Genomic DNA, 56939 nt, shown 5'->3' with positions numbered 1-56939 from the left:
CTGGCCGCTGCGGTTGTAACTAATGGTGGTCTTGCGGCCCGCGGCATCCGTGGTGGACGTCCGGCGGTTCGCCGCGTCGTACGTGTGCGTCTCCAACCGCCCGGCCGTGTCGGTGGAGGACGTGAGGTTGCCGGTCTTGTCGTAGACGTTCGTCGCGGTCTTGCCCGCAGCGTTCTTCACCGACAGGAGCCGGTTGCCGACGTCGTAGGTGTAGGTCGTGGTGAAGGCGGCAGGACTCGCACCGCTGGCGTTGCCCCGGGGATCGGTGACCGTCAGGGGCATGCCCGAGGCGTTGAAGGTGGAGGTGGTCTTGGACCCGAGCGGCGTGATGGTCGCGGTGGGATTGCCCGCGGAGTCGTACTGGTACTGAGAGGTCTTGCCGAGGGGGGACGTCGCGGACTTCATCTGCCCGGACGGCGTGTAGACGAAGGTGGTCGTGTTGCCGAGCGCGTCCTTCGTCGAAGTGAGTCGGTGGCCCACGTCGTAGGCGAACGTGGTCGACTTGCCGTTCGGGTCCTTGGACGAGGTCAGATTCCCGGAGGCGTCGTACTTGTAGCTCGTGGTGCCCGCCGCGTCGGTCTGGGATGTCCGTCGGCCGCCAGCGTCGTACGTGGCGGACGAAGCGTTGCCGAGCGGGTCCGTGGCGCGGGTGAGATTGGACTTGCCGTCGTAGGCGTACTCGGTCCGGTTGCCGAAGGGGTCGTACTGGGAGAGCAGGTGGTTGTGGGAGTAGACATCCGTCCACACCCCACCGTCCGGCATCGTGGTGTCCGTCTCGCCACCGTTGTAGGCGTACGAGGTGACGGCCCCGGTCGGATCGGTCTGCGACGTCACCCGGCCCTGGGCGTTGTACACGTTGCGGACCTGCTGCTGCCCGTTGCCGTCCTTGACCGAATCCAAGCGGGAAGACGCGTCGTACCCGTAGGTGGTGGAGCTCTGCCCGTCCGTCACTGAGGTCAGACGGCCGCCGGTGTAGGCGTAGCCGATCGCGCGGCCATCCGACCTGACGATCTGGGTCAGTAAGTCACCCGTGTACGTAAGAGTGGCGATGGGGCCCGCTGAGCCGGCTACCGAGGTGACCCGGCCGGCGGTGTAACCGTAGGTCGCCCCTTGCCCTGACCGGTCCTTGTCGGAGAGGAGCCGACCGGACTCGTCGAAGGTCAGCGTTCCCTTCTCCAGCGTCGACAGGGAGTACCCGACGCCGGCGAGGTGCTTCAGCTCCGATCGGCTGGTGCTGGGCGGGTCGAAGGTGCCTGCGCTGTTGCTCTTGTACTTGTGGAGGGAACCCGTCGGCGAGACCAGGGTCACGTCGCCCGTCGCGGCATCCTTCTGGAGGCGGGTGTCCCACGCCACCGTCCAGCCCCGCCCCAGGGATCCACCGGCGGCCGCCTGACCGACAAAGCCGCCCGGGGCGGCTCCGGATGAGTAGCTGCGCGACGCACTCCATCCGCCGCCGGGTGAGGACTGGACCAGGTCCGTTGCACCCAGGGAGAACGCACCGGTCGCGGTGTTCACCGAGCCGCTGCTTATTGCCTGGGGCTGCTGGAGGCCGGTAGTGGAGCAGTCGATGAAGCAGCCGGAGGTCTCGGCGTCGGAGATGGATGCCGCGAAGTCAGCTACAACGGCCAGACCTCCCTGGCGGTCGGCGGCAGTGCCTTCGGTGTCGATGACCTCACCGATCGCTGTGACCCCGAAGATGTCACCGGGCAACGATCCGGGGCACAGCTCCTCAGTGATGGTGACCGTGGCACTCGCATACGGGACGGGGAGGTGGTGCACCGTCTGGGCTACCGCGGACGGCGCCGTGACAACCTGTCCACGATCGATCGCGGACACCTTTCCGCCGCAGTGAATATTCCAGGTCACCTTCACTTGGTGCGGAAGCTCTGCGTAAACCCCATCCCCGAGGTATTCGGAGTCGGAATTCTTCATTCCAGTGCTCAGAGTGACCGTGTCCCCCATGAACACCTGGCCGCCGTACTGCAGTGCCGGATAACCAAGCCACCGACTGATAGCCCGTATCGAACCATCAGGACCTATCACCCGGACGTCGTCCGGCACCCCCCACACACGCTCGTCGGCGGCCGGAGCGCCTTCGGTCCTGGAATCCCTCGCCAGGCGCAGGGCCTGCGCCGCTTGCCCACGAGCTGCATCCGCTGCCTCTGTGCCTGTGACAGCCGGCCCGGTCGCAAGGTTGCGGAGCCCTGCGCGCGCGGCATCCTGCCGCACCTGCTCACGGCGCTCCACCAACGACATCGCTTGCTGCGGGGGCGTCGGCTCGGGAGCACTCCCTCCCTCCACCAACGCCGCCACAGGGGTGTCCCGCGGGTCGAGCTGCTGGGGGGACAGCGCCCATGAGCCACCGGACAGCAGCAACGTCCACGAAAGCAGCAGGACGATCAATAATCTTCCGTTTCGAGCCAACCCCTGTGTTGCCATAAAGCCTCTCCAGAGATCCATTTCCTGGCGTGCATCCCAGGAGGGGCTCAGGCTAGATTGGCGGCCACCCTGTGAGGCATCTCGATATATGGCCTGTCTGATTCCGGGTACCAAGAAGGCCGCATTTCGAGCCCCTGATTGACCGGTCAGTTTCGTGACCCAAGGGGGGCACCGCCATCAGGGAGCCAGGTACCCCCGCGCGCCGGCAACCGGCAGGCTCGCCCAGGTCCGTGTCCCGCCTCCGGGTTCCCGGGACTCCCCGAAGCCCCAGGCGCCGCCGCAGTCCCGTACGACGGCGGCCATCACCCGTAGGGCGGCGCGGCGGCGGGCCTCGCAGTGGGCGGCGAGGCGGGGGTGGGTGTGGGGAGTGTGGCCGTCGTAGACCGTGAGGCGGAGGGCGCCTTCGCGGTGGCGGAGGGCGAGGTAGAGGCTCCGGCCGGGGTCCAAGTACCAGGCTGCGGCGATGAGTTCCCCCACGACCTGAACGGCGGCGGGCGCGACCCGGTCGAGCTGGTGGGCGTGGAGCACGGACCGTACGGTGCTGCGCGCGATCTGGGCGCTGTACGGCTCCCCGGGCACGGTCAGGCTGCACGACAGCCCGTCGGGCGACGGCGGCTCGTCCGCCGGCGGGCAAGCGTCGAAGCAGCCGGGGCTGGGGGGCATGAAGGGGCTGAGCATGACGGACTCCCTGTCGTGAGCTCGGGTTGCTCTCGCGTTGGTGGGGGCAGTGGCTCGTCGCCGAGGCCGAGGCCGAGGCATGCTGCGGCGATGCACTTCCAACTCCCTTGCGTGAGCGGTGCGTTACTGAATGTAGCGCGAGCGGGCCTTTTTTGGCCCGCTACCCGGCAGAAGTCAGCCGTACGTGGAACGGGGGCCCGGTAACGCGTAAGACTGCACCCCATGACCGCGAGGACAGCTCCCACCGAGCGCCAGAAGCGACTGGGTTACGAACTGCGCCGAATGCGCACGTCAGCAGGGATGTCGGCCGAGTTCGCAGCAAGCCTCCTGGCTGTGGATCGGGGCGCGATCTCCGCGATGGAGTCGGGCACACGTGCCATCTCGACCGAACGGCTCCGTACGCTGGCAGCCAACTGCCAGGTGGACGACGAGCGGTACATCGCCGGACTGACGGACATGGCCCTGCCCGCCGGCCCGCGGTGGTGGGACCGCTACAGGGGTCAGGTACCGCAAGGCTTCCTGGACATCGCTGAGTTGGAGTCCCGCAGCATCCGCATGCGGGTTGCGTACCCGCTCCACATGCCGGGGCTGCTCCAGACCTCGGACCACGCCCTCGCCGTGTTCCGCATGGTCATCCCCGCACTCCCCGAGCACGAGGTCGCACTGCGGCTGGCACTGCGCATCGAGCGCCAGAAGGTCCTGGACGGCGAGAACGCTCCCGCGTTCGTGGCCGTCGTGCACGAGGCCGCCCTACGGATGCGGTTCGGCAGTGCGGACGTCCTGCGGGCACAGCTGAACCACTTGATCCAGCGCTCCGAACAGGAGAACGTGACGTTGCTCGTCCTCCCGTTCGAGGCGGGCGGCTTTCCGGGAGCGGGACAAACGGTGCTCTACGCGGAGGGGCCGACGGCGCAACTCGACACCGTGCAGATCGACAACTCGCACGGGCCCGATTTCCTCCATGCCGAGACCCAACTCGCGAAATACCGAGGCCATTTCGATCTGATGGAGCGGCTAGCTCTACCTCCGGGTCGCTCCCGGGACTTCATTCGCGCCATCGCGAACGAACTGTGAGAGGGGACACCGTGACCGACGTGACCTGGGAGGATCCCTTCTGCGGCGAGGGGAACTCCTGCTACCGGATCGGCGTGGACGGCGATGGCAACAGCTACATAGCCCTGTCCGGCCGGGAGGACACCTACCTGACGGACACCCGCGAGGCGCTGCACCAGCTGATCCGGGACATCAAGGCCGGCAAGGCCGACCACCTACTGACGGACTGACCCCGCCCCCCGCCAGAGCGGGTGACGGGGTCCGTTCGCTACTTGCTGCTGCGCGGGAAGGTGATCTCCACGCGGCGGTTCTTCTTGCGGCCTTCCTCGGTACCGTTGTCGGCGATCGGGTAGTCCTCGCTGTAGCCGCGTACGTCGAAGGTGACGCTGGGATTGGTCACCGTCTTCGCCAGCTCGGCCTGGACCGCGTCGGCGCGCTTCTTCGACAGTTCCTTGCCGTGCTCGTAGCTGCCCTGGTCGTCGGTGAAACCGAAGACCCGGACGGTGGTGGCCTTCTGGGAGTTGATCTCCTGCGCAATGGCCTGGATACGGGCGGCGGCCTGGGCGTTGAAGATGGCACTGTCCTCGGGGAACATCACCTCGGATTGCAGCGCCATCATGACGGTCTGGTTCGTCTCCTGGCGCCGTTCCTCGCCGCCGAGGTCTTCGACTACCTCCACCATGTCCAGCACCTTGGAGGGTGCGAGCACGCCGCCCTGTGGGAGCTTCAACCCCGGAGAGTCGGGTCTGATGGGCGGGGGCGCCGAGGCGGAAGGCTCTGTCCCGGGGGGCACGGATGGCGTGACGTCGTCGGCATGCGCACTGGTCACGCCGATAAAGTGTGCGCCGGCGATGACGAGACCGGCGACGGCCGTGGCTGCGGTGGTGCGATGGCTTTTGATCATGGGGTCACCCGGAGAGTTTGATGGTGGCCGCGGCAAAACTCGGCAGACCGAACACGACCTCGGTGGTGGTGGCCGGTGGTGCGGGGAACTGCGCGAAGAAGGCGACGCTCTCCCCACCCTTGATGATCTGGAGACCGGTAGTACATGCACACCGTCCCTCTGTGTCACGCAGCACGAGGTAGCGCTTCTTGCCCACAGCGTCGACCAAACTTGCGCCGGCAACCGACCCGTGACTGGCGGTCTTCTCTTCACCACGCAAGGGTCCGAGGTTGGAGAAAATTGCTGAGCCTGCGTTCTTGATCAGACCGCTGACGGTGACGTACCCGTCCTGGTCGCGTACAGCCGAGTTGACCTCCAACGTGATGCCGGAAGGCCCTTGCGCCGTAGCGATTACTTCGAGAGGTCCCGAGCCCTTACTTACGGTGGGCGCAGGCTGCTGAGGGCTACTTCCCTGGGCCTGGGGAGTCTCGGACTTCGTCGGCCCCTTCACCTTCTCGCCGCCTCCGCCACATCCGGCCAACGCGAGGGCCAAGACCGCCGCAACCGCAACGGCCGCTCCCCCGCGGACCTTCACCTTCTGCCGCATGCCCATGTACGCCGTTTCCTTGTCTCTCGTTCGATGTCAGTCGGCCAGTCGCACAACGAAGAGTTTCCTCGCCAGGTTGTACAAAGACCCGGGATCTGACGGATTCACGATGATCACCGATCCGTCCCGGCACTGAATGTCGACGGGCCCGCCACCCCCGGGCGGTGGCGGGGTGGGCGCCGGTTGCAGGGAGCACCGTGGTTCGATCAGGGCCGTTGCCGTGGCTTGGCCATGCACGTTCTCGGTCCCCGGGATGACCGAGTCCCCGACCGTGCCGTTGGTGGTCACCGTGACGGTGAACTCCGGGACGTCGAAATCGCATTCCGCAGCGGCATCGTTCGTGCCGGCGAAGGCATTCGCCTGGGCGCAGGCCCCCGCGGTATCGAAGCGGCGGCCCCTGATGATCTCCTCCCAGTCCTCCGGTGTGAGGGTGAGGAGATTCCGGCCCCTGAACGCGTTATCCCTGACCTCCTGGGCTGCCGCGAGCGCCGCCGCATCGGCCGCACCCTGCGCATCACTGCGCGTGGCCCCCGCCATCCCGACGACGACGAAGGCCAACGCGGCAAAGAGGAAGAGTGCCATCATCGCGGCGTAGAAGGGGAGAACCTGGCCCCGATCACGCGAGCCCACCCCGGTCACTAAGTCGTGATTCTCGTCAAGACCGCCGTAATGGCACCCGAGATGTTGCCCGCGAGACCAGAGGCAACGATCGCCGCGATGATCAACGCAACGATTGTGATGATCCCCAGGTATTCGAAGACCGTCTGACCCTCGTCCGCCCCCCGCCGCAGGCGGTTCTTCCGTTCGACGATCGCCTTGAGCAGCTTGAGGTTCTGCATGGGAGTCCTCTCCAGAGCCGGCGCCGATATCGGTTCGCGGACGGTACTTCGACGCACCAGCAGTTGCAAAGGGTCCCGGGACCCAATTACGGACCCACTGCGCACTCCGTCTACCCATGGCCAGCCACCCCCGGACGGGCGGTTCCCAGCCAACGGGCTATCGCCTCGCTCCTCGTGGCGGTCTGGAGCTTCGCGAAGATCCGGTTGATGTGGTTCTTGACCGTCTTCTCGCTGATAAAGCAACTGGCTGCGATCTGCTGGTTACTCATGCCGGAAGCGATGAGACCCATGACCTCCTCCTCACGCGAACTCAGCCCGAACACAGCATGGTTGGGAAGACGCTCCGAAGACTGTCCCACAGTTCGTTGCGCATGCGAAGAGGCCCGGAGTTCCGTGAGCACCGCGCTCGCAGCCGTCGGACTGAAATGTGCGCGGCCCGCGCGAACGTCGCGGACGGCTGCGACGAGGTGATCCGGCGTGAATTCACCGTGCACCAAGTAGCCGCCCGCGCCCAGCAGCAGCGCCTCGCGGACGATCTCCGACTCCTGGCTGTACGTCAGCATCAGCACCGGTGCGAGCTGCACGAGGTGCGGCAGCGCCGAGATGCCGTCCACCCCCGGCATCCGGACGTCCAGCAGAATCACGTCGGGGGCGTGGAGCCGTGTCAGATGCAGCGCCTCGCGGCCGTCCGCCGCCTCGGCCGCCACTTCGATGTCCTCCGCGGTGGCCAGGAGGGCCGCCAGGCCGGCCCGTACGACCGGGTTGTCGTCGGCGATTAGTACGCGCAGCGGCACCGCCATCACGCACCCCTCCCCGCCGGGAGGGCGGACAGCGGAAGGGTCAGCCGGACCTGGGTCCCCGGCCGCCCATCGGGCCGGGCTCCGATGTGGAGGCGGGCGCCGATCGCCGCCGCTCGCTCCGCCATGCCCAGCAGGCCGAAGCGCCCCGCGCCAGCCAGCGCCGCTACGTCGACGCCGCCAGGCAGACCCCGGCCGTCGTCCTCGATCACCAGCACCAGGTCAGCGGCGTCCACGGCGGCCTCCACCGTGATCCGGGCCGCCCCCGCATGCCGTCGGGCGTTCCCCACCGCCTCCCCCGCCACCGCCAGCAGGTGGCGGGCCACCGGGGAAGGCATCACCGGCAGGGTGCCGCTCACGCGCAGCTCGGCCGCGGAAAGGCCGGTCCGGGCACGGAGTTCCGTGGCCAGGGACACCCCCGGCGTGTCCAGGTCCCGCCGCAGGTCTGCCAGTACGTCCCGGGACTCCGCCGCCGCGCGACGGGCCGCCCCGGCCACCAGGGCGGCCTGGCTGCGGAGCACAGCCGGGTCCGTCGTACGGGTCAGGGAGTCGGCGGCCAGCGCCAGGCCGTGCAGGGTTTTCGCGACGGAGTCGTGCAACTCGCGGGCCAGATGGTCCCGTTCGGCTTGCACCGCCTCCGCCACCGCCAGGCGGGCGCGGGTCTCCAGCAGGGCCTGGCCGGCCGTTCCGAAGCGGAGGAGCAGGTCGCGCAGGGAGGCTCCGACCGCCCCGGCCAGGACGCAGAGCATCGACAGCATCAGTGCCTCACCCACCACCGCCACCACGGCCGCCTGGATGCCCGCGTAGACCGCCGAGCCGCGCCAGCCGTAGACGATTCCGGCCAGCAGCGGGGTGCACACCGAGGCGAGGAGGAGCGGGGAGCCGGGGGTGGCGGTGACGAGGAGGAGTCCGCTGAAGACCCAGTCGACCGCCAGCGGCCAACGGTGGCGCAGGAGCAGCGGTCCGAAGCGCTCCCAGTCGCGGAACAGGACGTAGGACAGCATGAAGGTGAGCAGTACCGCGCCGCCCGCCAGGTGGGTCTGCGTCCCCGGTGCCGTGCGGCTCAGCACCACCGGCGTCCCGAGGGCGATCATCACGAGGCGGAACGCGAAGACCTGGCGGCACAGCGCCTGCAGGGCGTTGACCTGGAGGGCGATCGGCAGCTTCACCGCGGGGCGGGCGGAGGGCCGGTCCCGGGCGGCGGCGTACGCCGTGACGTCCAGCGAGGTGGCAGCCATGGCTCACCCGCCCCCGAACAGGCCGCTGAAGTCGACGTCCGCTCCGTACACGAACCCGCCGATCAGCAGGATCATCGTCCCGGGCAGCATGAACGTCGTGACGGCGAAGGTCGCCCTCGGGACGGCCCTGGCGGCCCGGCGGCGGGCGTTCTGGGCGTCGGTGCGGCGCATGTCCTCGGCGATGGCGATCAGGGTGTCGACGATCGGGGAGCCCAGTTCCTCGCCCTGCTGGAGGGCGGTGACGAACTGCGCGACCTGCTCGGAGTCGTTGCGCCGGCGCAGCTCGTCGAAGGCCTGGCGGCGGCTGACGCCCATGGTCATCTGCTGGAGGGTGATCCGGATCTCGTCGGACCACGGGCCCTCGTACTTGTCCGCCACCCGTTCCAGCGCCGGCCGGAAGCCGATCCCGGCGCTGACCACCACGGCCAGTACGTCCAGGAAGTCGGGCAGGGTCCGCTCGATGTGGTCGCGGCGGATCCGGATCGCCGACCAGAGGCCGGCCTCGATCCAGAACACCCCGAAGGCGACCATGACCAGCGCCAGGACCAGCTGCCCGTTGATCAGCATGGCGAAGGCGCCCACGCCGCCCAGGAGGGCGTAGACGGCACGGCGTGCGGCGTAGCGGTCGATGGTCAGGCCGGACGGGTTGCCGGCCCGGTCGATCTGGCGGCGTTTACGCGCCACCCGGTCCGGGCCCATCAGGCGCAGTATCAGGGGCGCGTAGCGAATGCCGGCGCGGTCGATGAAGGAGCCGACGGCGGTCGTACGGGTGGCGCCGACCTCCAGGGCCAGCATCAGGTCGCTCGGGAGTTTGGTGTCGGCGCGGTAGAGGCGGATGCCGTGGAAGACGCCGAAGACCGACAGGGCCACGGCCAGGGCGAGGAGCAGCGCGATCATTCCGGCCTCCTCAGACGGCGATCTTGGTCAGGCGGCGGATGAAGACGAAGCCGAGCGCGAAGAGCCCCAGGGCGACCAGTACGGCGCTCTGCCCGACGACGGACCCCGTCATGCGGTCCAGTGCGCCGGGCATCATCGCGTCCACCAGGAGCAGGGAGCCGACGCCCATGACCGGTACCAGGTACGCCGTGACCGTCACCTGGGACAGCTGCGTACGGACCTCGCGGCGGGTTTCCTTGCGCTGTTCCAGCGTCACCGTCAGGTTGCGCAGGCTGCCCACGATGGCGCCGCCCGCGCGGGCGGACAGGACGAGGGTGGAGACCAGGACGACCAGTTCCCGCGAGGGGAGCCGTTCCTCGATCTCGCCCAGGGCCTCTTCCATGGAGTGCCCCACCGCGAGCCGGTCGGCGACCCGCGCCAGTTCCTCGCCGGCCGGTGCCTCCAGTTCCTCGGCGGCCATGCCGATGGCCGTACGCAGGGCCAGGCCGGCCTGGGTGGCGTTGGCGAGGATCCGGGCCACGTCGGGGAGCTGGTTGATGAACCGCTCGGTGCGGCGCGCCCGCTGCCAGTTGAGGAAGGCGTTGGCCCCCCACAAGGCGATCAGGCCGGCCACCGGGCCGAAGAACGGGGCCAGGAAGGAGGCCGCGATCAGCCAGATCCCGGCGACCGCGGCCAGCATGTAGACGAAGTACTCGCCGACGGTGAGGTCCAGGCCGGTCACCGCGAGCTTGCGCTCGATGCCGCGGCCCAGTTTGGTCGTGCGCAGGCGCCGGTCCACGCCCGGGAAGCGGCGCCTGCGGCCGAGGGGTGCCGGGAGGCCGGTCGCCGAGAGGCGCTCGATGAGCGCGGCGCGCTGGGCGCGACCCGTGGCGTAGGCGTGGATGCCGAGGACCGCCAGCACGCAGGTCAGCAGCGTGGCGCCGAGGGTGAGGGAGATCAGTGGGTTCACAGGGCGGTCCGGGTGATGCGGGCGGGGAGGGGGCCGGCCAGCGGATCGGTCAGCGGGTCGGTGAAGGGTGCGTCCGCCGGTGCGACCCCGAAGGCCTGCGGGATCGGCTGATTGTTCATGTAGAGGCGGTCCGCGAGCCAGCGGGGCAGCGGGTAGTACTCGAAGCGGCCGTGGACGCGGCCGTCGGGGCCCATGGGCATCGCCGCGAAGCGGCAGACCGTCGTGATGCGGAAGGGCTCGCGGCCGTGCGAGTCGAGGAGGGAGATCTCGGTGATGCGGCGGGTGCCGTCGCCGAAGCGGGTGAGCTGGACGATGATGTTGACCGCGCTGTTGATCTGGTCCTGGAGAGCCTCGAAGGGGACCTCCACCTCCGACATGGAGGCGAGGGTCTGCAGGCGCATCAGGGCGTCGATGGCGCTGTTCGCGTGGACGGTGGCGAGCGAGCCGTCGTGACCGGTGGACATCGCCTGGAGCATGTCGAGCGTCTCGCCGCCGCGGACCTCGCCGACGATGATGCGGTCGGGGCGCATGCGCAGGGAGTTGCGGACGAGGTCGCGGATGGTGATCTGGCCCTTGCCCTCCACGTTCGGCGGGCGGGATTCGAGCCGGATGACGTGCGCCTGCTGGAGCTGGAGCTCGGCGGAGTCCTCGATGGTGATGATGCGCTCGCCCTCCGGGATCAGTCCGGAGAGGGCGTTGAGGAGGGTGGTCTTGCCGGTGCCGGTGGCGCCGGAGACGATCACGTTCAGCTTGGCCGTCACCAGGCCCGACAGGAGCAGGAGCATCTGCTCGTCCAGGGAGCCGAGGCCGATCATCTCGTGCAGGGTGAAGGCCCGGGGGAAGCGGCGGATCGTGAGGGTGGCGCCGGTCAGGGAGAGCGGCGGGATGATCACGTTGACGCGCTCGCCGCTGGGCAGGCGGGCGTCGACCATCGGATTGGCCTCGTCCACCCGGCGGTTGACCGTGGAGACGATGCGCTCGATGGTCTGCATCAGCTGCTCGTGTGAGGCGAAGCGGAGCGGGAGCTGCTCCACGCGGCCGGCACGCTCCACGAAGATCTGGTCGGGTCCGTTGACCATGATCTCGGAGATGGTGGGGTCTTCGAGGAGCGGTTCGAGCACGCCGAGGCCGAGGGCCTCGTCGACGACGCGGCGGATGAGCTGGGAACGCTCGACGGTGGAGAGGACCGGGCCCTCGCGGCTGATGATGTGGCCGAGTACGCGCTCCAGGCGCGCGCGGCGCTCCGCGGGCGCGAGCGCGGACATCTCGGCGAGGTCGATCTCCTCCAGCAGTTTGGCGCGGTACGAGGAGACCAGGCGGCCGTCCTCGCGCGGATTGTGCCGCTCGTCGGGGGTGTTGACCCTGGAACGCAGGCTCATGGTCCGGTCACCTCGGGGTCGTCGTTGGGCATGACGGCGCTCCGGCGGACCTGGAGGTCGCCGATTCCGGGCACGACCGATTCGATCGTGAGGGTCACTGTCATCCTGACCGCGTCCCGCGTCCTGGCCCGCTCGATCGTCGCTCCCGCCGCGAGGTTCTCCGAGATCGCCGCACGGCCGGCCGCCGCACCCGCGCCCGGATCGCGCGCCTCCACGCGGGCCGCCGTACGGGCGGCGGTCTGGGCCTGCTGGACCACGTAGGCGGACCAGCCCAGCTGGATGCCGCCGAGCCCGACCAACAGGAGGATGGGGAGGAAGCCGATGTACTCGAGGGCGACTTGGCCATTGTCGCGATCGGCACCGCGGCGGATGCCGCGGATACCGCGGAAACCGCGGAGCCCTATCCGGATCCGGTTCATCTCAGTCCCTCCTCGTACGGGGAGCCGCCCGTGCCGGTGATGGGGACGCCGATGTTGAACCCCGGGAACAGGATCGGGAGGTTGAGACGGACCTCGGCCTTGTAGACGTTCCCCGACCTCCCGCAGGTCGCGGGCGGCATGGTCCAGGCGCCGCCGATGTGCTCCCCCGCGGCCTCCTGGCACGCGCCGGCTCCGTGCACCGCCCCGGCCCGCGCCGCCTCGTCCGCCGCGTTCCCGGCCAGGGAGAAGGCGTAGCCGATCAGCACGCACTCCCACACCGCCACCACGATCAGCAGGATGTAGGGCAGCATGCCGACGAACTCGAACACGACCTGGCCCTGGTCCCCGCGGTCCTTGAACAGGAACCGTCTGCGACCCGTCACCGCTCAGCCCTCCCGCCCGCGCCGCGACCACGGTCCGAGTGCGCCCCGGTCGCCCTTGCCGCGCAGTCTCGCCACCGCGCCGGAACCCCGTACGGCCAGGGCCGCGCCGGGTTCTGCCGCGGGGGCGTCCTGGGCCTCCGGGGCGGTCAGCAGGCCCAGTTCGCCCGCCACCGTCCACAAGGCTTGCTTGACCGTCGAGCGGTTGTCGAGGTCCTGGACCCGGCCCGCGTCGACGACGGCTTGGAGTTCCTTGAAGGCGGCCGGTACGGGGGTGCGTACCGACCGGGTCTTGGTGATCTTCTCGATCAGGGCGGGCTGGATCTCGGTCTGCTTGGACCAGCGGTTGACGACCATGGTCGTCTCCTCCGCCTTCCTGACCTGGAGCCGCTCCCACATCCGGACCATCCGCTTGGCCGCCCGTACCGCGACCACGTCGGGGGTGGTGACCAGGACGGCCACGTCCGCCAGCTCCACGGCCGCCGCGTTGGCGCCGGTCACCTGGGTGCCGCAGTCGATGACGACCAGTTCGTAGCGGGCCCGCAGGGCGGCGATGACGTGCCGGGCGGCGCGGTCGTCGACCTCCTCGCCGCGTTCCCCGTCGGCCGGGGCCAGGAGCAGCGCGAGGCCGGTGCGGTCGTCGTAGACCGCGTCCTGCAGGACCCGCGGGGAGATGTCCTGGATGCCGGCGAGGTCGGCGATGGAGCGGCGGAACTGCACGTCGAGGTACGAGCCGACGTCGCCGGCCTGGAGGTCCAGGTCGACCAGGGCCGTACGCCGCCCGGCCGCGACCGCCGCCAGCGCGAACTGCACGGCCGTGAAGGTGGCGCCGACCCCGCCCTTGGCCCCGGTGACCGTGACGACCCTGCCACCCGGGCCGCTGGGCAGTTCCGGGCCCCGGCCCAGGTGGCGGCGTACGCCCACGGACCACTGGGCGGCGGCCTGGACGCGGGCGGCGAGCTCCTCGTAGGCCAGCGGCAGGCCGATCAGGCCGCGGGCGCCGGAGTCCATGGCGGCGGAGAAGAGCGCGGGGCTCGCGTCGGAGGTGAGGAGGACGACGCCGACGGCGGGGAAGCGCAGGGCCACCTCGCGGATGAGGTCCAGGGCGGGGAGCGGACCGATCCGCTCGTGTACGAGGACCACCTCGGGCAGCTCGTCGATGGACTCGGAGGCCAGCCGGGCGAGCGTGTCGAGGAGGAAGGTGGAGTCGGGGACGGGGGCGGCCGGTTCGGCGCCCGGGAGCTGGCTGAGCAGGGTGGCGATGACGCGGGCGGACTCCGGGTCGCCGACCGCGGGGAGGATGCGGGTGGTCATCGGCGCCTCACCGGTCCCCTTCAAGGGTGTAGAAGTGGTCGCCCGGGTTGGGCGCCGAGTCGGTGCCGGGGGCCACCAGGGCCAGGCGTACGTGCACCGCGAAGGACTCGGCGTAGGCGACGCGCTGGGTGTCCTTGGTGGACAGGGCGAAGGTGATCGGGACGGCGTCGGTGGGGCTCTTCTTGTCGGCGTCCTTGCTGTCTATGGGGGTGAGCTTGCCGACGTTGATGACGCGGGCGTTGGCCACCATGAGCACCGACTGGTCGGGGTCGGTCGGCTTCTTGCCCTTGTAGGTGCCGATGATGTTGACCTTGGCTCCGGGGGTGACCTTTCCGGCCACGCCCGTGGAGGCGTCGATCATGATCGCGATCTCCTGCTCCCCGGCCTGGAGCTTCGGCTTGTCGACGAACATGTCGCTCTGGAGCAGCGAGCCCTTCTTCAGGGAGGTGAGCGCCAGCTTGTCCTTGAGCACGCCCAGGTCGGTGACGGCGGTGTCGGACAGCCACCGCTTGGGGACGGTGACCTGCTCGAACTGGCCGGCCGCCAGGGGGGTGTACGGGGCTATGTCGCCCTTCACCCGGTAGGCGACGACCTCGTTGCCGACCTTGGAGTTGACGTCTCCCATCACCACGAGGACTCCACCGAAGGCGGCGAGGGCGCACAGGACCGACAGGATCAGCAGGATGACGCCGCGGCGCTGGCGTGAGTTCATGGCCGTCTTACCTCGCCGTTCTTCATTCGTTCGGGCCGGTCAGTGTCTGGATCTGGATCTGGGACGGAGCTGGGCCGCGGAGGCGGAACCGGATGCGGATGCCGTCGGGGGCGGCGGGGCCGGTGCGAGGAGCGGGGCGGCGCAGAAGCTGCAGCGGTCGCCGATGAGCTCGAAGCCGCACCAGCGGCACTCCTCGCGGCGGACCGAGGCGACGAGCTGGTAGAGCACCGAGGGGTCCGGGATGGCGGCCGCGAACTCCACCAGCTTCGGCGTGGCCCACCAGGCGGGCGAGTCCGCGGGCAGCGGGTTCTCCATGACGCCCTGGACCCGCCAGGCGGGGGCCAGGTCGGAGGCCACCCAGTCGGAGGTGAGCTGGCCGCGGGCGAAGGTGAGGTGGGTGGCGAAGTCGGGGCCCGGGGGGAGCGTGGCGCCGCCGCCGTGGGTTCCGCCGGAGCCCGAGCCCAGTTTGACCAGGTGCGGGGTCGGATGGGCCAGTACGGCGAACTGGGCGTTCGGGGACCAGGACTTGGCGTGCGCCTTCAGCCCGACCGGCACCCGGTCCAGTTTGGCGACCGAGCCGAGCAGCGCACCGGCGTAGATGTAGTGGGTGAGTAACCGGGCGGCGGAGGCGAGGACTCCGGGGCTGAAGTCGCAGACGCTGAGCTGGCGCAGCTGACGCACCAGCAGGGCGGTGCCCAGCGGCGGGAGATCGACGTCGACGAGGGCGATCCGGTCGGTTTCCAGAATGGACCGGACGGTGTGCAGGCGGCGGACGGCGGAGGCGCGGAGCCAGGACGGCACGAGGACCACCAGGTGGCCGTGGCGCTCCAGCAGGCCGGCCGTCTGGGCGAGCGCGCCGTCGAGGTCGAGCTCCTCGGGCGGCGGCAGTACGGCGGCGGCCGGGGTGTGCCGGTCCGGGGCCGGCAGCACCAGATCGGCGCTGGTGACAGCAATGGCGATCGGCACGCGCATCCCCCCGTTCACCCGGACATCCACGGGCGTTCCCCTGACCGCGGCGGGTGCGCGCATGCTGCGCGACCGCAAACGATCAACACCCTTCCCCCTTGCCCCAGCACCATATCCACGTCCTTCCTGACAGGGCAGGGCCTTGCACATTCCCGTGCCACCGGCACGTGTCACGGGGGGCGGGAAAATCCGGACAACAAGGATCGCAAGACGACGGGCAGGTCGATCAGTTCAAGCCATATTGCAAACACTCTTGACATGGACATTGGACTAGACCAACTTGGCTGCGGGGCACCCCACTTGCCCCGGATCACCTTCCGATCAGCTTTCCCGAACACCGTCTGACGCGTTCTCACCCCCCCACCTCCCCCCACCGGAGCCCACGTGAACCGCATACGCTCCCTCGCCATTCCGCTCGCCGTCACCCTCGCAGCCGCCGGGCTCACCGCCCTGGCCACCGGCACCGCCCAGGCCGCCGACGTCAACGTCTCCCGCAACGGCGGCTTCGAGTCCGGTCTCGCCAACTGGACGTGTACCTCCGGCAGCGGCGCCGTCGTCTCCTCCCCCGTCTTCGCGGGCGCCGGCGCCCTCAAGGCCACCCCGGCGGGCCAGGACAAGGCGCAGTGCAGCCAGGTCGTCACCGTCAAGCCGAGTTCGACCTACACGCTCAGCGAGCAGGTCAACGGCTCGTACGTGTACCTCGGCGCGACCGGTACCGGTACCCAGGACGTCTCCACCTGGACCCCCGGCACCGGCGGCGGCTTCCAGAAGCTGTCCACCACCTTCACCACCGGTCCGAGCACCACCCAGGTCACCGTCTACACCCACGGCTGGTTCGGCCAGCCGGGCTTCGTGGTCGACGAGTTCAGCGTCTTCGGCCCCGACGGCGGAGGCGGCACCGACCCGTCGCCGACCATCCCCGGCGCCCCGTCCGGCAGCGCCGTTTCCGGCCAGAGCTCCAGCGGGCTCACCCTTTCGTGGAACACGGTCAGCGGGGCCGCCGGCTATTACGTGTATCAGGACGGCGTCCGCGTCCAGACCGTGACCTCGGGCACCTCCGCGCAGATCACCGGGCTCGCCGCGTCGACCACGTACTCCTTCCAGGTGAGCGCGTACAACGCGGCCGGCGAGGGCGTGAAGGGTGCGGCCGTCCCCGGCACCACCACGAGCGGCGGGGGCGGCAATCCGAACCCGTCGGTGCCCAAGCACGCGGTGACCGGCTACTGGCAGAATTTCAACAACGGCGCGACCGTCCAGAAGATCTCCGACGTCTCCGCGCAGTACGACATCATCGCCGTCTCCTTCGCCGACGCCACGAGCACGCCCGGCGCCATCACCTTCAACCTCGACTCGGCCGGCCTCGGCGGCTACACGGTCCCCCAGTTCAAGGCGGACGTCGCCGCGAAGAAGGCGGCCGGCAAGTCCGTCATCCTCTCCATCGGCGGCGAGAAGGGCACCATCTCGGTCAACGACTCGACGTCCGCGACCAACCTCGCGAACTCCGCGTACGCGCTGATGCAGGAGTACGGCTTCACCGGGATCGACATCGACCTGGAGAACGGCCTGAACCCCACCTACATGACCCAGGCGCTGCGCGCACTGGCGGCGAAGGCCGGCCCCTCGCTCGTCCTCACCATGGCCCCGCAGACCATCGACATGCAGTCGACGCAGGGCGGCTACTTCAAGACGGCTCTCGCCGTGAAGGACATCCTCACCGTCGTCAACATGCAGTACTACAACAGCGGCGCGATGCTCGGCTGCGACGGCAAGGTCTACTCCCAGGGCTCGGTGGACTTCCTCACCGCGCTGGCCTGCATCCAGTTGGAGGGTGGGCTCGACCCCTCGCAGGTGGGCATCGGGGTCCCGGCCTCCCCCAGCGGCGCGGGCAGCGGCTACGTCTCGCCGACCATCGTGAACAACGCGCTGGACTGCCTGGCCAGGGGCACGAGCTGCGGCAGCTTCAAGCCGTCGAAGACCTACCCGGGGCTGCGCGGCGCGATGACCTGGTCGACCAACTGGGACGCCAAAGCGGGTGGCGCTTGGTCCAACGCGGTGGGTCCGAAGGTCCACGGCCTGCCGTAGCAGGTAGGTGTGTGGGGATGGCTGGTTTGAGGTTCTTGACCCGGACATGCCACGAGAGCACGCTGTGCGCGTCCGCACGGCTACCCCCACACTCCCACCCAGGAGAACGCATGCGGCTCCACCACCGCCGAAGGGCCGCCGTCACGGCGGCCCTTCTCGCGCTCGCGCTCGGCGCACCCGCCTACAGCCTGAGCGCGACGGCAGCCCCGCCGCCCACCCCGTCGACCGCCACCCAGGACGAGTCGATCGTCCAGTACGAGATCCAGGGCCCGTCCACGGCGACGGAACGCACCGCCCTGCTCCGTACCGGCATCTCGATCGACGAGGTGGACGCCCGCTCCGTCGTCGTCAGCGCCGACACGATGCAGGCCAAGAAGCTGCGCGCCCTCGGCTACGAGCTGACCGCGCTGCCCGGACCGCCGGACCGCTCCGACGGGCGCGACATCGCCGCCGGGATCAACGACTTCCCGTCGAAGGACGCGCTCTACCACAACTACGCCGAGGCGAACGCGGAGATCGACCAGCGCATCGCCCAGTACCCCACGCTCATGAGCAAGCGGGTCATCGGCAAGTCGTACCAGGGCCGGGACCTCATCGCGATCAAGATCAGCGACAACGTCGCGACCGACGAGGCCGAGCCCGAGGTGCTCTTCACCGCGCACCAGCACGCCCGCGAGCACCTGACGGTCGAGATGGCCCTCTACCTGCTCAAGGAGTTCGGCTCGAAGTACGGGACGGACTCCAGGGTCACCAACGCGGTCAACGGCCGCGAGATCTGGATCATCCCCGACCTCAACCCGGACGGCGGCGAGTACGACATCGCCTCCGGCTCGTACCGCTCCTGGCGCAAGAACCGGCAGCCCAACGCCGGCTCCTCCTACGTCGGCACGGACGAGAACCGCAACTGGGACTACAAGTGGGGCTGCTGCGGCGGCTCCAGCAGCAGCAAGAGCTCCGAGACCTACCGGGGCGCGGCCGCCGAGTCGGCGCCCGAGGTCAAGGTGGTCTCGGACTTCGTGCGCAGCCGCGTGATCGGCGGCAAGCAGCAGATCACGGCCGCCATCGACTTCCACACGTACAGCGAGCTCGTGCTGTGGCCGTTCGGGTGGACGTACAACGACACGGCGCCCGGGCTGACCGCCGACGACCTGGCCGTGTACAAGAAGATCGGCACCAGCATGGCGGCCAGCAACGGCTACACGCCGGAGCAGTCGAGCGACCTGTACATCACGGACGGGACGATCGACGACTGGCTGTGGGGCAACCAGAAGATCTTCGCCTACACCTTCGAGATGTACCCGACCGGTTCGGGCGGCGGCGGCTTCTACCCGCCGGACGAGGTCATCGACCGGGAGACGGCGCGCAACAAGGACGCGGTGCTGCAGCTCCTGGAGAACGCGGACTGCATGTACCGGTCGATCGGCAAGCAGGCGCAGTACTGCCCGTAGGGCCGGTCGTCATGTGAACCGGGGCGCCCCACCGCCAGGGGGGCGCCCCTTCGCACGGGCCAAGCTAGTCCTTCGCCGCGTCCTGGGCGTTGCGCCAGATCGTGAGGTCGACGGTGACGTAGCGGGTCGACTCCTTGTTGCCGTCGCCCTTCCTGCCGCGGAAGGTCGCCACGGCGATGTGCCCGGCCTTGCTCAGCACGCAGACCTGCGAGCCGTCCGTGAGCTCGTCGAGGCCGATCTTCTCGGTGAAGCGCGTGACCGTGCGGCAGGTCTCCAGGGAGCCCTTCTCGGAGTTGTTCAGCAGGACGAGCTTGCCGTTGTCGGTGCCGAACTTCTCGTCCCCGAACAGGGTGTCCCGGTAGTAGAAGAGGTCACCCTTCCCGTAGAGGACGCCGCTCTTGGTCTCGGCGGGGCGCGGCGGATTGTCGGCGAACAGCACCTGGTGGTTCTCGGGCATCTCGATGCGCTGGTACGAGACCGGCTGCGGGTCGGCGCGCTTCCCGGTCCCGCCCGGGGAGGCGCTCGCGCTCGACCCGCTGCCGGGTGACCCGGCCGCACCGTTCTTCTTGGAGTCGTCCGGCAGCAGGGACCCGATGACGGCGAGCCCGATGACCGCGCCCACGACGGACAGGGTGACGATCAGCCCGGTCCGCTTGGGGCGGGTCGGGGCGGGCGGGTACGTGGGCTGCCCCCAGCCGGGCTGCGCGTACGTGGGCTGGGCGTAGGCGGGCTGGGGCTGGGTGTACGCGGGCTGCGCGTACGAAGGCTGCGGGCGCGGAGGCTGCGCGTACGAAGGCTGCGCGTACGGAGGCGGTGTCCCGTAGCCGGTCGGCGCCGTCGGCGGTCCGGGCTGCGCCGGAGCGGCCGGTGCCGGAGCGGCTTGCGTCGGCGCGGCGGCCACGCCGGCCGGGCCGTACGGGGACGCGGCGCCGGGCGCGGGAGTCTGCGGGGAGAACTCCGTCGGAGTCGGCGCCTGGGCCCGGTCCTGACCGGGACCCGCCGTGGGCGGCTGCGGGGCGGAGGCGGGCACGGGCGGCGGGGTGGGCGCCGGGGCGGGCAGCAGCTGCACCCGCTCGGTGATGGAACCGGCCACCGCGCGCGGCAGCCAGTCCTCCCCCTGGCGCAGCGGCTCGCTGCCCGCGGCTTCGTTGCACAGGGCGATGACCTCGGTCAGGGCCGGGCGGTCGGCGGGGTCGCGGCTGAGGCAACGGGTCACCAGGGGCCGCAGCACCTCGGGCAGCCCGCCGAGTTCGGGGTCCTCGTGCACGATCCGGTAGAGCACGGCGTGCGAGGGCCCGTCGCCGTAGACGGAGGACCCGATGGCCGCGAAGGCGGCGATCTGGCCGAGGGCGAAGACGTCGGTGGCCGGGGTGATCGTGCCGGCCGAGGCCTGCTCTGGCGCCATGAACGCCGGGGTGCCGATGCTGACGCCCGTGCTGGTCAGGGCGGTGGTGTCGGCCGCGCGGGCGATGCCGAAGTCGATGACGCGCGGGCCGTCGGAGGCGAGGAGGACGTTGGCGGGCTTCAGGTCTCGGTGGACGATGCCCGCGCCGTGGATGACGGTCAGGGCCTCGGCGACCCCGACGGCCAGCAGCAGCACGCTGCGCGGCGGCAGTGCGCCGTGGTGGGCCACGGCGTGCGCGAGGGAGGGGCCGGGCACGTAGGCCGTGGCCAGCCAGGGCTGGGCGCCCTCGGTGTCCGAGTCGATGACCGGGGCGGTGTAGAGCCCCTGGACCCGCTCCGCGGACCGCACCTCCTGCTGGAAGCGCCGCCGGAACTCGGGGTCCTCGCCGAACTCGGACCGGATCACCTTGATGGCGATGGGCCGGCCGCCCGGCGTGTACGAGAGGTACACCTTGCCCATGCCGCCCGCGCCGAGCACCGCTGCGAGCCGATAGCCGCCCACGACCTCCGGGTCGTCCGCCTTGAGCGGTTGGAAGATGCCTGCCGAAGGTGCGCTGCTCATTGAGGACCCATCCCTGCTAGCGGCGTTCCGGCCCCCGCCGGCGCCCCGAAGTCATCCGTGAGGGTACCCAATGGGCGGTCGGCACCCCGACTCGGACCGCACTCCCGGCGGCGGGAGTTGGCAGCCCCTGCCGCCAACTCCCGTGGAACCCACGGCTCAGACTCAGGCGTCGAGCACCGCGAGGGCGTCGATCTCGATCAGCAGGTCACCCGGGAGGCCCACGTAGACCGTGGTGCGGGCGGAGGGGGCCTCCTTCAGGTTCTGCTGCTCGAAGTAGGCGTTGTAGATCTCGTTCATCTCTTCGAAGTGCGTGGTGTCGGTGAGGTAGACGCGCAGCATCATCACGTCGTCCCAGGTCGCGCCGCCCGCCTCCAGCACGGAGCGGACGTTCTCCAGCGTCTGGAGGGTCTGCTCGCGCAGGGTGGGGCCGGCCGGCGTGGGCTCCTGCCCGTCCACGTGCGGGAGGAAGCCGACCTGGCCGGCGACCTGGAGGATGTTGCCCTTGCGGACGCCGTGCGAGAACTTCGCGGGCGGGTCGGTGTGGGTGGCGGGGGTGATCGCGGTCTTGTCGGTCATGGCCTGTCTTCTTCCTGTTCCTGTACGGGGCCCGAGCCTGAGTACTCGCGGCCGATGGCGTCGGCGGTCTGCCGTACGAGCGGGAGGAGTTCGAGCAGCCCCACGACGGAGAGGACCACGCCGGGGGCGGAGACGGACATCGCGGCGACCACGCGGCCGTCGGGTCCGCGGACGGGGGCGGCCAGGCAGTTCAGGGACTCCTCGTGGCCGCCGATGTCCGTGGCCCACCCCTGGGCGCGTACGAGGTCCAGCTCGCGCAGGTACGCGGCGGCGTCGGGGGTGGAGCGGGAGGTGTAGGCCGGGTACTCGATGCGCGCGGCCAGGGCCCGGCGCTCGGCCTCCGGCAGGTCGGCGATGAGCAGCTTGGCCACGGCGGCGACGGTGAGGGGGACGGGCCGGCCGATGCGCGAGTACATCCGGACCGCGTAGCGGCTGTCGACCTTGTCCACGTAGACGACCTCGTCGTCCTGGTGGAGGGCGAGGTGCACGGTGTGTCCGGTGATCCGGTTCAGTTCCAGCAGGTGCGGGTGCGCGATGTCGCGCACGTCGAGGTTCTCGATGGACTCGGCGGCCAGCGCGAAGAGGGAGGCCCCGAGCCGGTAGCGCCCGTCGCCCTGCCGGTAGACGAAGCCGTGTTCCTGGAGGGTCCGCAGCAGGCGCAGGGCCGTGCTCTTGTGCACGTCGAGCACCTCGGCGACCTCGCCGAGCCCGGCGGGGCCCTTGGCCAGGGCAGGCAGGATCCGGAGCGCCCGCTCCACCGACTGGCTCACGCCGTGTACCTCCGTACGGAACCGGGACCGGGACCCGGACCCGTTGACCCGTCGTCACCCGGGATGTTAGACAGCATGCAGCAGTGCACGCAACGACTGTTGCACTGTACGCAACAACCGCAATACCCCGGGAGGCACACGACCATGCCCAGCGACCCCGTCCAGGCCCTCGCCCAGGAGCCGGTGGACCACCGCTTCAAGGGCCTCCCCCCGGACGCCGGACAGGCGGGCCTCACCGTGGGAGAGCTGACCGCCCAGCGGCGGAGCCTCTACACCGGCGGGTTCACGACGCCCGTGCTCACCCTCGACGCGGAGGCGCTGAGCCACAATCTCGCCGCCCTCGGCACCTACGCCGAGCGCCACGGCCTGGCCTTCGCCCCGCACGGCAAGACCTGCATGGCCCCGCAGCTGTTCCGGCGTCAGCTCGAGCACGGGGCCTGGGGCATCACCGCCGCCGTCCCCCACCAGGCGCGCGTCTACCGGGCGTTCGGCATCCAGCGGATCTTCCTCGCCAACGAGCTCGTCGACGCCGCCGCCCTGCGCTGGGTGGCCGCCGAGCTCGCCGCGGACCCCGATTTCCGGTTCGTCTGCTACGTGGACTCCGTGCGCGGGGTCCGGCTCATGGACCGGGCCCTCCAGGGGCAGCCCCAGCGGGTCGACGTGGTCGTCGAGCTCGGCGCCGGGGAGGGCGCCCGCACGGGGGCCCGTACCGACGAGGACTGCCGGGCCGTCGCCGACGCGGTGGCGGGTACGGACACCCTGCGCCTGGTCGGCATCGCCGGGTACGAGGCGGAGGTGCCCGGCGCCGACCCGGACTCGGTGCACGCCTACCTGCGCCGGCTCACCGCTCTGGCGGTCGAGTTCGACAAGGCGGGACGGTTCGAGGGGACCGGGGAGATCGTCGTCAGCGCGGGCGGTTCCGCCTGGTTCGACGCCGTCGCCGATGTGTTCGCCGAGCTGCCGGAGCTCTCGCGGCCGGTCCTGAAGCTGCTGCGCTCGGGTGCGTACGTCTCCCACGACCACGGCTGGTACACCCGCCTCACCCCCTTCAACCGGGTCCCCGAGGAGGGCGGCCTGCGCCCCGCCTTCCGGCTCTGGGCGCAGGTGGTCTCCCGCCCCTCCCCCACCCAGGCGTTCGTCAACGCCGGCAAGCGGGACATCGCCTACGACCTCGGGCTGCCCGAGGCGGAGCTGGTCCGCGATCCCCTGACCGGCGCCGAGCGCCCGGCGACGGGCGTCCGCGTCCTCAAGCTCTCCGACCAGCACGCCTGGCTGGAAACGGACTCCGCCGAGGACGTGCAGGTCGGCGACTGGGTGGCGCTGGGCATGTCCCACCCGTGCACGATCTTCGAGAAGTGGCCGCTGATCCCGGTGGTGGAGGCCGACGGCACGGTCGCCGAGTACGTCCGAACGTTCTTCTAAGCTCCAGAGGAGCCTTCCCACCACCATGGACCTGGTCATCCGCGGGGCCCGCGTCGTCGACGGCACGGGCGGGCCCTCCTACACCGCCGACGTCGGCATCCGCGAGGGCCGCATCGCCGAAGTGGGCAGCCGGATCGCGGGCGGTGGGCGGCACGCGCTCGACGCCCGCGGCCTCGCCCTGGCCCCCGGGTTCATCGACATGCACGCCCACAGCGACCTGGCCCTGCTGCGCGATCCGGACCACGGCGCGAAGGCCGCCCAGGGCGTCACCCTCGAAGTCCTCGGCCAGGACGGCCTGTCGTACGCCCCCGTCGACGACCGCACGCTGGCCGAGGTGCGGGCCGCCATCGCCGGCTGGAACGGCACGGGCGAGGACATCGACTTCGACTGGCGCACGGTCGGCGGGTACCTGGACCGGCTGGACGCCCAGGGCATCGCCGTCAACGCCGCCTACCTGGTCCCCCAGGGCACCGTCCGCGCGCACGTCGTCGGCTGGGGCGACCGCCCCGCCACCCCGGCCGAGCTCGACCGGATGCGGAACCTGGTCGCGGAGGGGCTCGCGCAGGGCGCCGTCGGCATGTCCTCCGGGCTCACCTACACCCCGGGCATGTACGCGTCCGGTGCCGAGCTGAGCGAGCTGTGCCGGGTGGTGGCGCAGTACGGCGGCTACTACTGCCCGCACCACCGCTCGTACGGCCGCGGCGCCCTGGCCGCCTACGCCGAGATGGTCGAGCTGACCCGCGAGGCCGGCTGCGCCCTGCACCTGGCGCACGCCACGATGAACTTCGGGGAGAACCAGGGCCGGGCGGGCGAGCTGCTCGCCCTGCTCGACGGAGCACTGGCCGACGGCGCCGACATCACCCTCGACAGCTACCCGTACACCCCCGGCTGCACCACCCTGGTCGCCCTGCTGCCCGGTTGGGCGAACGAGGGCGGACCCGAGGCGGTCCTCGCCCGACTGCGCGACGACGCCGAAGCCGAGCGGATCCGGTACGCGCTGGAGGTGGAGGGCGCCGACGGCTGCCACGGGGTCCCCGTCGACTGGTCGACGATCGAGATCGCCGGGACCACGGATCCGGCCTACGGGGCGTACGTCGGCACGCGCGTCCCCGACTGGGACACGGCCAGGGCGCTACTGCTGGGCGACCGGCTCGGCCCGAGCATCCTCCAGCACGTCGGGCACGAGGAGAACGTACGGGCGATCATGCGCCACCCGGTCCACACGGGCGGCTCGGACGGCATCCTCCAGGGTGCGAAACCGCATCCGCGGGCCTACGGCACCTTCCCGCACTACCTCGGGCACTACGTGCGCGAGCTGGGCGTCCTGTCCCTGGAAGAGTGCGTCGCCCACCTCTCCGGCCGTCCCGCCGCGCGGCTGCGGCTGCCGGACCGGGGGCTGGTGCGCGTCGGGCACCGGGCGGACCTCGTCCTCTTCGATCCGCTGACGGTCGCGGCCGGATCGACGTACGAGCGGCCGCGGGCGCTGCCGACCGGGATCCCGTACGTCCTGATCGACGGGCGTTTCGTCGTACGGGACGGGCGCAGGACGGACGTCCTGGCCGGGCGGTCCGTCCGCCGGACCCCGCACGGCGGCCGCTAGCAGGCCGCATTTCACACTTACGATGAGCGGCATGTACGCCTTTGTACCTGCCGCCCTCTTCCTCACCCTCTTCGGCGTGAGCGTCCGGGAGGACCGCCGGCGCTTCCGCAACGCGGTCTACCTGGGCCTCACCTTCATATTCACCTCGCTCGGCCTGCTCACCCTGGTCCCGGACCTGCCCCACGGTCTCGCCACGGCCGTCGTCGCGCTGGTCTTCCTGGTCCCGGCGCTCGGTACGATCGCGCTCGGCTTCTTCCTGATCGGCAACGCCGTAACGGTGAACCGCAAGGAGGGCCGCCGCCCGGCCCTGCTCTCCTTCGCGGCCGGGGTGGGGATCTTCGCCCTGATCGCGTTCGTCCTGACCATGGGCAACCGGGGCTCCCAGACCTGGGACGCGGTGGTGGTGGGCGTGGTCTTCCTCGCCGGGTACGTCTCCTTCCTCTTCCTCTGCTTCCTCGCCTACGCCTTCCTCTACGGCCGGATCACGGTGCACGGGGACGTCGACTACGTGGTGATGCTCGGCTCCGGCCTCATCGGCGGCGACCGGGTCCCGCCGCTGCTGGCCTCGCGGCTGCGCAAGGGCCGGGAGATCCACGACGCGCAGATCGCCCGGGGCGGGCGGGTGCCGCTGCTGCTGACCTCGGGCGGCAAGGGGAGCGACGAGAAGCTCGCGGAGGCGCGGGCGATGGCCGATTGGCTGATCGCCGAGGGCGTGCCGCAGGAGCACGTGCGGCTGGAGGACCGCTCCCGCACGACGGAGGAGAACCTCCTGTTCAGCCGGACGGTCATGGAGGCGGCCGACCCCGCCTACCGCTGCGTGGTGGTCACCAACAACTTCCATGCCTTCCGCGCCGCGATGATGGCCCGCAAGGCCGGGGTGAACGGCCAGGTGCTGGGCTCGCCGACGGCGAAGTACTTCTGGCCGAGCGCGACGATCCGGGAGTTCGTGGCGGTGTTCTGGGAGCACAGGATCGTAAACCTCGGCATCTGCGGGGCGGTCGTCGCACTGACGGCGGTGCTGGCGATCAACAGCGCCTGAGGCGCCGAGGTGCGTTCATGGGGGCGCGGCCGGAGGATGGGGGCCAGGGGGACACAGCAGGAGGTAGCGATGGACAGTGAATCGGACCAGCAGCCCCAGCGCCCCGCCCACCTCTACACCGGGTCGGAGCACCCGTTCGACCCCGAGGACCTCGTGATGGCGCGCGGCCAGGACGTGACTCCCGAGCGGGTCGAGAAGGCGCGCAAGCTGATCGAGAAGGAGGGCGCGAGGGCGCTCGAACGCTACCTCCCGTAGGTGGGCCCGGAGCGGGGCGGACCGGGCTCCCCGGTCCGCCCCGAGCTGCGGGCGGGCCGGTGCGCATCCAGAATCGATGGATGCTCGTTAGCCCGCGCGGGGGGCGATTCCGAAGGGACGACAACGATGGCGATCGACTCCCCCACGACCGTCGACTGGGACCACCCGGCCGACCCGCCGGCGGGGCAGCTCTCCACGCACGTGCACGCCTACGTGGCCAGCTCCGGGGCTGACGGGCATCTGTGGCACGGGGTTCCGACGTTGCTCCTGACCACCCTCGACCGGTTCTCCGGCCGGCCCGTCCGCACTCCGCTGATCTACGCGAAGGACGACGGCCGCCACATCGTCCTGGCCACCGCGGCCGACGGCACGCCCGGGGTCCCCTCCTGGTACCGCAACCTCGCCGCCCACCCGGAGGTCCGCCTCCAGGTCGGCGCCCTGACCGCGCAGGCCCGCGCGCGCACGGCGACCCCGGCGGAGCGTGAAACGTACTGGGAGGCCGTGACCGCCCTGTGGCCCGCCTACGAGGACCACCAGGCGGCGGCCGCACCCCGCGAGATCCCCCTGGTCATCATCGAGCGCTGACCGCGGCCGCAGAGGCCTCAGCCGGTGACTGCGATGCGGCCCTGCACCGTCCTGCCGGCCACGGCCGCCTGACGCCTGCCCTACCGCGCGGAGGTCCAGCCCCGGCGGCGGAGGGCTTCGAAGCCGTCCAGGAGGAGGTCCAGGGCGAATTCGAACTCGAACTGGTCGTCGCAGCCGCTGCCGCCGACCGTGGAGCCGTCGTCGTGCGCGGCGGTCGCGGCCAGTTCCGCGATGTGCGGGTAGTGCGCCGCCAGTGCCGGGTCCGGCGGGCCGGAGGGGCCCGAGGGGCCCGAGGGGCCCGAGGGGCCCGAGGTGTCGAACAGTTCCTGGCTGAAGCCGAGCAGGCGGCTGCCCATCGCGTGCATGACGTGGTGCGTGAGGTCGGCGGAGAGGCCGCCCTCACGGAAGATCCCGGCCATCGAGTCCAGGTACGCCAGCACGGCCGGGGTGGGGCCGGTCCGCGATTCGATGACCCGGGCCGCCCAGGGGTGGCGCAGCAGGACCCGGCGGGCCGAGAGGATCCGCCCGCGGACCACCCGCTGCCAGTCGGGGCCCGCGGCCGGCGGGTCGATCTCGCCGACGACGGCGTCGGTCATGCCGTCGAGCAGCTCCTCCTTGTTGGCCACGTGCTTGTAGAGGGCCATCGGTACGACGTCCAGCTCCTGCGCGAGCCTGCGCATGCTGAGCGCGTCGATGCCGGTGGCGTCGGCGAGCGCGACGGCGGCGCGCAGGACACGGTCCCTGTTCAGGGGGATCCGCTGCGTGCTCGTGGCTTCCTGCCGGTTCGTCCTCACCTTGACGAGTGTACGCCGTACACCTATGGTCGCTGCAAGGTGTACGGCGTACACCTCCATCGAGCGAGGGGTACCGAGAAGATGAGTCCGGACCGGAGAACCGCGGTGGCCGCCGGGCTGCTGTTCCTGCTGACCGAGGTCTCGGCGATAGCCGGGGCGGTGCTCTACAGCCCCCTGCTGGGAGCGGCGGACGGCCGGCTCGCACCGGGCGCCGACACGCAGGCCCTGCTCGGGGCGCTCTGCGAAGTGGTGCTGGTGGTGGCGGTGGCCGGCACCGGGGCGGCCCTGTTCCCCGTCCTGCGGCGCCACGGCGAGGGGCTCGCGCTCGGGTACGCCTTCGGGCGACTGCTGGAGGCGGCCGTCATCGCCGTCGGGATCGTCGCCGTCCTGGCGCTCGTCACCCTGCGGCGGGACACGGGCGCGCCGGACGGCGCCGACGCCGCGCTGGTGGCCGCACACGACTGGACGTTCCTGCTCGGCCCCAACATCGCCCTCGGCCTGAACACCGTCCTGCTCGCATACCTGACCTATCGCGCACGGCTCGTCCCGCGCCCCATCGCCGTACTCGGCCTGATCGGCGGCCCCCTGATCTGCGCCTCGGCCGCAGCCGTCATGTTCGGCGCCTACGACCAACTCTCCCCGGCAGGCGCAGCCGCCGCCCTCCCGGTCTTCGCCTGGGAGCTGGCACTGGCCGGATGGCTGATCACCAAGGGCTTCACCCCCGGACCCGACGCAGCCACCACACCCCGGACGATCGAAGAAGCGACCACCCCGACTGCCTAGCCGAAGTCGTACACCGTGACGGGTATCCCCTTCGCGCACAGCCCGTCACGGATCAGCGGCTCGATGCGGGACCACTTGCCGCCCGCGAGTCCGCAGCCGATGCGGGGCATGTGGACGGAGGCCCCCAGTTCCGCGGCGTGGGCCGCCAGACGTGCGAGGCAGAGCTCGATCGCCTCGTAGCGGACGGGCGGGCCTCCGCTGCCTGTGCGCATGCCGTGTTGGCCGACCATGTTCGCGACCCAGGTGTCCGGACGGACCTGGACGAGCTGTACCGCGCCGAGCGCGAAGTCGTTCCCGCTGCGGCCCCTGTGCCAGGCGCGGTACGCGGCCTCCGGCTCGCTCCAGCGCTTCGAGAGCGCGAGGACGAAGCCCTTCCCCCAGCCTCCGAGGTCGTTGCAGACGTGCGCGATGACCTTCGGCCCCCGGACCTGCGGACTGCTCGCGTCCCCGCGGATGACGGTCGGCTGCTGCATGCGGATCCCCCCTTTCCTCCCCTGCCCGGAAGGTACCCGGACCCTCTGACAGCGCCGGAAGGCATGCGGCTCGGGGGGCTTGGGGCCTCAGCCTTCGGGTCGTAGGTCCGCAGTCTTTCCGACCATGGGTTTATGTGGTTTTAACCGTGTTACAACTGGAACATCGCGCTGCAAATGGCGCATTTTCCTTCGCTGTTGCCCAGCCCACACAAGCGCTGCCCGCCTTGGCAACACACCCCGTTTCCTCTGGAGGAAGCAACCGTGAGTACAGCCGAGCAGACGGCCACGTCTGCCAAGAAGAACTCCGCCGCCATGGCGGTCATGCAGCGCCTCGGCCGCAGCCTGATGCTGCCGATCGCCGTGCTGCCGGCCGCCGCGCTACTGATGCGCTTCGGCCAGGAGGACATGCTGGGCAGCGCGTCCCTGCCGGGCTGGTGCAACGAGATCGCCACGTACATGGCCGCCGGCGGCAACGCCATCTTCAACAACCTGGCGCTGCTCTTCGCCGTGGGCATCGCGGTCGGCTTCGCGAAGAAGGCCGACGGTTCCACCGGCCTCGCGGCCGTCGCGGGTTACCTCGTCTTCTCGAACGTGCTCGGCACCTTCACCGACGGCAACGTCCCGCAGGTCGAGAAGGTCGTCGACCACCAGGTCGCCCTGGTCAACGCACCCGTCAACGCGGGCGTCCTCGGCGGCGTCGTGATGGGCATCGTGACCGCCCTGCTGTACCAGAAGTTCTACCGGACCAAGCTCCCCGACTGGGCGGGCTTCTTCGGCGGCCGCCGACTCGTCCCGATCCTGTCCTCCTTCTCCGGCCTGGTCATCGGCATCGTGATGGGCCTGATCTGGCCGGTCCTCGGCAAGGGCATCCACGGCTTCGGCGAGTGGCTGGTGAACTCCGGCGCCGTCGGCGCGGGCATCTTCGGTGTCGCCAACCGTGCGCTGATCCCCGTCGGCATGCACCACCTGCTGAACTCCTTCCCCTGGTACCAGGCCGGTGAGTTCGACGGCAAGCACGGCGACATCGCCCGCTTCCTCGCCGGCGACCCGAGCGCCGGACAGTTCATGACCGGCTTCTTCCCGATCATGATGTTCGCCCTCCCGGCGGCCTGCCTCGCCATCACCCACTGCGCCCGCCCCGAGCGCCGCAAGGTCGTCGGCGGCATGATGTTCTCCCTCGCGCTCACCGCCTTCGTCACGGGCATCACCGAGCCGATCGAGTTCACCTTCATGTTCATCGCCCCGGTGCTGTACGCGATCCACGCGGTGCTGACCGGTGTGTCCATGGCGCTGACCTGGTCGCTCGGAATGAAGGACGGCTTCGGCTTCTCGGCCGGCGCGATCGACTTCGTCCTCAACCTCGGCATCGCGTCCAACCCGTGGGGTCTGGCCGGCATCGGGCTCTGCTTCGCGGCGCTGTACTACTTCATCTTCCGCTTCGCGATCACCAAGTGGAACCTGCCGACCCCGGGCCGCGAGTCCGACGAGGAGCTCGCCGAGATCCTCAAGGCCGAGGCGAAGTAGCCGTGCCCGCGACGCAGCGCACCCCCGGACGGGGAATGCCTTGCGAGGAGCGGCGCGAGCTGATCGCCGGAGCGGTACGGGCCAAGGGCCGCGTACGGGTGGCCGATCTCGTACGGGAACTGGGCGTCAGCCGGATGACCATCCACCGGGACCTCCAGCACCTGGACGCCCAGGGCCGGGTACGACGGATCCGGTCCGGAGCGACCTCGACGACCACGGCCACGGCCACGACGGCCGCCACGGCCTGAGCGTCACCCCGAAAGCGGGGGCGGGGCACCACCGACCGACCGGTGGTGCCCCGCCCCTTTTCGCGTTCCTCAGGCCCGGCAAGGTGACGAGCGCAACACCGGTCCGGCCCCCTCCGTCGGACCCACCCATTCCGCAGGCCGGAGCGGGGCGGCGGCCCCGGTTTCCAAGGGCTCGTGGCGCCCGTACCCAAGCTTTGCACGAAAGGGGACATATCGGTCCACCGCCCGCCCCTCCGCTCCGGGTCAAATAGCGGAGCGCGCCCGCATCGGGACCCGTAAGCTCCCGTCATGCAGGTGATCCAGTCAACGAAACTCGCCAATGTCTGCTACGAGATCCGCGGCCCCGTCCTCGAAGAGGCGATGCGGCTCGAAGCAGCAGGTCATCGCATCCTCAAGCTCAACACCGGCAACCCCGCGGCCTTCGGCTTCGAGTGCCCGCCGGAGATCCTTGAGGACATGCTCCGCAACCTGGGCAACGCCCACGGCTACGGGGACGCGAAGGGCCTGCTCTCGGCGCGCCGTGCGGTCATGCAGCACTACCAGACCAAGGGCATCGACCTGGACGTCGAGGACATCTACATCGGCAACGGGGTCTCCGAGCTGATCCAGATGTCGATGCAGGCGCTGCTCGACGACGGCGACGAGGTGCTCGTCCCGGCGCCGGACTACCCGCTGTGGACCGCCTCCGTCAGCCTGGCCGGCGGCACCGCCGTGCACTACCGCTGCGACGAGCAGTCCGACTGGATGCCGGACCTCGCCGACATCGAGCGCAAGGTCACCGACCGGACCCGCGCGATCGTGATCATCAACCCGAACAACCCGACCGGCGCCGTCTACGACGACGAGATGCTGCGCGGGCTGACGGACATCGCCCGGCGCCACAACCTGATCGTCTGCTCCGACGAGATCTACGACCGGATCCTCTACGACGGCGCCACGCACACGAACACCGCCGCCATCGCGCCGGACCTGCTGACGCTCACCTTCAACGGGCTCTCCAAGAACTACCGCGTCGCCGGCTACCGCTCCGGGTGGATGGCGGTGTGCGGGCCCAAGAAGCACGCCTCGTCGTACATCGAGGGCCTGACGATCCTGGCGAACATGCGGCTCTGCGCCAACATGCCCTCCCAGCACGCCATCGCCACCGCCCTCGGCGGGCGGCAGTCGATCAACGACCTGGTGCTGCCCGGCGGGCGGATCCTGGAGCAGCGCGACACGGCGTACGACCTGCTGACGCAGATCCCCGGCATCACCTGCGTGAAGCCCAAGGGCGCGCTGTACCTGTTCCCGAAGCTGGACCCGTCCGTCTACAAGATCAAGGACGACCGGCAGATGGTCCTCGACCTGCTCCGCGAGGAGAAGATCATGGTCGTGCACGGTACGGGCTTCAACTGGCCCGAGCCCGACCACTTCCGGATCGTGACCCTGCCCAACGCGAAGGACCTCGCCGACGCGGTCACCCGGATCGGGAACTTCCTCGACGGGTACAGCCAGCCGTAGGCCCCGGGTCCCCGGTACCGGTGGGCGGCCCCCGCGCGCAGCCTCGTAGGTACGGGCCGCGCGCGGGGGCCGCGTCGTTCTACGCGTCGGCGGCGACGAGTCCGGTGGACAGGGCCACGGTGATCGCGGCGACGTGGTGGTAGGCCCGCCCGACGGCGGCGAGCACCGGGTCCTGGCCGCCCGGCCCGGGGAGCGCCCCGTTCAGGCGCGCCGTGAAGCGCGCCCAGCGCTCGCGGTCACCGCTGGCGTAGTAGGCCACGCCGTCCGTGTCGCGCAGCCCGTAGGCCTCGGCGACGTACCGGCGCAGGATCATGCCGCCGAGCGTGGAGCCCTCCAGTACGTAGAGGAACCCGAGCAGGGCCGGGGGGTCCGAGACCGCGGCGGCGCGGATCTCCCGCGCGAGGGCGTCCGCCGGTGCGGCCGCGGTGGACGCCGGGAACACGCCGTCCTCGGCGAAGTACATGAGGTCGCGGTCTATGCAGGGGAGTTTGACCAGGTCCGCCGACCACACCGAGGTGACGCACGGGTCCGTGGCACGGGCGAGCTCGGCCTCCAGCACCGCCAGGACCCGGCGGTAGGCGGCGAGCTGGTCGACGTACCGGTCGAGCGGAAGCGTCCCCGCGAGCATCGCACGGGAGAAGGGCGTGCCCTCCAGGTCCTGGTGCCGCCCGCGGGTGCTCGCCCGGATGCGCTCGACGACCGTGTGGCAGTCCGTGGGGCTCATGCACCCTCCCCCTTCAGGAGCGTCGCGTGCAGGCGGTCGATGAGGTGGCCCTTGCGTTCGATCGTCACGTCGAAGTAGCGGGCGCTCTGCTCGGAACGGCACACTCCGCGCACCGTCTCCATCGCCGAGCGCTTGAGCTCCACCGCCTCCGCCGCGAGCAGGAGGAGCGTCCGGCGCAGCTCCGGATGACCGAGCACGAACTCCTTCAGCCGCGCCCCCACGAGCTCGCCCGACGCAGGCAGGCCGGCGGGCGCGGAGTCGAGCAGTTCGAGGAAGACCCGGTTGCTCAGCTGGCCGAAGTCCTCGTGGGTGGCGCGGCCGCCGAACTCGGGCACGAAGTCGGTCAGATCGTTGAAGAGCTGGCTGGCCAGTCCGAGGTTGCGCATGGCCTCGTCCAGGACCCGCCGCTCGTCCTCCACTACGCCCAGGGCCGCCACCGCCGCGTCCAGCGGCATCCAGAACAGCGTGCCCGTCTTGAGCGCGGCCATCGACTCCCAGAAGGCGACCCGCTCGCCGCGGGGCGCGGCCACCAGTTCGGCGCGGGTGAGCGCGGTGCGCGTGGAGACGTCGACGGCCTGGCCGGTGAGGCCCCGGCCGATCGACTGCAGGAGGCTCCGTACGACGGCCGGGTCGGCCGCGTGCTCCAGCGCCGCGGTGATCAGCAGGGAGCCCGTGTTGAGGGCGAGCGGGATGCCGTGGGTGACGTGGAGGGCGGGCTCGCCGTAGCGGATGCCGCTGCCGTCCTGGATGTCGTCGAGGGCGACCGCGGCCTTCAGGAGGACGCGCACCGCCACGGCCGCGCGGCGGACCGCGGCCAGGTCCGCCGCGGAGGCCTCCTCGCCGGCCCGGCCGGGGAAGCCCCGGTAGTTGCGGTAGGCCCAGAACACCATCGAGGGCCGCAGCGGGGCCCGGCCCGCGGGAGCTCCCGCGGTGGGCGCCAGGGCCTGCTGGCCCACCTTCGAGCCGACGGCGTCGGCGACCGGCGCGTAGAGGGAGCGCGCCAGCACCGCCTCGTACACCGATTCCGGAGCGGAAGGGCCCGCGGTGGTCAGGGAGGCCGAGAAGGCGGCCAGGTCGTCTTCCAGGAGCGCCGCATCGCTCCGCACCACTGCCTCTACGCCCGATATATCCGACACGTCTCCGGACCCAGCCATTTCCGTCCCCCGAGCATCACGCCAGTCGGCCCGCACGTCTCCGTACACACGTGCACCGAAAGGAGAAGGGTGAACGTTGCCGCCCAGCCACCACAAGACAGATTCAAGCCGACACACAGGACCAAGATTCAGCTCAACTTTAGAACGGATCCAATGTAGGATGGTCCCCTGACCACGCAGGAGGCCTCCATGTACGAGCCGATTCGCACCAAGGCGGTCGACCCCCGCATAGGCGCCCACCGCAGCGACTACCCCCGCAGCAGCCGCGCCGAAGCCCTGGACATCCAGCTCGCCGGGCATCTCGCCGCGCTGCTCACCGTGACCGACGAGCTCGGCCTCGACGAGGCCGCCGCCGTCGTCGCCGCCCAGGTGACCCGCCTGCGCGGGGCCCAGCCCGCCCGCGCACCCCAGCGCCCCGGCCGGGAGCCCGACGCCGAGGCCGCCGCCGCGCTGCACCAGCGTGCCCACGACCTCGCCGCCCGCGCCCTGCTCGTCGCCGCGTCCCGCGCCGACACCACGGTCGCGATCCTCGCCGCCGAGCGCATGGACGCGCACGCCGCCGCGCTCGACCTCGTCGGCGCCCACTGACGGCCCCGGTCCGGGGCCGCGGAGGCTCCGGACCGGGTGCCATGCCCTGCGGGGCTTGAACGTGCAACCCGCCTCGCCCCTGCCCGGCTGATGCCCCGCCCTGCGGGCCGCGTCAGCCGCCCTGCGCAGCGGGACCGGCCCTGCGGGGCGAAGTCCCCTACCCGCCCTTCCACCGTTCCCCGGGCTCCGCCCGGACCCGCGCCTCGAACGCCGGACGGGCTGAGAATGCCGCTGCGCGGCATCATCCAGCCTCGCCGGCGTTTGAGGCGTGGGGTCTGGGGCCGAGCCCCAGGGAACGGGCGAAGGGTGGGTCCGGGGCATAGTCGGCAGCGGCGATGCCGCACCAGGGGGTCGCGCCCGTGGGCCAGACCGGGCCGACCGCATCGGCTCGCTCTGTCGCGGCCGGGCCGACACCCGGGATCTTCACCAGCACCTGGGGGCCCCGGGCCCCCAGATCCGGCACCGGCGGCGCCTGTTCGCGGAACTCCACCGTGACCACGTAAGCCCCTTGCTCCGGGAAGCCGTTGACCGCCTCGACGGAGGCCACCACGCGTCGGCTCGTCGGGTCGATCCGGCAGCCGGTGATCCGTACGTCGTCCGGCGCGGCCCCCGCCGGCCGGACCGCCGGCCGCCCGCCCGCCCACACGTACAGTCCCAGCGGGGCGAAGACCAGCAGTCCCGCCACGAACACCAGGGCGACCAACCAGCCCTGCCACTTCAACGCGCTCACGCCCATGGCACGATCCTCCCGGCCACCCGCCCCGGTCACCAGCACCCACGGGCCCACACAGCATTTCGAAGTGGGACCGCCTCGTCACCTCTCGTTCACTCAACTCCACGCGGAATGTGGGTTTCCGCGAGCACTCTGCACCCGTGAGACGCATCCTAGGAATCGCCCTGGCGGTCCTCCTGGTCGGCGGCGTGATAGCCGTCATCGCCATCGGAGGAAAGAAGCCGGAGGGCACGGCAACGAAGACCGTGCGTGGCGTCATCGGTTCGGAGAAGTCCGAGTTCTTCCGCGACCCCGACGTCGTCAAGGCCCTTGCAGACAAGGGCTACACCGTGAAGACCGAAACCTCGGGCTCCTGGGCGATGGACCAACTCGCCCTGAAGGAATTCGACTTCGCCTTCCCCAGCAGCAGCGAACCGGCCACGGAGATCGAGGCGGCGGCCGGAGTGAAGGGCGCACAGAACACCAAGCCCTTCTTCTCCCCGCTCGTCGTCATCGCGCGCTCCAACGCGGCCAAGGTGCTCAGCGAGCACGGCCTCGCGAAGATGACCGGCAAGAACTCCGGCACCCTCCTCCTCGGCCCCTTCCTGAAGGCCGCCGCCGAGGACAAGAAGTGGCAGGAGCTCCAGGGCGGGACCAGCGCCTACCCCGAGCTGTCCGGCACGGTGTTCGTGAAGACCACCGACCCCACCACCTCCAACTCGGGCGCGCTCTTCCTCGCCACCGCCTCGAACGTCGCCAACAGCTCGACCGTCGTCTCCGACGACGCCGGCATCGACCGGACCGCGCCCCTGATGAAGAAGCTGATCTCCGTACAGGGCGCCCTGGAGCAGAGCACGGACGGCCCCTTCCGCGCCTTCATCAGTGGCAGCGGCGAACCGCTCATCCTCGCCTACGAGTCCCAGGTGGCCAGCCTGCTCCAGCAGAAGCAGGATCCGGGCGACATGGTGGTCCTGTATCCCGACACCACCGTCAACTCCCCGCACACCTTCGTGCCGATCAGCGAGAAGGCCAAGGAGCTCGGCTCCCTGCTGGCCACCGACCCGAAGCTGCGCTCGCTCGTGGTCCGCCACGGGTTCCGGCCGACGGAGGGGGTGGCCGAGTTCACCACGGCCACCGCGCCGCACGCCGCGTACCTCAACTCGGGGCTGACCGGCATCCGCCAGGTCGGCGCACCGACCGTCAAGGTCCTGATGGCGCTGGCCGCGCGGGCCAAGGGATAGGGGGGACCACACCACCATGACACTGACACCGCCCGAGAACAGCCCGCTCGTCCTGACCGCTCCCGAGCCCGTGGCCCCCGTCCGGCGGGAGCAGGCCTCCGGCCTGGTACCGCTCCAGGACGGGGTGCGCGAGGAGATGGCCCGCCGGGCCGGGGAGTACGTCGGCTCGCTGGCCGGGATCGACAGCCGCTCCCCCGAGTTCGCGAACCGCATCGGGGAGATCGCCGGCCTCGGCTCCGCCGACATCCGCGGCGCCGCCCAGCAGTCCAACCGCATGCTGGAGCGGGCCGTACGCTCCCTCGGCACGGACGGCGGCGGCGACGCCCAGGGCCGCGTCGCGGGCTCGCTGGTCGAACTGCGCCGCACCGTCGAGGACCTGGACCCGAGCGACAGCGCAGCCAAGGGCGTGCGCAAGCTCCTCTCCAAGCTGCCCGGCGGCAACAAGTTCCGCGACCACGTGGCCAAGTACGCCTCCTCGCAGGCCACCCTCAACCGGATCGTCGGCGCGCTGCGCGGAGGCCAGGACGAGCTGCGGCGCGACAACGCCGCCCTGCACACCGAGCGCGCCCGCCTGTGGGAGACCATGGGCAAGCTCCAGGAGTACGCGGTGCTCACCGAGGCCCTGGACGCGGCCGTCGAACAGCGGATCGCCGACCAGATCGACCCGCAGCAGGCCGACTCGCTGCGCGTGGACGTGCTGTTCCCCGTACGGCAGAAGCACCAGGACCTGCTGACCCAGCTGGCCGTCTGCGCGCAGGGCTACCTGGCGATGGACGTGGTCCGGCGCAACAACGAAGAGCTGATCAAGGGCGTCGACCGGGCCGCGACCACCACGGTGTCCGCGCTGCGGATCGCCGTGATGCTGGCGCAGGCGCTGCGCACCCAGGACGAGGTGACCAAGCAGATCGACACCCTGCGCAACACCACGGAAGGCCTGATCCTCGGCAACGCGGAGATGCTGGCCACGCAGAGCGGGGAGATCCAGCGGATCGCCGCCGACCCGGCCGTCGGTGCGGAGACGCTGCGGACGGCCTTCGCCCAGATCTACGAGACGCTCGACACCATCGACACCTTCAAGGCGCAGGCCACCGAGAACATGGCCGCCACCGTGGAGTCCCTGACCGGCGAACTCCGACACGCCTCCGCGTACCTGGCGCGCACCCGCACCGCGAGCGCCCTGGAAGGCGGCGAAGCCCGATGAACGGCATGAGCATGAGCATGCGCGGCGCTGTGATGCGCAGACGGCTCGCCGCGGCGGTGGCGCTCGCCGCCACCCTGCTCGGTGCGAGCGCGTGCTCGGAGAACTCCGACCACCCGAAGCCGAAGCAGACCGAGTACCAGGAGGGCAAGCTGCGCGTCCTGGCCTCCAGCGAGCTGTCCGACATGGACGAGGTGCTGAAGGCGGCGAAGGCCGCCACCGGGGTCGGCGTGGAGCTGACCATGTCGGGCACCCTCGATGCGGTCGAGCAGATCGCCTCCGGCAAGGCGGACGGCACGTACGACGCCGTCTGGCTCTCCTCCAACGACTACCTGAGGCTGCGGCCCGAGGCCGCGGGCAAGCTGTCGAGCGAGACCCCGGTGATGTCCTCGCCCGTCGCCCTCGGCGTGAAGCCCGAGGCACTGGCCCGGCTCGGCTGGAAGCCCGAGTCGGTGACCTGGTCGGCGGTCCACGAGGCCGTGGCCGGCGGGAAGCTGACGTACGGGATGACCGACCCGGTGCGCTCCAACTCCGGCTTCTCCGCACTGATTTCGGTGGCCTCCGGGCTCTCCGGCGCCCAGGCGGCGCTGACCGACGCGGACGTGGCGAAGGCGCAGCCGATGCTGAAGGGGTTCTTCACCGGGCAGAAGCTGACCTCGGGTTCCTCGGGCTGGCTGGCCGGCGCGTACACCCAGCGCGGGGACGTGGACGCGCTGGTGAACTACGAGTCGGTGCTGCTGTCCATGAACCGGGACACGAAGACGAACCTGACGGTGATCCGGCCGCTCGACGGCGTGGTCACGGCCCACTACCCGCTGACCCTGCTGACCTCGGCCCCGGCCGGGGCCCGCGAGTCGGGGCGCGTGCTGACCGAGTACCTGCGCGGCACCGATGCGCAGAAGGCGATCACCGAGAAGACCTTCCGGCGGCCCGTCGCGGCCGGGGTGACCCCGGCGGCCGGGCTGAACCCGGACAAGCGGCGCGAGCTCCCCTTCCCCGGCACCCGGTCGGTGGCGGACGGGCTGCTGGCCAGCTACGAGAACGAACTGCGCCGGCCCTCGCGCACGGTGTACGTGCTGGACACCTCGGGGTCGATGGCCGAGGAGGACCGGATCGGCCGGCTGAAGGCGGCGCTCACCGACCTGACGGGGACGGGGAGTTCGGGAACCGGTGAACGGTTCCGGGACCGCGAGGAGGTCACGCTGCTGCCCTTCGGCGACAAGGTGAAGAAGGTCCTGACGCACGCCGTCGAGCCCGGCAATCCCGGCCCCGCCCTGGACGCGATCCGGGGGGACGTGAAGTCGCTGCAGCCGGACGGGGGCACGGCCATCTACAGCAGTCTGCAGGCGGCGTACCAGCAGCTCGGCAAGGGCAATGCGGACGCCTTCACCTCGATCGTGCTGATGACGGACGGCGAGAACACCGCGGGCGCCGGGGCCAAGCAGTTCGACGCCTTCTACGCGGGGCTGCCCGAGGCGCAGAAGCACACCCCGGTCTTCGCGGTGCTGTTCGGCGACTCGGACCGCAAGGAACTCGCCCACATCACCGAACTGACCGGCGGGCGGCTCTTCGACGCCACCGACGGGAACGGTTCGCTGGACGGAGCCTTCGAGGAGATCCGTGGCTACCAGTAGGCCGCTCGGCGCACGGCTCCTCGGCTTCCTGGAGTCCAAGAAGAACCTGGCCGGCAGCGCCTGCGGGGTGGTCGGGGTGGGCCTGACCCTCACCGGGGTGGCCGGCACGTACTGGCCGGTGGTGGTCGCCGGGCTGTACGGGGCGGGCGCGCTCGTCGCCCCGCCGGACCTGCCGGCGCCGCCGGTCCCGCCGGAGCCCGCCGAGCACCTGGGCTTCGTACGGGAGGACTTCGCGCGGCTCCAGGAGTACGTCGGCGACGTGGACCTGCCGGCGGAGCCCGCCGAGGTGCTGACCGGGCTGCTGGAGCTGTACGCGGCGATGCTGGAGCCGGGCTGGGTGGCGGGCGTGCTGGCCGCCGACCCCGAGGCGGTTCACGCGCTGACCCGGGCCATCCGCACGGACGTGCCGGAGTGCGTGGACACCTACAACCGGACCCGCTGGTGGACCCGGCTCACGGCGGGCGGCGAATCGCCCGAGCGCCACCTGGAGCGGCAGCTGACGCTGCTGCGCGAGGAGGCGGAACGCATGACGGCGGACCTCCGTGAAACGGAGGCCCGCCGTCAGCAGACGCACACGACCTATTTGGAAGGTCGCAGGGAAACCTAGATCGGGGAATCCCGCGTCAACCCGTGGCCGGGGACAGCCGGCCGCAGGAGTTCGGTGGGGGCAGGATCAGCCCAGGCGCTCGACGAGCGCTTCGTACTGGTCCCACAGCTCCTTCGGCGTGTGGTCGCCGTAGGTGTTCAGGTGCGCGGGGACCAGCGAGGCCTCGTCGCGCCAGACCTCCTTGTCGACCGTGAGCAGGAACTCCAGGTCGGCGGCGGGCAGGTCCAGGCCGTCGGTGTCCAGGGAGGCGACGGTCGGCAGGATGCCGATCGGGGTCTCCACACCCTCGGCGGTACCGTCGAGGCGCTCGACGATCCACTTCAGGACGCGGCTGTTCTCGCCGAAGCCGGGCCACACGAACTTGCCCGCATCGTTCTTGCGGAACCAGTTCACGTAGTAGATCTTCGGGAGCTTGGACTGGTCCTTGTCCTTGGCCACGTCGACCCAGTGACCCATGTAGTCGCCCATGTTGTAGCCGCAGAACGGCAGCATGGCGAAGGGGTCGCGGCGCAGCTCGCCGACCTTGCCCTCGGCGGCGGCGGTCTTCTCGGAGGCGATGTTCGAGCCGATGAAGACGCCGTGGTTCCAGTCGAAGGACTCGGTGACCAGCGGCACTGCGGAGGCGCGGCGGCCGCCGAAGAGGATCGCGGAGATCGGGACGCCCTTGGGGTCCTCCCACTCGGCGGCGATCGTCGGGCACTGCGAGGCCGGGACGGCGAAGCGGGCGTTCGGGTGGGCCGCCGGGGTGTCGGACTCGGGGGTCCAGGCGTTGCCCTTCCAGTCGATCAGCTGGGCGGGGGCTTCCTCGGTCATGCCCTCCCACCAGACGTCGGAGCCGTCCGGGGTGAGCGCGACGTTGGTGAAGACGGTGTTCGCGTACATGGTCTTCATGGCGTTGGCGTTGGTGTGCTCGCCGGTGCCGGGGGCGACGCCGAAGAAGCCGGCCTCGGGGTTGATCGCGTAGAGGCGACCGTCCTCGCCGAAGCGCATCCAGGCGATGTCGTCACCGACGGTCTCCACGGTCCAGCCGGGGATCGTGGGCTCCAGCATGGCGAGGTTCGTCTTGCCGCAGGCGCTCGGGAAGGCCGCGGCGATGTACTTCGACTCGCCCTGCGGCGGGGTGAGCTTGAGGATCAGCATGTGCTCGGCGAGCCAGCCCTCGTCGCGGGCCATGACGGACGCGATGCGCAGGGCGTAGCACTTCTTGCCGAGCAGGGCGTTGCCGCCGTAGCCCGATCCGTAGGACCAGATCTCGCGGGTCTCGGGGAAGTGCGAGATGTACTTGGTGGTGTTGCACGGCCACGGCACGTCGTCCTGGCCCTCGGCGAGCGGAGCGCCGAGGGTGTGGACGGCCTTGACGAAGAACCCGTCGGTGCCGAGCTCGTCGAGGACGGCCTGTCCCATGCGGGTCATGGTGCGCATGGCGACCGCGACGTAGGCGGAGTCGGTGATCTCGACGCCGATCGCGGAGAGCTCCGAGCCGAGGGGGCCCATGCAGAAGGGGACGACGTACATCGTGCGGCCCTTCATGGAGCCGCGGAAGATGCCACCCTCCTCGCCCTTGCCGGCGAAGAGCTCCTTCATCTCGGAAGGGGCCTTCCAGTGGTTGGTCGGGCCCGCGTCCTCCTCCTTCTCGGAGCAGATGAAGGTACGGTCCTCGACGCGCGCGACGTCGGAGGGGTCGGAGGCCGCGTAGTACGAGTTCGGGCGCTTGGCCGGGTCCAGCTTCTTGAAGGTGCCCTTGGAGACGAGCTCCTCGCAGAGGGCCTCGTACTCGGCCTCCGAACCGTCACACCAGACGATGCGGTCAGGCTGGGTGAGGGCTGCGATGTCACCGACCCAGGAAATGAGCTCCTGGTGCTTGGTGGGGACGTCGGAAGTGGTGCCAGCCGCGATGTCGCGCGCCACGATCGCTCCTTGTTGAGGGGTTTGATTTGTGATTGCCCCGTGGGGGCCGCGACCCGGACGCTTCGCGCTCCGCTCATCCGGTGTCGACCGCACTCATCTGATCATCCGGTGCGTGTGCGCATATGTCCAGGGGGCCTCTCACGTGAGCATCGCCACTCCGGTCAATCTTCCGTAAAGCGCACTAACGGAAACCTACGCAACCGTAGGTAGCATGGCCGGCATGACTTCCGACGCCGCTGCCGTGGCCGCTCCGATGGTCGAAACCGCCGATCAGGAGACCAAGCCGCTCATGCGCGGCTGGCTCCACACCGGCATGTTCCCCGCCGTGGTGATCGCCGGCCTCGCCCTGATGGCCTTCACCGACTCGACCCGGGCCCGGGTCGCGTGCGGCGTGTACATCCTCACCGCAAGCCTGCTCTTCGGAGTCAGCGCCGTGTACCACCGCGGTACGTGGGGCCCGCGCGGCGAGGCGATCCTGCGGCGGCTCGACCACGCCAACATCTTCCTGATCATCGCGGGCACGTACACCCCGCTGACCGTGCTGCTGCTCCCCGACTCCAGCGGGCGGACCCTGCTGTGGGCGGTCTGGATCGCGGCCGCGGCCGGCATCGCCTTCCGCGTCTTCTGGGTCGGCGCCCCGCGCTGGCTCTACACGCCCTGCTACATCGCCATGGGCTGGGCGGCGGTCTTCTTCCTCCCCGACTTCATGCGCACCGGCGGCATCACCGTCCTGGTGCTGGTGATCGTCGGCGGCCTGCTCTACAGCGTCGGCGGCGTCATCTACGGCATGAAGCGCCCGAACCCCTCCCCCCGCTTCTTCGGCTTCCACGAGGTCTTCCACTCCCTGACCCTGGCCGCCTTCGTCGCCCACTACGTGGGCATCTCGATCGCCGCGTACACCCACTGACCGGAACGGGGCCCCGCCGCGCGAGCGGTCAGGGCCCCGCCTCCTACCGGGCGTCTACGGGCAGGCGTAGCCGTCACCGTCCGGGTCCAGGCGGAGCGGGTCGCTGCCGTTGACCTTCAGGCGGGCCGGGTACTTGTGGGCGGCCAGCCAGTCGCAGCGGGCCTTCGTCGTCGCCTTCACCTCTGCCGGGAACCGCGTGGGCACGCACACGTTGGCCGTGCCGTAGTGCCGGTCGCAGCCGGCCACGCTCGGGGCCACCGGGGCCGAGTCCCGCTTCGCGGGGTTCTGCTTCGGGGCCGCCAGCTCACCGGCGAAGGTGTGCTCGTGCGCGGTCGGAGGCTCGGCGGTGGCCGCCAGGGCCGACGGGCCGCCCAGGTGCACCCACTGCGCGATCGACGGGATGCCGTTCGCGTCGACCGCGAAGAGCATGTACCAGCCGGGCGGAGCCAGGTTCGGGTTGCTGGTGACGTTAAGGTCGATGGTGGTGCCGTTGACGACGGTCAGCGGCAGGTCCACGAACCGCTGGTTCGGGTCCGAGGAGTGGGTGACCGCCGCCGGACGGATCAGCTCCGCCTTGGCGACCGCCCGGTTGACGGTGATCCGCTGCGTGTCCCCGTACACCCACTGGTTGTCGATCACCGAAGTGATCTGTGGGCGCGCGCCCTTGAAGAGGTACGGCGGGGTGTAGATCGACACGTTGTGGTTGTACGTGCCGTTGCCCGGGTTGTCCCCGACCGACATGACGCGGCCGTCCGGCATCAGGAACGACGCCGAGTGGTACGTCCGCGGGATCGGGTCGGTGGCCAGGCCCGCCTGGTAGGTGTTGGTGGTCGGGTCGAAGAACGAGGCCTCGTACACCGGGTCGGCCCGGTCGTGCAGCCCGCCGCCGGTCTCCAGCACCTTGCCGTCCGGCAGCAGTACCGCGGACACGAACATCTTGCCCTCGGCGCCGGTCTGCGCCCGCTTGCCCGCACCCTGGTCGACCAGGCCCTGCGGCAGGTCCGGGCCGGCCGTGTAGGCGGGGCTCGGCTGCTTCAGGTCGATGATGTCGGTGAGCCGGTTCGCGGCCGGGTTGCGCTCGTTGTTGCCGCCGCCGATGGTCAGGACCCGCTGGTCCTGTGCCGGGGGCAGCAGCACGCTCGCCGACTCGTCGCGCTCGTCCTTGTTCCGCAGGCCGGGTACGTCGGTGATGGTGTTGGCGTTGTAGTCGTAGACCGAGGCGCCGGTGCCCGGGGTGCCGTTGCCGAAGGTGTGGCTGCCCGAGTAGAAGAGCCGCCCGTCCTGCATGAGGATCATCGACGGGTACAGGCCCCAGTACGACCAGGTCTGGTTGACCTCGTTCATCGGCAGCCACTTGTTCTGCGCCGCCGAGAACTTCTCCGCGGTCACGTTGCCCGTGGAGTCCTCCTTCAGACCGCCGAAGGAGATCACGTCACCGTTGCCGAGGATCGTCGCGGACGGGTACCAGTGCCCGCCGTTCATGTCGTTCGTCTTCGTGTACTTCTCGGTCGCCGGATCGAAGGTGTACGAGTCCTTCAGCCCCTGGTAGCCGATCGTGCCGTCCGCCGAGGGATAGCCCTTGTTGCCGCTCATCACCAGCACCCGGCCGTCGGCCAGCTGGACGTGGCCGGAGCAGAACATGTCCACGGGCGTCGGGATCGTCTTGAACGAGCCGTTCGCCGGGTCGTAGACGGCGGAGGTGAAGGTGCCCGCATTGAACTGGGCGATGTCGTTGCCCGAACCGGCGATCAGCAGCACCTTGCCCTTCTTCAGCACGACGGCGTGCATCGACCGCACCGGGTTCTTGGCGGCGATCACCTCCCACTTGCCCTTCGCGCACTCCGTGGCCGTGCCCGTGCAGCCGGGCTGCGGCGGGGTGACGCCCACCTCCTCCAGCGCGTAGTCGTCGGTGGTGAGCGTGCCCACCCCGTAGACGGACAGGCCCCACACGATCTTGTCGGTATTGGGCGGGACCGCCGGCGTACGGACCGCCGTGCGCGCCCACGCGGCACTGACCGGGGGGTTCTGCAGGTCGGTCCAGTACTGCCAGCCGGCCACCGTGTCGTGGCGGAACACCGTCACCGACACGTCCGGGGTGTTCGACTTGTACCAGGCCGAGAGGTCGTACTGCCGGCCCGGCACGACCGTCGGGGCGCAGGTGCCGTTCTCGGTGACCAGGGCCTTGCGGTCGCCCTCCACCCGGCGGGTGAGCGAGACCTTCATCGCCTTGGTGCCGGAGTGCGCGTCGGCGACGGTCGCGAAGGTGAAGTCGTTGTCGCCCCAGCCGGATTTCGACCAGCAGGACGGCATGTCGGAGCCGGCCGGGCCGGCGGTCTCGAAACCGGGGTTGGTGAGCAGGTTGGGCGGTCCGGCCGAGGCCTGCTGCGGCGCGGTCAGCAGCAGGCCCGCAGTCATCGCCCCGACGGCCAGCAGAGCGGCCCGCCACCCTGCCCTGCGCCGGATCTTCCTCTCCATGGGGAGCATCCCTTCGTGCGGCTCAACGCGTGCGGTTCAACTGGCGTGGCTCAACTCGTGTGCGTACGGTCCGCCTTGCCCGGGAGGTAGACGAGCGCCTCCGTCGCCGCGAAACGCAGGACGAAGGTGGTGACCAGAGCGAGCGCGGTCGCGGACAGGACCCCGAAGCCCCACGTGCCGACGAACACCGCGATCAGCGGGATCCGCAGCAGCAGATCGGCATTGGCCAGCAGCGTGAAGCGCCCGAGGCGGTCGGCCCAGTGCCGGTGCCGGCGCCGGTCGCGGAACAGCAGGGTCTCGATGAGGAGGAAGTTCCACAGCACCCCGGCCTGGTTCGCCACCACCTCGGCGACCAGGTAGTTCATACCGGTGTGCGTGAGCATCCACAGCGCGGCCAGGTTCGGGACGAAGCCGGAGAGCCCGACCAGCCCGAAACCGATCATCCGGGCCAGCGGGGTCGCCGAGCGCAGCGAGGCCAGGTGGGTGAGGAAGCGCAGTCCCTCGCGGGCGGTGGACTTCGACTCCCCGGAAAAACGGTCCTGGAAGACGAAGGGGACCTCGGCCACCCGCTCCGGGCGGCAGCGCACGGCCAGCTCCAGCAGGATCTTGTAGCCCAGCGGCTTGAGCGCCTCCTCCGTGACCGCCGAGCGGCGCATCGCGAAGAACCCGCTCATCGGATCGCTGATCCCGCGCAGAGCACGCGGGAAGAGCCCCTTGGTCAGCCAGGTCGCTCCGCGCGAGACGGCGATCCGGTAGCTCCCGGCGAGCCCGGCCCGACTGCCCCCGGCTATGTAGCGGGAGGCCACGACCAGGTCGGCGCCGGTGCGCGCGCCCTCCCCGACGAGCTCGGGGACCAGGTGGGGCGGGTGCTGGAGGTCGGCGTCCATGACGACGATCCAGTCGGTGTCCGCCCGGCCGATCCCCTCCACGACGGCCCCGCCGAGCCCGCCGTCGGGGCTCTCCCGGTGCAGGACTTCCACCGGGAAGGCGCATTCCAGGGCGGCCTTCTCGATGACGGCCGGGGTGTCGTCCGTGGAGTCGTCGACGAACAGCACCGACACGGGCAGGTGTGCGGGCAGCGCGGCGGCCAGCCTGCTCAGCAACTCGTCGATGTTTCCCGCCTCGTTGAAGGTCGGGATGATGAGGGTGACACTGCCCGGGGCGGGCGCCTCGACGGCGGCCTCCGCAAGGTTCGGTGCATGCGGGGCATTCAGTGCGTGCGGGGTCCACAGGTCTTCGCTCATGCCGGATCAACTCCCGTTGACGGTGCGATCCGTACGCCGGATCTCGATGCGGTCCTCGCCCTCGCCGAAGACGGCGACCGGCGTCGAATGCTCCAGCGCGGCCTTCACGTTCGGCAGTTGCGCCGCGTCGCGCCGGACGGTGGGCGAGGAGACCACGTAGTCGATGTCCCGCCAGCCGCCCGGCAGGGTCTTGGTGACCGCCGGGTCCAGGTCGGCCTTGTAGAACCAGATGGCGCCGAGCCCCGGGTCGAACCCGTGGTGGACGGCGTCCAGCCACAGCGCGTCGTCGACCAGCACCCGGGTCGTGGCGGGCTCGCGCACCTCGCGACCGAGCCAGGCCGCGGCCTGCCGGTACGGGGCGTTCGCGTCGGCCGTGAGCGCCGTGCGGTTGCCGTCGTACCAGCGCGGCAGGAGGTACACGGCGGCCGAGGCGGCCAGGACGCCGATCAGCGCCCACCGCCCGTAGGCCAGGGTCCGCCGCTCCCCCGGCGCGCGGCGGCGGCGCAGCACGGCGTGGGTGACGCTGGCCGCGCCCCCGGCGAGGACCAGCGCCAGGAACGGCAGCGCCTGGATCACGTACATCGCCGGGAGGTAGCCGGAGGGCCGCAGCGCGACCAGGCCGAGGATGACCACGGCCAGCGCCGGGCCGGCGAGCGCCCGGGCCGTGACCGACCAGCGGATGGTGACGAGGAGCAGGACCGCGCCGGCCAGACCGCCGAGCGGCAGCACGGTGTCGTAGTACAGCCAGGACTCGAAGACCCCGTGCGAGCCGGAGCCGGGGTCGAGGATGAAGCCGGAGCCGGCCCGGCCCATCTGGTAGACGATCCCGTCGATGAGGGAGACGTGGCCGGAGCCGGGCAGCAGCTCGGCGTTGAGCAGCGCGTACAGGGGGTACGTCACCCCGATGAGCACGCAGGCGGTGACGGCTCCGGTGACGGCGAACTTGCGGGTGTCCCGGTGACTGTGGCGCCACATCGTCACCAGCAGCGCCGGGAGCACCACCAGCATCGTTTCCTTCGTCAGCACGGCGGTGGCGGCCGCCAGTCCTGAGGCGAAGTGGTGCCACAGGTGGCGGCTGGGGGACGCGGCGAGGCAGAAGGCCAGCAGCATCCACATCACGGCGATGTTGTCGAGGAAGATCTCCCGCTGGAGCACGACGGAGAGCGGGGAGAGCCCGAACAGGCCCATGGCGAGACCGGCCGCCCAGCGCGGCAGCCAGAGGCGGCGCGCGAGCACGTAGAGCAGGACCGAACTGGCGGCGGACACGGCGAGCATCGAGAAGCGCATCGGCGCGACGGTCATCGCGTCGGGTACGAACAGGGACGGCAGGTACGTCAGGCCCGCTATCTGGATCCAGCCGAGCGGGGGGTGGTCGTACCAGTAGGTGTAGTGGGCCAGCCCCTTGCCCTGCTGGACGGCCCAGGCCTGCGCGAGGTAGGTGCCCTCGTCGTCGCTGAGGGTCGGGAAGTTCGTGATGTTCCAGCCCTGCACGAGGAGGATCGCGAGCAGCAGCGCACCGCAGAGCAGCAGGTCGGGGCGGGAGGAGCGGAACCGGACCAGCGGCCGGGCCGGCGCGGGCGGGCGGACCCCGAGGCCGCCGGTCCGCCGGCGCGGGATGAGGGCGGCATCGGCGGCGGCGGAGTCGGTGGTTGTCGAACCGGGCGCGGGCTCAGTGGCCGTGGGCAGGGTGGCGGTCACCGGGGGCTGTCCTCTCGGGTGAGGGTCTTCAGGCTGCTCGGACTGCTCTGGCCGCTCGGGCCGCTCGGACCACTCGGGCCACTCGGCACTTCGCCGGACGGGGACGCGAGGTGGGCTCCGGTGTGGCTCGTGAGCTCCCACTCGTTGCGTCCGCGCTGCTCGCGCCAGACCGCGCGGATCGCGGCGCCGGCCAGCATCACCTGGTAGAACGGGCCGCCGACCACGAGCTTGACGTAGTGCACGAAGCGCACCCGCAGCCCGTACTGACGGCCGAAGTCGTGCAGGCCGACCACCTCGAAGACGAAGGTCACCATCGCCGTGATCATCGGCAGGAAGGTGACGATCGCGACGCCGACGGGCACGTCGAGGAAGACGGCGACGGCGAAGTTCACCGGGATGACGACCCCGGAGGTGGCCTGCATGAACGGGGTCATGAGCGTGTACCGGGCCAGCCACCGCTGGCCGCGGCCGGGCAGCTGCTGCCAGTCCTTCTTGCGGTAGACCTGGAGGAAGCCCTGGTTCCAGCGGGTGCGCTGCTTGAGCAGGCTCACCAGGGACCCCGGGGTCTCCTCGCGGGTCACCATGTCGGAGTCGTAGGCGACGACCACCTTCTTGCCGACGGAGGACAGCCGCACGCCCAGGTCGCAGTCCTCGGCGAGGCAGTTCGGGTCCCAGCCGCCGGCCTCGCGCAGGACCTCGGTGCGCACGAAGACGGTGTTGCCGCCGAGCGGGATGAAGCCCTTCTCGGCGTGCAGGTGCAGCCGGGAGCGGAACCAGAAGAAGTACTCCAGGCAGTTGCGCAGGCTGTACCAGCTGGAGTGGAAGTTGATGAGCTGGACCCCGCCCTGGACCACGTCGGCGTCGGTGGCGCGGAAGGCGTGGTCCACGTGGGACAGCAGCTCGGGATGGACCTGGTCCTCGGCGTCGAAGACCCCGACGATGTCGCCCCGGCAGTGCGGGAGGGCGGTGTTGAGGGCCTTCGGCTTGTTCTTGACCTCGTGGTGGTCGGTGACGACGCGTACGAGACCGGGCGCACGGGCGGCGGCGCGCTCGGCCACCTCCGCGGTCCCGGGGTCGTCGTGGCCGACGATCACGATGATCTCGTAGTCGCGGTGGCTCGATTCCAGGAGCCGCTCGATGGTGTGCTCCAGGACCGCCTGCTCGTGGCGGGCGGGCAGCAGCAGCGAGAAGGCGAGCCGGCCGCCGCCGTCGGGGCGGTCGAAGCGGGTCGAGGCGAGCGTCTCGGGCGTCCGCCACGCGTGCATCTGCCACCAGAGCGTGAACGCCGCCATCCAGAAGAGTGCGAGCGATACGACACAAATGAACACGGATATGAACAAAGCGTCCCCCACAGACATGCCGCAACCCCAGGCGGCGATCCCCAAACCCCCCGGGGACGGGCGCGCACGGCAGGCTCCCCAGCCCGCCGCCCTCGCCCCGTCCCCGATTCCCCCCGCGTGCGCAACCCCCGGTGCGCGCTACCCCGGCGCACCCTGGCGCCGACAGTGACCGATCGGTGACTCCGAAGTCATGAGATTAGGCAGCGAACATGACGCGTAGGAGCTATCGAGATAAAAACCACGTTGCCGAACTGACCTTCAATCAAACGGAATTGACGCTACTCCACTCGATTCAGGGATGAACCGTACCCAACTGGTCCGCCAGCTCGACCGGATCGGTCGTAGGCCGCGCGCAGACGAAATGTCGACAGACATACGCCGTCGGGCGGTCGTGCACGAGCGTGCGCTCGGCCAGAAGGGGGAACTCCCCACCACTGCCGTCCGCCGCCCCCGGCAGACCCGTCGCCACGACCGCCCCGGGAGCCGTCCCCAGCAACGCGACCCGGTGCAGCTCCGCCCGCGCCGGATCCTCCGGATGACCCACCACGGCGACCTCGCGCGGCCCGTCGACCAGCGCCTCGGCGACCGCCAGCCCGTGCCCGATGAAGCGCGGAGCGCGCGGCCCGAGCGCGTGCACCACGGCGAGCGCCCGCTCGGCCGCCGTACGGTGCGCCTGCGACCCGGTGTGCGCAGCGTACGAGAGCAGCGCGCCGGCGGCGGCCGTCCAGCCGGAGGGGGCCGCGGTGTCGGTCGGGTCCTGCGGGCGCCTGATCAGCCGCTCCGCATCGTGCGCCGTGTCGTACAGCGAGCCGTCCTCGGCGGTGAACCGGTCCAGGACCAGATCGAGGAGGAACCCGGCGAATTCCAGCCAGACCCCTTCACCGGTGACGGCCCCCAGCGCCAGGAACCCCTCGGCGACGTCCCCGTAGTCCTCCAGCACCCCGGCGTTCGCCCCGACCCGCCCGTCCTTGCTGGTCCGTGCGAGGCGGGCCATGCGGTCCATGTGCACCCTGACCAGCAGATCGGCGGCCTCCGTGGCCCGCTCGACCAGATCGGGCCGGTCGAAGAAGGCCCCGCACTCGGCGAGGGCCGCGATGGCCAGCCCGTTCCAGGCGGCGACGATCTTGTCATCCCGGCCGGGCGCGGGCCGCCCCTGCCGCGCGACGAGCAGCCGCTCCTTGAACCCGGTGAGCCGCTCGTCCCCGATGTCCGGCCCCTGCACGGGAAGTTGGAGCACCGACATCCCGTGCTCGAAGGTCCCCTCCTCCGTCACCCCGAAGCAGGCGGCGGCCAGGTCCCCGTCCTCCTCCCCCAGCACCTCGCGCAACTGGGCGGGAGTCCAGGCGTAGTAGGCGCCCTCGACGTGCTTGCCGGTCGCCGGGTCCTCACTGTCGGCATCCAGCGCCGAGGCGAAGCCGCCCTCGTGAGTGCGCAGTTCGCGCACCATGAAGTCGGCGGTCTCCAGGGCGACCCGCCGCGCGAGCTCGTCCCCGGTGGTGCGCCACAGGTGGGCGTACACCCGGCAGAGCAGCGCATTGTCGTAAAGCATCTTCTCGAAGTGCGGAACGACCCACTCCCGGTCCACGGAGTACCGCGCGAACCCGCCCCCGAGCTGGTCGTAGATCCCGCCCCGGGCCATCGCCTCACAGGTATCCGCGGCCATCTGCAACGCCCCCTCGGACCCGGTCCGGGCGTGGTGACGCAGCAGGAATTCCAGCACCATGGACGGCGGGAACTTCGGAGCCCCGCCGAATCCGCCGCGCGTGGCGTCGTACTCCCGCACCAGCCCGAGCAGCGCCTGCGCGAGCTCCTCGGGCCCGGGGGTGCCGGCCTTCCCGTAGTCGAGCTGCCGCCCCGCGAGGTCCCGTACGATCCGCTGCGCGACCTCCGCCACCTCCTCGGGCCGCCCGACCCACGCGGTGCGCACGCCTTCGAGCACCTGCATGAAGGAGGGCATCCCGTGCCGGGGCTCGGGCGGGAAGTAGGTCCCGAAGTAGAAGGGCTCGGCGTCGGCCGTCAGGAACACCGTCATGGGCCAGCCGCCCTGCCCGGTGGCGGCCTGCACGGCCTCCATGTAGACGGCGTCGATGTCGGGCCGCTCTTCGCGGTCGACCTTGACGTTGACGAAGTGCTCGTTCATGTAGGCGGCGGACAGCTCGTCCTCGAAGGACTCGTGCGCCATGACATGACACCAGTGGCAGCTCGAGTAGCCGACGCTGAGCATCACCGGCACCCCGCGCTCCCGCGCCTCCGCGAAGGCTTCGGGGGACCAGGGCCACCAGTCGACGGGGTTGTCGGCGTGCTGGAGCAGATACGGCGAGGTCTCGTTCGCGAGGCGGTTCGGCATGGCCCCATCCTCCCGCACGGATCTCCGCGGGCCGCTCTCCCCTACCCGCTTCGCGCCGGTCGTGTCCTTCCGGTCGCGCGTGCCGACCGGTCCGTCGCACCGGCGGTCATTGGGCGACGGCTTGTCCCCGCTTCAGGGGAAGGGACCGCCGCTGGGCGGCCAAGCGGTCGATCAGGGTGAGTGCGGGCGCCGTCAGCACCGTGGTGACCAGCGTCATCACCACGAGCATGGCGAACACGGTGGGCGTGATGATCCCCAGTTCCAGTCCGACACCGAGCACCACGAGCTCGGTCAGCCCCCGGCAGTTCATGAGTGCGCCGAGCGAGAGCGCCTCCTGCCAGCCGAGCCCGGTCACCCGGGCCGCACCGGTGCTGCCGGCCCACTTGGTGACGGTCGCCACGGCGACGATGACGGCGCACCAGCCCCACAGGCCCGGCTCCGCGCCGATCAGCCGGAAGTCGGTCTTCAGCCCGGAGTAGGTGAAGAACAGGGGCAGGAGGAGCACCACGGTGAAGCCCCGCATCAGTTCCACGGCCGCCGCCTGTGCCGCGCCGCGCGGAACGACGGCACCGAACAGGAAGGCTCCGAAGATCGGGTGGATGCCGATCCAGTCCGTGGCGAACGATGCCAGCAGGATCCCGGTGAGGAGCAGGGGAAGAACGGCGATTCCCTCGCCCAGCCGGTCCGCGTGACGCTCGGCCAGTCGGGCCAGCAGGGGGCGCAGCCCGTACATCATCGCGAAGATGAACACGGCGGTCAGGGCGACGGTGGTGACCACCCCGGTCAGGGAGGTGTCATGGCCCAGCGCCGTCGCCAGGGCGAGCAGGCACCAGGCGGTGATGTCGTCGACGGCCGCGCACGTGAGGGCGAGTGCCCCTACGGGGGTGCGGTCCATCTTCCGGTCCGTGAGGATCCGTGCGAGCACCGGGAACGCGGTGATGCTCATCGACAGGGCCATGAAGAGCGCGAACGCCGGGAACCCGATGCCGGTGTCGGCGAACCTCCCGTACATCGCCAGTGCGAGGAGGATTCCGCCGGCCATGGGCACGGCCACGCTCACGTTGCTGACCAGTGCCGCGACCTTGCCGCGGCTGCGGACCTGCCCCACGTTCAGCTCGTACCCGACCAGGAACATGAAGAGGACCAGGCCGACCTGGGCCAATGCGTTGATCACGGGCAGCAGGTCCGCGGGGAAGAGCCAGCGCTGCCCCGCGGGCCAGACGGCTCCGAAGAGGGAGGGGCCCAGCGCGATACCGGTCATGATCTCGCCGATGACCGGGGGTTGCCCCAGCCGCCGGCAGAGGAGGCCCGCCGCACGGCAGCAGCCCATGATCAGGGCGATCATCAGGAAGAGATGGGCTATGGGAGATACAGCGGGAAGACCAAGGGCGAGCTCAGCCGTCATCAGCGAAGCCTCCGTTCTCTGAATTGTCGATCAAGTCGGTGAACCACGGGGCGGGGCGGCCGGGGCCACCCCGCCCGTGAAGCTAATTTCCGGCCGGCCGGGTCATGCCCTGCCACACTTCGGCCAGCACGTCCGGGCGGGCCATTTCCGCATGGCTGCAGTCGACACGGGCGATATCGAGGCGGCCCGATACGAAGGGGTTCCAGACGGTCGCGTCGGGTGCTCCGACGGGCCTGTCACGTCCCGCCTCGTAGAACCGGACGTCACCGTCGAACTCTCCGGGAACGTGCTCCGTGATGATCCGGTGATTGTTCCGGTAGACCGCGGCGATTTCCGGGAGGTGACGTTCGGCGAGTTCGGTGAACAGGCTCCGGTCCCGGCGCAGCCCCGCCAGGACCCCCGCCATCGTGAACGGCTCGTCGCCGCTCTCGGCCCGTACGCCGAAGAACTCGGCGAGCCCCGCCGCCACTTCCTCCTCCGTGAGGGGAAGCGGCGCCTCGGCCGGCTGTACGAGGTAGGAGTCCAGCAGCGCGAGGATCTCCACCTGCTCGCCCTGCGCCCTCAGCTGGACGGCCATCTCATGGGCGACGACGCCTCCGAAGGACCATCCCATCAGGCGGTACGGACCCGATTCCTGCACACCCCGAATCTGCCGGACGTAGTCGGCCGCCATGTCCCGGAGCGAGTCCGGGAGTGCGTCCTTTCCGTCCATTCCCCGCGCCTGGAGGGCATGGACGGAGTGCTCCGGAGAGGCGATTCCCGCCAGTGGCGAATAGCACCAGCCGATACCGCTCACGGGGTGGACGGCGAAGGTGACCGTGCCGCCTTGGTCCTTGATGGGCAGCAGCACCTCGAACGCCTCACCGACCGAGGACCGGCCCAGCTGTTCGGCGAGGGTGGCCGCGGTGGGCGCGGCGAAGAGGGCGCGCAGGGCGAGGGTGTCGCCGAGGACGTCCCGGATGCGGCTGATCAGTTGGACCGCCAGCAGGGAGTGGCCGCCGAGCTCGAAGAAGTTGTCGTCGATGCCGACCTCGGGCACGCCCAGGACCTCGGCGAACAGGCCGCACAGGATCTCCTCGCGCGGGGTCCGGGGAGCACGCCCGGACGCGTCCGCTTCGTACACGGGCGCCGGCAGGGCACGCCGGTTCAGCTTGCCGTTGGCAGTCAACGGCAGCCGCTCCAGCACCACGATGGCGGAGGGCACCATGTACTCCGGGAGGAGTCCGGCGGCGTGGGCGCGCAGCGCCTCGGTGTCCACGGCGTCCACCGTGTCGCGGCCGGCCTCGGCGACCACGTAGGCCACCAGGCGCTTGTCGCCGGGCTGGTCCTCCCGGGCCACCACCGCGACCTGGGACAGTCCCGGGAAGCGGGCCAGTACCGTCTCGATCTCGCCGAGTTCGATGCGGAAGCCGCGGATCTTGACCTGGTCGTCGAGCCGGCCCAGATACTCGATCTGCCCCTCGCCCGACCAGCAGGCCAGGTCACCGGTGCGGTACATGCGGCTGCCGGCCGGGCCGAACGGATTGGCCACGAACCGATCCGCCGTCAGGTCCGCACGCCCGAAGTACCCCCGGGCCAGACCCGCACCCGCCAGGTACAGCTCCCCGGCCACACCCACGGGCACCGGCTGCAGGTTGCCGTCCAGTACGTACGTCTGCATGTTGTGCAGGGGGCGGCCGATCGGCGGCGTCTGCGTGACGGGCGCATCCGTGGACCACAGGGTGGCGAACACCGTGGCCTCGGTCGGGCCGTAGATGTTGTACACGCGGTCGGCTCGGAGTTCGTCCCTGACCTCGGCAGCGGCCTGCGCGGGCAGGGCCTCGCCGCAGAACACCAGGGTGTCCACCGTGGTGCGTACGTCGCCCTGGGACACGATCCGGGCGAGCGCGGACGGAACTCCGCTCAGCAGGGACGCCGAACGGCCTTCGGCCTTCCGGTCGCCCAGGGCCAGCAGGTCACGGAGCACCTCGATGCAACCGCCGGTCAGCAGCGGACCGAACATCTCGAACACGGAGACGTCGAAGTTGAGCGACGTGCTGAAGAGCACGTGGTCCAGCTGCCCCGCGCCGAACTCGTCACGAGCCCACGCGGCCAGGTTGGCCACGTTGGCATGGGTGACGACGACCCCCTTGGGGCGGCCGGTGGAGCCCGAGGTGTAGATGACGTACGCCGGGTGCAGCGGCTGCAGGGCGCTGCTGCGATCACCGTCGGTCGGGTCGGTGGCGGGCCTGCTCTCCAAGGAGGCGACGACCTCGGGAGCGTCCAGGACCAGGCGCGGAGTCCGCGAGCCGGCCGGGAGCATCTCCTCGGTCTCCCCGACCGTGAGGACGAGCGCCGGATCGGCGTCCTGCAGCAGGTAGGCGATCCGGTCCGCCGGGTAGGCGGGGTCGACGGGCATGTAGGCGGCCCCCGTCTTGAGCACGGCGAGCAGCGCCACCAGCGTCTGCGCGGTACGCGGCAGAGCGAGGGCGACGAACTGTTCGGGTCCCACCCCGTGCGCGATCAGGTGGTGGGCCAGGCGGTTGGCCCGCTCGTTCAGCTCGGCGTAGCTCAGATCGGCGTCCGAGGCCAGGACGGCCGGGCGCTCGGGCGTCAGGGCGACCTGCGACTGGAAGAGCGCGGGAAGCGTCGTGTGGGGCACCTCGGCCGCGGTGTCGTTCCACTCGCCCAGGATCTTGCGCTGCTCCGGCGCGGAGAGGATGTCGATCCGGCCGACCGGCCGGTCCGGGTCTACGACCGCCGCCTCCATCACCCGCACCATGCGGGTCACGAGGGCTTCGACGCTCTCCCGGTCGAACAGGTCCGTGCTGTAGTGCAGCAGGCCGCCGATGCCGGCCGGACGGCTGTCGGTGCCGTGGTGCTCGGTGAAGGTGAAGCCCAGGTCGAACCTGCTGAAGACGACCGGGACCGCCTCCTGGGCCACGGTCAGGCCCGGCAGGCGCACCGCACCGGCGCCGGCGGCGTCCAGGCCGAAGATGACCTGGAACAAGGGGTGGCGGGACAGGGACCGCTGGGGGTTGACCGCCTCCACGAGTCGTTCGAAGGGCACGTCCTGGTGGGAGTAGGCGGCGAGGTCGGTTTCGCGGGTGCGGGCGAGGAGTTCGCGGAAGGTGGGGTTTCCGGAGGTGTCGTTGCGCAGGAC

The 56939-nt window shown here is 70.6% G+C and carries 51 protein-coding genes (1 of these 51 running past the window's edge); 19 read left to right on the top strand and 32 right to left on the bottom strand.

Annotation, left to right across the window (positions count from 1 at the left end; genetic code table 11):
• On the bottom strand, positions 1–1779 hold the beginning of the coding sequence (locus tag ACFVX6_RS14470) for an RHS repeat-associated core domain-containing protein (protein WP_389691258.1). Its footprint begins 2976 nt before the window's first position; 1779 of the gene's 4755 nt are visible here — the first part of the coding sequence; it begins with the start codon at positions 1777–1779; the stop codon falls past the left edge of the window.
• A gap of 837 nt (positions 1780–2616) precedes the next feature.
• On the bottom strand, positions 2617–3117 hold the full coding sequence (locus ACFVX6_RS14465) for an ATP-binding protein (RefSeq protein WP_389691256.1): 501 nt from the start codon (positions 3115–3117) through the stop codon (positions 2617–2619).
• A gap of 222 nt (positions 3118–3339) precedes the next feature.
• Between ACFVX6_RS14465 and ACFVX6_RS14460 the strand changes: the two genes are divergently transcribed.
• Complete coding sequence (locus tag ACFVX6_RS14460; protein ID WP_389691254.1) at positions 3340–4191, top strand: helix-turn-helix domain-containing protein; 852 nt, start codon at positions 3340–3342, stop codon at positions 4189–4191.
• A gap of 11 nt (positions 4192–4202) precedes the next feature.
• Positions 4203–4400 carry a hypothetical protein gene (locus ACFVX6_RS14455; protein WP_389691252.1) on the top strand — a complete coding sequence of 66 codons (198 nt, stop codon included), beginning with the start codon at positions 4203–4205 and terminating at the stop codon, positions 4398–4400.
• A gap of 38 nt (positions 4401–4438) precedes the next feature.
• Here ACFVX6_RS14455 and ACFVX6_RS14450 read toward each other — a convergent pair whose 3' ends face one another.
• The 14 genes from ACFVX6_RS14450 to ACFVX6_RS14385 form a co-directional block, all read right to left on the bottom strand.
• Positions 4439–5074: an OmpA family protein gene (locus tag ACFVX6_RS14450; RefSeq protein WP_389691250.1), complete on the bottom strand. Its 636-nt coding sequence runs from the start codon at positions 5072–5074 to the stop codon at positions 4439–4441.
• A gap of 4 nt (positions 5075–5078) precedes the next feature.
• Positions 5079–5666: a hypothetical protein gene (locus tag ACFVX6_RS14445; protein WP_389691248.1), complete on the bottom strand. Its 588-nt coding sequence runs from the start codon at positions 5664–5666 to the stop codon at positions 5079–5081.
• A gap of 30 nt (positions 5667–5696) precedes the next feature.
• Positions 5697–6290, bottom strand: coding sequence for a pilus assembly protein TadG-related protein (locus tag ACFVX6_RS14440; RefSeq protein ID WP_389691350.1), 594 nt, complete (start codon positions 6288–6290; stop codon positions 5697–5699).
• Positions 6291–6298: 8 nt separating this feature from the next.
• Positions 6299–6499 carry a hypothetical protein gene (locus ACFVX6_RS14435; protein ID WP_389691246.1) on the bottom strand — a complete coding sequence of 67 codons (201 nt, stop codon included), beginning with the start codon at positions 6497–6499 and terminating at the stop codon, positions 6299–6301.
• A 110-nt stretch (positions 6500–6609) separates the two neighbouring features.
• A complete protein-coding gene (locus ACFVX6_RS14430) occupies positions 6610–7299 on the bottom strand; it encodes a response regulator (RefSeq protein WP_389691348.1) in 690 nt (229 codons plus the stop codon).
• On the bottom strand, positions 7299–8534 hold the full coding sequence (locus tag ACFVX6_RS14425; RefSeq protein ID WP_389691244.1) for a sensor histidine kinase: 1236 nt from the start codon (positions 8532–8534) through the stop codon (positions 7299–7301). The genes ACFVX6_RS14430 and ACFVX6_RS14425 overlap by 1 nt, the downstream gene beginning before the upstream one ends.
• 3 nt (positions 8535–8537) lie before the next feature.
• Positions 8538–9428, bottom strand: coding sequence for a DUF5936 domain-containing protein (locus tag ACFVX6_RS14420; protein WP_389691346.1), 891 nt, complete (start codon positions 9426–9428; stop codon positions 8538–8540).
• Positions 9429–9441: 13 nt separating this feature from the next.
• Positions 9442–10380 carry a type II secretion system F family protein gene (locus tag ACFVX6_RS14415; RefSeq protein WP_389691242.1) on the bottom strand — a complete coding sequence of 313 codons (939 nt, stop codon included), beginning with the start codon at positions 10378–10380 and terminating at the stop codon, positions 9442–9444.
• Positions 10377–11759 carry a CpaF family protein gene (locus tag ACFVX6_RS14410; RefSeq protein ID WP_389691240.1) on the bottom strand — a complete coding sequence of 461 codons (1383 nt, stop codon included), beginning with the start codon at positions 11757–11759 and terminating at the stop codon, positions 10377–10379. The genes ACFVX6_RS14415 and ACFVX6_RS14410 overlap by 4 nt, the downstream gene beginning before the upstream one ends.
• The gene (locus tag ACFVX6_RS14405; RefSeq protein ID WP_389691238.1) at positions 11756–12178 is read right to left on the bottom strand and encodes a TadE/TadG family type IV pilus assembly protein; all 423 of its coding nucleotides are present in this window, start codon (positions 12176–12178) and stop codon (positions 11756–11758) included. The genes ACFVX6_RS14410 and ACFVX6_RS14405 overlap by 4 nt, the downstream gene beginning before the upstream one ends.
• A complete protein-coding gene (locus ACFVX6_RS14400) occupies positions 12175–12561 on the bottom strand; it encodes a TadE/TadG family type IV pilus assembly protein (protein ID WP_389691236.1) in 387 nt (128 codons plus the stop codon). The genes ACFVX6_RS14405 and ACFVX6_RS14400 overlap by 4 nt, the downstream gene beginning before the upstream one ends.
• Before the next feature lie 3 nt (positions 12562–12564).
• Positions 12565–13872, bottom strand: coding sequence for a CpaE family protein (locus ACFVX6_RS14395; RefSeq protein WP_389691234.1), 1308 nt, complete (start codon positions 13870–13872; stop codon positions 12565–12567).
• Positions 13873–13879: 7 nt separating this feature from the next.
• Complete coding sequence (locus ACFVX6_RS14390) at positions 13880–14584, bottom strand: Flp pilus assembly protein CpaB (protein ID WP_389691232.1); 705 nt, start codon at positions 14582–14584, stop codon at positions 13880–13882.
• Between the two features lie 39 nt (positions 14585–14623).
• Positions 14624–15556 carry a hypothetical protein gene (locus ACFVX6_RS14385; protein ID WP_389691230.1) on the bottom strand — a complete coding sequence of 311 codons (933 nt, stop codon included), beginning with the start codon at positions 15554–15556 and terminating at the stop codon, positions 14624–14626.
• Between the two features lie 378 nt (positions 15557–15934).
• Here ACFVX6_RS14385 and ACFVX6_RS14380 point away from each other — a divergent pair, with 378 nt between their 5' ends.
• Positions 15935–17632, top strand: coding sequence for a chitinase (locus ACFVX6_RS14380; protein WP_389691228.1), 1698 nt, complete (start codon positions 15935–15937; stop codon positions 17630–17632).
• Positions 17633–17742: 110 nt separating this feature from the next.
• Positions 17743–19080: a M14 family metallopeptidase gene (locus tag ACFVX6_RS14375; RefSeq protein ID WP_389691226.1), complete on the top strand. Its 1338-nt coding sequence runs from the start codon at positions 17743–17745 to the stop codon at positions 19078–19080.
• A gap of 64 nt (positions 19081–19144) precedes the next feature.
• On the opposite strand, the gene ACFVX6_RS14370 is transcribed toward ACFVX6_RS14375, so the two are convergent.
• The 3 genes from ACFVX6_RS14370 to ACFVX6_RS14360 all read right to left on the bottom strand — a co-directional run bounded on the left by ACFVX6_RS14370 (position 19145) and on the right by ACFVX6_RS14360 (position 22392).
• Positions 19145–21046 (bottom strand): protein kinase, encoded by a 1902-nt coding sequence (locus ACFVX6_RS14370; protein WP_389691224.1) that lies wholly within the window; start codon positions 21044–21046, stop codon positions 19145–19147.
• A gap of 162 nt (positions 21047–21208) precedes the next feature.
• Complete coding sequence (locus ACFVX6_RS14365; RefSeq protein ID WP_389691222.1) at positions 21209–21622, bottom strand: RidA family protein; 414 nt, start codon at positions 21620–21622, stop codon at positions 21209–21211.
• A complete protein-coding gene (locus ACFVX6_RS14360; RefSeq protein WP_389691220.1) occupies positions 21619–22392 on the bottom strand; it encodes an IclR family transcriptional regulator in 774 nt (257 codons plus the stop codon). The genes ACFVX6_RS14365 and ACFVX6_RS14360 overlap by 4 nt, the downstream gene beginning before the upstream one ends.
• A 144-nt stretch (positions 22393–22536) precedes the next feature.
• On the opposite strand from ACFVX6_RS14360, the gene ACFVX6_RS14355 reads away from it, so the two are divergent.
• The 5 genes from ACFVX6_RS14355 to ACFVX6_RS14335 all read left to right on the top strand — a co-directional run bounded on the left by ACFVX6_RS14355 (position 22537) and on the right by ACFVX6_RS14335 (position 27293).
• Positions 22537–23814 (top strand): amino acid deaminase, encoded by a 1278-nt coding sequence (locus tag ACFVX6_RS14355; RefSeq protein ID WP_389691218.1) that lies wholly within the window; start codon positions 22537–22539, stop codon positions 23812–23814.
• Positions 23815–23839: 25 nt separating this feature from the next.
• Positions 23840–25414, top strand: a complete 1575-nt coding sequence (locus ACFVX6_RS14350; RefSeq protein WP_389691216.1) for an amidohydrolase family protein — start codon at positions 23840–23842, stop codon at positions 25412–25414.
• Between the two features lie 31 nt (positions 25415–25445).
• Positions 25446–26453 carry a YdcF family protein gene (locus ACFVX6_RS14345; protein ID WP_389691214.1) on the top strand — a complete coding sequence of 336 codons (1008 nt, stop codon included), beginning with the start codon at positions 25446–25448 and terminating at the stop codon, positions 26451–26453.
• Between the two features lie 69 nt (positions 26454–26522).
• Positions 26523–26708: a hypothetical protein gene (locus ACFVX6_RS14340; RefSeq protein ID WP_243340661.1), complete on the top strand. Its 186-nt coding sequence runs from the start codon at positions 26523–26525 to the stop codon at positions 26706–26708.
• Between the two features lie 126 nt (positions 26709–26834).
• Positions 26835–27293, top strand: coding sequence for a nitroreductase/quinone reductase family protein (locus tag ACFVX6_RS14335; protein ID WP_389691212.1), 459 nt, complete (start codon positions 26835–26837; stop codon positions 27291–27293).
• An 80-nt stretch (positions 27294–27373) separates the two neighbouring features.
• Here the strand turns inward: ACFVX6_RS14335 and ACFVX6_RS14330 are convergent, their stop codons facing one another.
• Positions 27374–28087 carry a TetR/AcrR family transcriptional regulator C-terminal domain-containing protein gene (locus tag ACFVX6_RS14330; RefSeq protein WP_389691211.1) on the bottom strand — a complete coding sequence of 238 codons (714 nt, stop codon included), beginning with the start codon at positions 28085–28087 and terminating at the stop codon, positions 27374–27376.
• Between the two features lie 81 nt (positions 28088–28168).
• On the opposite strand from ACFVX6_RS14330, the gene ACFVX6_RS14325 reads away from it, so the two are divergent.
• Positions 28169–28870, top strand: coding sequence for a DUF4386 domain-containing protein (locus tag ACFVX6_RS14325; RefSeq protein ID WP_389691209.1), 702 nt, complete (start codon positions 28169–28171; stop codon positions 28868–28870).
• Here the strand turns inward: ACFVX6_RS14325 and ACFVX6_RS14320 are convergent.
• Entirely contained in the window at positions 28867–29343 is a 477-nt protein-coding gene (locus ACFVX6_RS14320) for a macro domain-containing protein (RefSeq protein WP_389691207.1), read from the bottom strand. The genes ACFVX6_RS14325 and ACFVX6_RS14320 overlap by 4 nt on opposite strands.
• A 312-nt stretch (positions 29344–29655) precedes the next feature.
• Here ACFVX6_RS14320 and ACFVX6_RS14315 point away from each other — a divergent pair, with 312 nt between their 5' ends.
• From ACFVX6_RS14315 to ACFVX6_RS14305, 3 genes are all read left to right on the top strand, one after another.
• A complete protein-coding gene (locus ACFVX6_RS14315; protein ID WP_389691344.1) occupies positions 29656–30867 on the top strand; it encodes a PTS transporter subunit EIIC in 1212 nt (403 codons plus the stop codon).
• 2 nt (positions 30868–30869) lie between these two features.
• Positions 30870–31115 carry a DeoR family transcriptional regulator gene (locus tag ACFVX6_RS14310; protein ID WP_389691205.1) on the top strand — a complete coding sequence of 82 codons (246 nt, stop codon included), beginning with the start codon at positions 30870–30872 and terminating at the stop codon, positions 31113–31115.
• A 288-nt stretch (positions 31116–31403) separates the two neighbouring features.
• The gene (locus ACFVX6_RS14305; RefSeq protein ID WP_351376878.1) at positions 31404–32615 is read left to right on the top strand and encodes a pyridoxal phosphate-dependent aminotransferase; all 1212 of its coding nucleotides are present in this window, start codon (positions 31404–31406) and stop codon (positions 32613–32615) included.
• A gap of 79 nt (positions 32616–32694) precedes the next feature.
• On the opposite strand, the gene ACFVX6_RS14300 is transcribed toward ACFVX6_RS14305, so the two are convergent.
• Complete coding sequence (locus ACFVX6_RS14300; protein ID WP_389691203.1) at positions 32695–33339, bottom strand: biliverdin-producing heme oxygenase; 645 nt, start codon at positions 33337–33339, stop codon at positions 32695–32697.
• Positions 33336–34493 carry a polyprenyl synthetase family protein gene (locus ACFVX6_RS14295; RefSeq protein WP_389691201.1) on the bottom strand — a complete coding sequence of 386 codons (1158 nt, stop codon included), beginning with the start codon at positions 34491–34493 and terminating at the stop codon, positions 33336–33338. The genes ACFVX6_RS14300 and ACFVX6_RS14295 overlap by 4 nt, the downstream gene beginning before the upstream one ends.
• Before the next feature lie 189 nt (positions 34494–34682).
• Here ACFVX6_RS14295 and ACFVX6_RS14290 point away from each other — a divergent pair, with 189 nt between their 5' ends.
• Entirely contained in the window at positions 34683–35081 is a 399-nt protein-coding gene (locus ACFVX6_RS14290; RefSeq protein ID WP_389691200.1) for a hypothetical protein, read from the top strand.
• A 241-nt stretch (positions 35082–35322) separates the two neighbouring features.
• On the opposite strand, the gene ACFVX6_RS14285 is transcribed toward ACFVX6_RS14290, so the two are convergent.
• Complete coding sequence (locus tag ACFVX6_RS14285; protein WP_389691198.1) at positions 35323–35811, bottom strand: hypothetical protein; 489 nt, start codon at positions 35809–35811, stop codon at positions 35323–35325.
• Between the two features lie 143 nt (positions 35812–35954).
• Here ACFVX6_RS14285 and ACFVX6_RS14280 point away from each other — a divergent pair, with 143 nt between their 5' ends.
• From ACFVX6_RS14280 to ACFVX6_RS14265, 4 genes are read left to right on the top strand one after another with little or no spacing between them, the layout of a single operon-like run.
• Positions 35955–37034: a hypothetical protein gene (locus ACFVX6_RS14280; RefSeq protein WP_389691196.1), complete on the top strand. Its 1080-nt coding sequence runs from the start codon at positions 35955–35957 to the stop codon at positions 37032–37034.
• A 16-nt stretch (positions 37035–37050) separates the two neighbouring features.
• Positions 37051–38235, top strand: a complete 1185-nt coding sequence (locus ACFVX6_RS14275; RefSeq protein WP_389691194.1) for a toxic anion resistance protein — start codon at positions 37051–37053, stop codon at positions 38233–38235.
• A 5-nt stretch (positions 38236–38240) separates the two neighbouring features.
• Positions 38241–39866 (top strand): substrate-binding domain-containing protein, encoded by a 1626-nt coding sequence (locus tag ACFVX6_RS14270; RefSeq protein WP_389691342.1) that lies wholly within the window; start codon positions 38241–38243, stop codon positions 39864–39866.
• Positions 39853–40473 carry a hypothetical protein gene (locus tag ACFVX6_RS14265; RefSeq protein WP_389691192.1) on the top strand — a complete coding sequence of 207 codons (621 nt, stop codon included), beginning with the start codon at positions 39853–39855 and terminating at the stop codon, positions 40471–40473. The genes ACFVX6_RS14270 and ACFVX6_RS14265 overlap by 14 nt, the downstream gene beginning before the upstream one ends.
• A 66-nt stretch (positions 40474–40539) precedes the next feature.
• Here ACFVX6_RS14265 and ACFVX6_RS14260 read toward each other — a convergent pair whose 3' ends face one another.
• Positions 40540–42381 (bottom strand): phosphoenolpyruvate carboxykinase (GTP), encoded by a 1842-nt coding sequence (locus ACFVX6_RS14260; protein ID WP_389691190.1) that lies wholly within the window; start codon positions 42379–42381, stop codon positions 40540–40542.
• Positions 42382–42601: 220 nt separating this feature from the next.
• On the opposite strand from ACFVX6_RS14260, the gene ACFVX6_RS14255 reads away from it, so the two are divergent.
• Entirely contained in the window at positions 42602–43288 is a 687-nt protein-coding gene (locus tag ACFVX6_RS14255) for a hemolysin III family protein (protein WP_389691188.1), read from the top strand.
• A 54-nt stretch (positions 43289–43342) separates the two neighbouring features.
• Here the strand turns inward: ACFVX6_RS14255 and ACFVX6_RS14250 are convergent, their stop codons facing one another.
• The 7 genes from ACFVX6_RS14250 to ACFVX6_RS14220 form a co-directional block, all read right to left on the bottom strand.
• On the bottom strand, positions 43343–45763 hold the full coding sequence (locus ACFVX6_RS14250) for a galactose oxidase-like domain-containing protein (protein ID WP_389691186.1): 2421 nt from the start codon (positions 45761–45763) through the stop codon (positions 43343–43345).
• 50 nt (positions 45764–45813) lie between these two features.
• Positions 45814–47007 carry a glycosyltransferase gene (locus ACFVX6_RS14245; protein WP_389691184.1) on the bottom strand — a complete coding sequence of 398 codons (1194 nt, stop codon included), beginning with the start codon at positions 47005–47007 and terminating at the stop codon, positions 45814–45816.
• Between the two features lie 6 nt (positions 47008–47013).
• A complete protein-coding gene (locus ACFVX6_RS14240) occupies positions 47014–48705 on the bottom strand; it encodes an ArnT family glycosyltransferase (RefSeq protein ID WP_389691182.1) in 1692 nt (563 codons plus the stop codon).
• The gene (locus ACFVX6_RS14235; RefSeq protein WP_389691340.1) at positions 48702–50045 is read right to left on the bottom strand and encodes a glycosyltransferase; all 1344 of its coding nucleotides are present in this window, start codon (positions 50043–50045) and stop codon (positions 48702–48704) included. The genes ACFVX6_RS14240 and ACFVX6_RS14235 overlap by 4 nt, the downstream gene beginning before the upstream one ends.
• Before the next feature lie 292 nt (positions 50046–50337).
• Positions 50338–52392, bottom strand: coding sequence for a thioredoxin domain-containing protein (locus ACFVX6_RS14230; RefSeq protein ID WP_389691180.1), 2055 nt, complete (start codon positions 52390–52392; stop codon positions 50338–50340).
• Positions 52393–52498: 106 nt separating this feature from the next.
• Positions 52499–53797, bottom strand: a complete 1299-nt coding sequence (locus tag ACFVX6_RS14225) for a cation:proton antiporter (protein WP_389691178.1) — start codon at positions 53795–53797, stop codon at positions 52499–52501.
• An 82-nt stretch (positions 53798–53879) separates the two neighbouring features.
• The coding region (locus ACFVX6_RS14220; protein WP_389691176.1) for an amino acid adenylation domain-containing protein at positions 53880–56939 on the bottom strand (3060 nt) is incomplete at its 5' end.

The organism is Streptomyces sp. NPDC058289, assembly GCF_042880975.1.
Lineage (GTDB): Bacteria > Actinomycetota > Actinomycetes > Streptomycetales > Streptomycetaceae > Streptomyces > Streptomyces stoeckheimensis.
Note: the sequence above shows the minus strand (reverse complement) of the source record. Positions and strands in the feature narration are given on the sequence as shown.

What these genes read in the sequence shown, in the direction of transcription:
- ACFVX6_RS14435 (WP_389691246.1), bottom strand. Translation starts at nt 6,499, where the DNA reads ATGCAGAACCTCAAGCTGCTCAAGGCGATCGTCGAACGGAAGAACCGC.
- ACFVX6_RS14460 (WP_389691254.1), top strand. Translation starts at nt 3,340, where the DNA reads ATGACCGCGAGGACAGCTCCCACCGAGCGCCAGAAGCGACTGGGTTAC.
- ACFVX6_RS14355 (WP_389691218.1), top strand. Translation starts at nt 22,537, where the DNA reads ATGCCCAGCGACCCCGTCCAGGCCCTCGCCCAGGAGCCGGTGGACCAC.
- ACFVX6_RS14450 (WP_389691250.1), bottom strand. Translation starts at nt 5,074, where the DNA reads ATGATCAAAAGCCATCGCACCACCGCAGCCACGGCCGTCGCCGGTCTC.
- ACFVX6_RS14430 (WP_389691348.1), bottom strand. Translation starts at nt 7,299, where the DNA reads ATGGCGGTGCCGCTGCGCGTACTAATCGCCGACGACAACCCGGTCGTA.
- ACFVX6_RS14465 (WP_389691256.1), bottom strand. Translation starts at nt 3,117, where the DNA reads ATGCTCAGCCCCTTCATGCCCCCCAGCCCCGGCTGCTTCGACGCTTGC.
- ACFVX6_RS14350 (WP_389691216.1), top strand. Translation starts at nt 23,840, where the DNA reads ATGGACCTGGTCATCCGCGGGGCCCGCGTCGTCGACGGCACGGGCGGG.
- ACFVX6_RS14410 (WP_389691240.1), bottom strand. Translation starts at nt 11,759, where the DNA reads ATGAGCCTGCGTTCCAGGGTCAACACCCCCGACGAGCGGCACAATCCG.
- ACFVX6_RS14300 (WP_389691203.1), bottom strand. Translation starts at nt 33,339, where the DNA reads ATGAGCCCCACGGACTGCCACACGGTCGTCGAGCGCATCCGGGCGAGC.
- ACFVX6_RS14325 (WP_389691209.1), top strand. Translation starts at nt 28,169, where the DNA reads ATGAGTCCGGACCGGAGAACCGCGGTGGCCGCCGGGCTGCTGTTCCTG.
- ACFVX6_RS14270 (WP_389691342.1), top strand. Translation starts at nt 38,241, where the DNA reads ATGAGCATGAGCATGCGCGGCGCTGTGATGCGCAGACGGCTCGCCGCG.
- ACFVX6_RS14405 (WP_389691238.1), bottom strand. Translation starts at nt 12,178, where the DNA reads ATGAACCGGATCCGGATAGGGCTCCGCGGTTTCCGCGGTATCCGCGGC.
- ACFVX6_RS14375 (WP_389691226.1), top strand. Translation starts at nt 17,743, where the DNA reads ATGCGGCTCCACCACCGCCGAAGGGCCGCCGTCACGGCGGCCCTTCTC.
- ACFVX6_RS14255 (WP_389691188.1), top strand. Translation starts at nt 42,602, where the DNA reads ATGACTTCCGACGCCGCTGCCGTGGCCGCTCCGATGGTCGAAACCGCC.
- ACFVX6_RS14365 (WP_389691222.1), bottom strand. Translation starts at nt 21,622, where the DNA reads ATGACCGACAAGACCGCGATCACCCCCGCCACCCACACCGACCCGCCC.
- ACFVX6_RS14250 (WP_389691186.1), bottom strand. Translation starts at nt 45,763, where the DNA reads ATGGAGAGGAAGATCCGGCGCAGGGCAGGGTGGCGGGCCGCTCTGCTG.
- ACFVX6_RS14315 (WP_389691344.1), top strand. Translation starts at nt 29,656, where the DNA reads ATGGCGGTCATGCAGCGCCTCGGCCGCAGCCTGATGCTGCCGATCGCC.
- ACFVX6_RS14345 (WP_389691214.1), top strand. Translation starts at nt 25,446, where the DNA reads ATGTACGCCTTTGTACCTGCCGCCCTCTTCCTCACCCTCTTCGGCGTG.
- ACFVX6_RS14395 (WP_389691234.1), bottom strand. Translation starts at nt 13,872, where the DNA reads ATGACCACCCGCATCCTCCCCGCGGTCGGCGACCCGGAGTCCGCCCGC.
- ACFVX6_RS14320 (WP_389691207.1), bottom strand. Translation starts at nt 29,343, where the DNA reads ATGCAGCAGCCGACCGTCATCCGCGGGGACGCGAGCAGTCCGCAGGTC.
- ACFVX6_RS14305 (WP_351376878.1), top strand. Translation starts at nt 31,404, where the DNA reads ATGCAGGTGATCCAGTCAACGAAACTCGCCAATGTCTGCTACGAGATC.
- ACFVX6_RS14225 (WP_389691178.1), bottom strand. Translation starts at nt 53,797, where the DNA reads ATGACGGCTGAGCTCGCCCTTGGTCTTCCCGCTGTATCTCCCATAGCC.
- ACFVX6_RS14245 (WP_389691184.1), bottom strand. Translation starts at nt 47,007, where the DNA reads ATGAGCGAAGACCTGTGGACCCCGCACGCACTGAATGCCCCGCATGCA.
- ACFVX6_RS14370 (WP_389691224.1), bottom strand. Translation starts at nt 21,046, where the DNA reads ATGAGCAGCGCACCTTCGGCAGGCATCTTCCAACCGCTCAAGGCGGAC.
- ACFVX6_RS14385 (WP_389691230.1), bottom strand. Translation starts at nt 15,556, where the DNA reads ATGCGCGTGCCGATCGCCATTGCTGTCACCAGCGCCGATCTGGTGCTG.
- ACFVX6_RS14445 (WP_389691248.1), bottom strand. Translation starts at nt 5,666, where the DNA reads ATGGGCATGCGGCAGAAGGTGAAGGTCCGCGGGGGAGCGGCCGTTGCG.
- ACFVX6_RS14335 (WP_389691212.1), top strand. Translation starts at nt 26,835, where the DNA reads ATGGCGATCGACTCCCCCACGACCGTCGACTGGGACCACCCGGCCGAC.
- ACFVX6_RS14230 (WP_389691180.1), bottom strand. Translation starts at nt 52,392, where the DNA reads ATGCCGAACCGCCTCGCGAACGAGACCTCGCCGTATCTGCTCCAGCAC.
- ACFVX6_RS14390 (WP_389691232.1), bottom strand. Translation starts at nt 14,584, where the DNA reads ATGAACTCACGCCAGCGCCGCGGCGTCATCCTGCTGATCCTGTCGGTC.
- ACFVX6_RS14425 (WP_389691244.1), bottom strand. Translation starts at nt 8,534, where the DNA reads ATGGCTGCCACCTCGCTGGACGTCACGGCGTACGCCGCCGCCCGGGAC.
- ACFVX6_RS14340 (WP_243340661.1), top strand. Translation starts at nt 26,523, where the DNA reads ATGGACAGTGAATCGGACCAGCAGCCCCAGCGCCCCGCCCACCTCTAC.
- ACFVX6_RS14290 (WP_389691200.1), top strand. Translation starts at nt 34,683, where the DNA reads ATGTACGAGCCGATTCGCACCAAGGCGGTCGACCCCCGCATAGGCGCC.
- ACFVX6_RS14275 (WP_389691194.1), top strand. Translation starts at nt 37,051, where the DNA reads ATGACACTGACACCGCCCGAGAACAGCCCGCTCGTCCTGACCGCTCCC.
- ACFVX6_RS14295 (WP_389691201.1), bottom strand. Translation starts at nt 34,493, where the DNA reads ATGGCTGGGTCCGGAGACGTGTCGGATATATCGGGCGTAGAGGCAGTG.